General features: G+C 60.7%; 48 protein-coding genes (2 of these 48 only partly in view). 14 read left to right on the forward strand and 34 right to left on the reverse strand.

All coding sequences use genetic code 11. The features are described 5' to 3' along the window. Positions 1 to 194 carry the 5' portion of a DUF2093 domain-containing protein gene (locus BLO49_RS09570; protein ID WP_090647637.1) on the reverse strand. 22 nt of this gene lie to the left of the window's left edge, so only the first 194 of its 216 coding nucleotides appear in the window; it begins with the start codon at positions 192 to 194; the stop codon falls past the left edge of the window. A 45-nt stretch (positions 195 to 239) separates the two neighbouring features. Then, entirely contained in the window at positions 240 to 1,832 is a 1,593-nt protein-coding gene (gene xseA / locus BLO49_RS09575; RefSeq protein WP_090647640.1) for an exodeoxyribonuclease VII large subunit, read from the reverse strand. Positions 1,833 to 1,964: 132 nt separating this feature from the next. Here xseA and BLO49_RS09580 point away from each other — a divergent pair, with 132 nt between their 5' ends. Both BLO49_RS09580 and purD read left to right on the forward strand, forming a co-directional pair. After that, positions 1,965 to 4,037: an ATP-binding protein gene (locus tag BLO49_RS09580; protein WP_090647642.1), complete on the forward strand. Its 2,073-nt coding sequence runs from the start codon at positions 1,965 to 1,967 to the stop codon at positions 4,035 to 4,037. A gap of 45 nt (positions 4,038 to 4,082) precedes the next feature. Further along, the gene (gene purD / locus BLO49_RS09585) at positions 4,083 to 5,348 is read left to right on the forward strand and encodes a phosphoribosylamine--glycine ligase (protein WP_090647645.1); all 1,266 of its coding nucleotides are present in this window, start codon (positions 4,083 to 4,085) and stop codon (positions 5,346 to 5,348) included. A 122-nt stretch (positions 5,349 to 5,470) separates the two neighbouring features. Here the strand turns inward: purD and BLO49_RS09590 are convergent, their stop codons facing one another. The 7 genes from BLO49_RS09590 to BLO49_RS09620 form a co-directional block, all read right to left on the reverse strand. Further along, a complete protein-coding gene (locus tag BLO49_RS09590) occupies positions 5,471 to 5,758 on the reverse strand; it encodes a hypothetical protein (protein ID WP_090647647.1) in 288 nt (95 codons plus the stop codon). A 30-nt stretch (positions 5,759 to 5,788) separates the two neighbouring features. Continuing rightward, positions 5,789 to 6,814 carry a glycoside hydrolase family 5 protein gene (locus tag BLO49_RS09595; protein WP_090647649.1) on the reverse strand — a complete coding sequence of 342 codons (1,026 nt, stop codon included), beginning with the start codon at positions 6,812 to 6,814 and terminating at the stop codon, positions 5,789 to 5,791. A 3-nt stretch (positions 6,815 to 6,817) separates the two neighbouring features. Beyond that, the gene (locus tag BLO49_RS09600) at positions 6,818 to 7,846 is read right to left on the reverse strand and encodes a glycoside hydrolase family 5 protein (protein WP_220083720.1); all 1,029 of its coding nucleotides are present in this window, start codon (positions 7,844 to 7,846) and stop codon (positions 6,818 to 6,820) included. An 83-nt stretch (positions 7,847 to 7,929) separates the two neighbouring features. Beyond that, entirely contained in the window at positions 7,930 to 8,940 is a 1,011-nt protein-coding gene (lpxK, locus tag BLO49_RS09605; protein WP_090647652.1) for a tetraacyldisaccharide 4'-kinase, read from the reverse strand. Then, positions 8,930 to 10,219 carry a 3-deoxy-D-manno-octulosonic acid transferase gene (locus BLO49_RS09610; protein WP_090647654.1) on the reverse strand — a complete coding sequence of 430 codons (1,290 nt, stop codon included), beginning with the start codon at positions 10,217 to 10,219 and terminating at the stop codon, positions 8,930 to 8,932. The genes lpxK and BLO49_RS09610 overlap by 11 nt, the downstream gene beginning before the upstream one ends. Further along, positions 10,216 to 10,944 (reverse strand): lysophospholipid acyltransferase family protein, encoded by a 729-nt coding sequence (locus BLO49_RS09615; protein ID WP_090647656.1) that lies wholly within the window; start codon positions 10,942 to 10,944, stop codon positions 10,216 to 10,218. Before BLO49_RS09615 ends, BLO49_RS09610 begins: the two co-directional genes overlap by 4 nt. Beyond that, a complete protein-coding gene (locus BLO49_RS09620; RefSeq protein ID WP_090647658.1) occupies positions 10,941 to 12,767 on the reverse strand; it encodes an ABC transporter ATP-binding protein in 1,827 nt (608 codons plus the stop codon). The genes BLO49_RS09615 and BLO49_RS09620 overlap by 4 nt, the downstream gene beginning before the upstream one ends. 193 nt (positions 12,768 to 12,960) lie before the next feature. On the opposite strand from BLO49_RS09620, the gene BLO49_RS09625 reads away from it, so the two are divergent. Then, entirely contained in the window at positions 12,961 to 13,650 is a 690-nt protein-coding gene (locus BLO49_RS09625) for a fused DSP-PTPase phosphatase/NAD kinase-like protein (RefSeq protein WP_090647660.1), read from the forward strand. Between the two features lie 37 nt (positions 13,651 to 13,687). On the opposite strand, the gene BLO49_RS09630 is transcribed toward BLO49_RS09625, so the two are convergent. From BLO49_RS09630 to BLO49_RS09640, 3 genes are read right to left on the reverse strand one after another with little or no spacing between them, the layout of a single operon-like run. Next, positions 13,688 to 13,924 (reverse strand): DUF4170 domain-containing protein, encoded by a 237-nt coding sequence (locus BLO49_RS09630; RefSeq protein WP_090647663.1) that lies wholly within the window; start codon positions 13,922 to 13,924, stop codon positions 13,688 to 13,690. Positions 13,925 to 13,943: 19 nt separating this feature from the next. Beyond that, complete coding sequence (locus tag BLO49_RS09635; RefSeq protein ID WP_170828281.1) at positions 13,944 to 14,738, reverse strand: inositol monophosphatase family protein; 795 nt, start codon at positions 14,736 to 14,738, stop codon at positions 13,944 to 13,946. Then, entirely contained in the window at positions 14,738 to 16,117 is a 1,380-nt protein-coding gene (locus tag BLO49_RS09640) for a TldD/PmbA family protein (RefSeq protein WP_090647669.1), read from the reverse strand. Before BLO49_RS09640 ends, BLO49_RS09635 begins: the two co-directional genes overlap by 1 nt. A 234-nt stretch (positions 16,118 to 16,351) precedes the next feature. Here BLO49_RS09640 and BLO49_RS09645 point away from each other — a divergent pair, with 234 nt between their 5' ends. After that, complete coding sequence (locus tag BLO49_RS09645; protein ID WP_090647672.1) at positions 16,352 to 18,292, forward strand: putative bifunctional diguanylate cyclase/phosphodiesterase; 1,941 nt, start codon at positions 16,352 to 16,354, stop codon at positions 18,290 to 18,292. Here BLO49_RS09645 and BLO49_RS09650 read toward each other — a convergent pair whose 3' ends face one another. After that, complete coding sequence (locus tag BLO49_RS09650; RefSeq protein ID WP_090647674.1) at positions 18,293 to 19,825, reverse strand: UbiD family decarboxylase; 1,533 nt, start codon at positions 19,823 to 19,825, stop codon at positions 18,293 to 18,295. Positions 19,826 to 19,974: 149 nt separating this feature from the next. Between BLO49_RS09650 and BLO49_RS09655 the strand changes: the two genes are divergently transcribed. Further along, the gene (locus BLO49_RS09655; protein ID WP_245678967.1) at positions 19,975 to 20,844 is read left to right on the forward strand and encodes an SDR family oxidoreductase; all 870 of its coding nucleotides are present in this window, start codon (positions 19,975 to 19,977) and stop codon (positions 20,842 to 20,844) included. Here the strand turns inward: BLO49_RS09655 and BLO49_RS09660 are convergent, their stop codons facing one another. The 8 genes from BLO49_RS09660 to BLO49_RS09695 all read right to left on the reverse strand — a co-directional run bounded on the left by BLO49_RS09660 (position 20,845) and on the right by BLO49_RS09695 (position 27,347). After that, a complete protein-coding gene (locus tag BLO49_RS09660) occupies positions 20,845 to 22,047 on the reverse strand; it encodes a tetratricopeptide repeat protein (protein WP_170828282.1) in 1,203 nt (400 codons plus the stop codon). It abuts the gene before it with no gap. Positions 22,048 to 22,066: 19 nt separating this feature from the next. Continuing rightward, positions 22,067 to 22,423 (reverse strand): VOC family protein, encoded by a 357-nt coding sequence (locus BLO49_RS09665; RefSeq protein ID WP_090647682.1) that lies wholly within the window; start codon positions 22,421 to 22,423, stop codon positions 22,067 to 22,069. Between the two features lie 2 nt (positions 22,424 to 22,425). Next, entirely contained in the window at positions 22,426 to 23,073 is a 648-nt protein-coding gene (locus BLO49_RS09670; protein WP_090647685.1) for a class I SAM-dependent methyltransferase, read from the reverse strand. A gap of 10 nt (positions 23,074 to 23,083) precedes the next feature. Further along, entirely contained in the window at positions 23,084 to 23,902 is an 819-nt protein-coding gene (locus tag BLO49_RS09675; protein ID WP_090647687.1) for a DUF3298 and DUF4163 domain-containing protein, read from the reverse strand. 7 nt (positions 23,903 to 23,909) lie between these two features. Then, positions 23,910 to 24,920, reverse strand: coding sequence for a 4-hydroxybenzoate octaprenyltransferase (gene ubiA / locus BLO49_RS09680; protein ID WP_090648259.1), 1,011 nt, complete (start codon positions 24,918 to 24,920; stop codon positions 23,910 to 23,912). Positions 24,921 to 25,144: 224 nt separating this feature from the next. Continuing rightward, complete coding sequence (locus tag BLO49_RS09685; RefSeq protein ID WP_245678968.1) at positions 25,145 to 25,753, reverse strand: hypothetical protein; 609 nt, start codon at positions 25,751 to 25,753, stop codon at positions 25,145 to 25,147. Between the two features lie 164 nt (positions 25,754 to 25,917). Beyond that, positions 25,918 to 26,688 carry a polyphosphate kinase 2 family protein gene (locus tag BLO49_RS09690; RefSeq protein WP_090648264.1) on the reverse strand — a complete coding sequence of 257 codons (771 nt, stop codon included), beginning with the start codon at positions 26,686 to 26,688 and terminating at the stop codon, positions 25,918 to 25,920. 65 nt (positions 26,689 to 26,753) lie between these two features. Further along, positions 26,754 to 27,347 carry a PAS domain-containing protein gene (locus BLO49_RS09695; protein WP_090647690.1) on the reverse strand — a complete coding sequence of 198 codons (594 nt, stop codon included), beginning with the start codon at positions 27,345 to 27,347 and terminating at the stop codon, positions 26,754 to 26,756. Between the two features lie 168 nt (positions 27,348 to 27,515). On the opposite strand from BLO49_RS09695, the gene BLO49_RS09700 reads away from it, so the two are divergent. Further along, positions 27,516 to 28,325, forward strand: coding sequence for a hypothetical protein (locus BLO49_RS09700; protein ID WP_090648267.1), 810 nt, complete (start codon positions 27,516 to 27,518; stop codon positions 28,323 to 28,325). 63 nt (positions 28,326 to 28,388) lie between these two features. Here BLO49_RS09700 and BLO49_RS09705 read toward each other — a convergent pair whose 3' ends face one another. From BLO49_RS09705 to BLO49_RS09720, 4 genes are all read right to left on the reverse strand, one after another. After that, complete coding sequence (locus tag BLO49_RS09705) at positions 28,389 to 31,271, reverse strand: M16 family metallopeptidase (RefSeq protein WP_090647693.1); 2,883 nt, start codon at positions 31,269 to 31,271, stop codon at positions 28,389 to 28,391. 125 nt (positions 31,272 to 31,396) lie between these two features. Continuing rightward, entirely contained in the window at positions 31,397 to 33,013 is a 1,617-nt protein-coding gene (locus tag BLO49_RS09710; RefSeq protein WP_090647696.1) for a phospholipid carrier-dependent glycosyltransferase, read from the reverse strand. A 332-nt stretch (positions 33,014 to 33,345) separates the two neighbouring features. Further along, entirely contained in the window at positions 33,346 to 34,107 is a 762-nt protein-coding gene (locus tag BLO49_RS09715; RefSeq protein ID WP_090648269.1) for an ABC transporter permease, read from the reverse strand. A 2-nt stretch (positions 34,108 to 34,109) separates the two neighbouring features. Beyond that, entirely contained in the window at positions 34,110 to 35,036 is a 927-nt protein-coding gene (locus BLO49_RS09720) for an ABC transporter ATP-binding protein (RefSeq protein ID WP_090647699.1), read from the reverse strand. Between the two features lie 75 nt (positions 35,037 to 35,111). On the opposite strand from BLO49_RS09720, the gene BLO49_RS09725 reads away from it, so the two are divergent. Then, positions 35,112 to 36,863, forward strand: coding sequence for an amidohydrolase (locus BLO49_RS09725; protein WP_090647701.1), 1,752 nt, complete (start codon positions 35,112 to 35,114; stop codon positions 36,861 to 36,863). Between the two features lie 221 nt (positions 36,864 to 37,084). On the opposite strand, the gene BLO49_RS09730 is transcribed toward BLO49_RS09725, so the two are convergent. Next, on the reverse strand, positions 37,085 to 39,877 hold the full coding sequence (locus BLO49_RS09730; RefSeq protein WP_090648272.1) for a TonB-dependent receptor plug domain-containing protein: 2,793 nt from the start codon (positions 39,875 to 39,877) through the stop codon (positions 37,085 to 37,087). A 211-nt stretch (positions 39,878 to 40,088) separates the two neighbouring features. Here BLO49_RS09730 and BLO49_RS09735 point away from each other — a divergent pair, with 211 nt between their 5' ends. Together BLO49_RS09735 and BLO49_RS09740 are read left to right on the forward strand one after the other, a co-directional pair. Next, positions 40,089 to 42,032 (forward strand): isoaspartyl peptidase/L-asparaginase, encoded by a 1,944-nt coding sequence (locus BLO49_RS09735; protein WP_090647704.1) that lies wholly within the window; start codon positions 40,089 to 40,091, stop codon positions 42,030 to 42,032. Continuing rightward, positions 42,032 to 42,484 (forward strand): Lrp/AsnC family transcriptional regulator, encoded by a 453-nt coding sequence (locus BLO49_RS09740; RefSeq protein ID WP_090647706.1) that lies wholly within the window; start codon positions 42,032 to 42,034, stop codon positions 42,482 to 42,484. The genes BLO49_RS09735 and BLO49_RS09740 overlap by 1 nt, the downstream gene beginning before the upstream one ends. Here the strand turns inward: BLO49_RS09740 and BLO49_RS09745 are convergent. Next, on the reverse strand, positions 42,481 to 43,608 hold the full coding sequence (locus BLO49_RS09745) for a pyridoxal phosphate-dependent aminotransferase (RefSeq protein ID WP_090647707.1): 1,128 nt from the start codon (positions 43,606 to 43,608) through the stop codon (positions 42,481 to 42,483). The genes BLO49_RS09740 and BLO49_RS09745 overlap by 4 nt on opposite strands. Positions 43,609 to 43,730: 122 nt before the next feature. Here BLO49_RS09745 and BLO49_RS09750 point away from each other — a divergent pair, with 122 nt between their 5' ends. From BLO49_RS09750 to BLO49_RS09770, 5 genes are read left to right on the forward strand one after another with little or no spacing between them, the layout of a single operon-like run. Continuing rightward, on the forward strand, positions 43,731 to 44,351 hold the full coding sequence (locus BLO49_RS09750) for a PepSY-associated TM helix domain-containing protein (RefSeq protein WP_090647709.1): 621 nt from the start codon (positions 43,731 to 43,733) through the stop codon (positions 44,349 to 44,351). An 8-nt stretch (positions 44,352 to 44,359) separates the two neighbouring features. Further along, positions 44,360 to 44,881 carry a DUF2271 domain-containing protein gene (locus BLO49_RS09755; protein WP_090647711.1) on the forward strand — a complete coding sequence of 174 codons (522 nt, stop codon included), beginning with the start codon at positions 44,360 to 44,362 and terminating at the stop codon, positions 44,879 to 44,881. Further along, entirely contained in the window at positions 44,882 to 45,871 is a 990-nt protein-coding gene (locus BLO49_RS09760) for an FAD:protein FMN transferase (protein WP_090647714.1), read from the forward strand. It abuts the gene before it with no gap. After that, the gene (locus tag BLO49_RS09765) at positions 45,868 to 47,178 is read left to right on the forward strand and encodes an NADPH cytochrome P450 oxidoreductase family protein (RefSeq protein WP_245678969.1); all 1,311 of its coding nucleotides are present in this window, start codon (positions 45,868 to 45,870) and stop codon (positions 47,176 to 47,178) included. Before BLO49_RS09760 ends, BLO49_RS09765 begins: the two co-directional genes overlap by 4 nt. A 22-nt stretch (positions 47,179 to 47,200) precedes the next feature. Beyond that, entirely contained in the window at positions 47,201 to 48,016 is an 816-nt protein-coding gene (locus BLO49_RS09770) for a DUF4198 domain-containing protein (protein ID WP_170828283.1), read from the forward strand. On the opposite strand, the gene cobA is transcribed toward BLO49_RS09770, so the two are convergent. The 7 genes from cobA to BLO49_RS09805 all read right to left on the reverse strand — a co-directional run. Then, on the reverse strand, positions 47,994 to 48,911 hold the full coding sequence (gene cobA / locus BLO49_RS09775; RefSeq protein ID WP_245678970.1) for a uroporphyrinogen-III C-methyltransferase: 918 nt from the start codon (positions 48,909 to 48,911) through the stop codon (positions 47,994 to 47,996). The two genes, BLO49_RS09770 and cobA, sit on opposite strands and share 23 nt — an antisense overlap. Then, positions 48,901 to 51,564 (reverse strand): nitrate reductase, encoded by a 2,664-nt coding sequence (locus tag BLO49_RS09780; RefSeq protein ID WP_090647721.1) that lies wholly within the window; start codon positions 51,562 to 51,564, stop codon positions 48,901 to 48,903. The genes cobA and BLO49_RS09780 overlap by 11 nt, the downstream gene beginning before the upstream one ends. A 154-nt stretch (positions 51,565 to 51,718) precedes the next feature. Then, positions 51,719 to 52,054 carry a nitrite reductase small subunit NirD gene (gene nirD, locus BLO49_RS09785; RefSeq protein ID WP_090647724.1) on the reverse strand — a complete coding sequence of 112 codons (336 nt, stop codon included), beginning with the start codon at positions 52,052 to 52,054 and terminating at the stop codon, positions 51,719 to 51,721. Next, a complete protein-coding gene (nirB, locus tag BLO49_RS09790) occupies positions 52,051 to 54,528 on the reverse strand; it encodes a nitrite reductase large subunit NirB (protein ID WP_090647726.1) in 2,478 nt (825 codons plus the stop codon). The genes nirD and nirB overlap by 4 nt, the downstream gene beginning before the upstream one ends. Positions 54,529 to 54,791: 263 nt before the next feature. Then, on the reverse strand, positions 54,792 to 56,006 hold the full coding sequence (locus BLO49_RS09795) for a nitrate/nitrite transporter (RefSeq protein ID WP_090647729.1): 1,215 nt from the start codon (positions 56,004 to 56,006) through the stop codon (positions 54,792 to 54,794). A gap of 77 nt (positions 56,007 to 56,083) precedes the next feature. After that, on the reverse strand, positions 56,084 to 57,304 hold the full coding sequence (locus BLO49_RS09800; protein ID WP_245678971.1) for an alginate export family protein: 1,221 nt from the start codon (positions 57,302 to 57,304) through the stop codon (positions 56,084 to 56,086). Positions 57,305 to 57,645: 341 nt separating this feature from the next. After that, positions 57,646 to 57,671 carry the 3' end of an ABC transporter substrate-binding protein gene (locus BLO49_RS09805; RefSeq protein WP_090647732.1) on the reverse strand. 1,114 nt of this gene lie beyond the right edge of the window, so the window shows 26 of its 1,140 coding nt (coding positions 1,115–1,140); its start codon lies off the right edge, out of view; the stop codon is at positions 57,646 to 57,648.

Raw genomic sequence — 57,671 nt, forward strand, 5'->3', positions numbered from 1 at the left:
GCCTGGGTAGCCTCCTCCGGGCCGGCATAGGCTTCCTGGGTGCGGGGGTTCCAGTATTTCAGCGCCTCAAGCGGAACCTGCCGGCCGGAAACAGCGCACAGCACGAACTTGCCGGGACGCATGATAGTATAGTCGCCATCGCCGTAATGAAGAACGGCCTGGCCAGGCAAGGGGGAGGGCGTGTGCATATTCATGCCGCCAACATAGGCCGGGCGAACGCCATGATCAAGATGCGGGCGTTAAAACAAACTGCCTTGATCAGGGGCGGGCGGTTTGGGCCTTGAGGGCGCGGGCTTGGGCGTCGCCCTGGCGGGCGGCGGTGTTCCGCCACTGCCGGCGATGACATCGAGGGTCTGGTCGCCCTTGAAGGTCAGGATCAGGGCCTCGCCGTTTGCCACGCCGGCCGGTGACTTTATGAGCACACCGTCAGGCCGGTTGACACGGGCGAAACCGAGATCGAGCGGTCGATCGGGGTTGAGGCTGACACGCAATTGTTCAAGCCTTTGAAGGCGTTCCTGTCTTTGCCTGAGATCGCGTGCGAACGCTTCTGACAGGCGTTTGCTGAGTTCAGGAAGCCGTTCGCCGCTGCGCCTGACGGTCCGGTTCAGCGCCTCGCTCATGCGGTTTGTCAGTTCCGGCAGGCGGGCATGGCTAGTAGCGAGGGTCACGCGGCGCCCGACCGCCAGATCGAGGCGTGCGGCGAGTTGGCCCAGGTGCGTGCGCTTTAGCTGCACCTCGCGTTCCAGCAAGGCGGGCGCGAAACGACCGGAGAGGCGGGCATAGGCCGTCTGATGCAGGTTGAGGTTTTGCCGCAGGCCGCCATCGAGCCGGTGCGCCACGAAATCGAGCCGTTGCTGGGCGGTATGGATCAGGTCGAGGGGCTTGGGCAGGGTGCGTGCCAGCAGGGCCACGCGCTCGCGGCGGGTTTCCAGCAGCCGCGCCATCGTGCCCTGACGTCGGCGTTCGAGATCGGCGGTGAAGGCGCGCAATTCGCCGAGCACCGGCGTCGCCATTTCGGCGGCACCCGTGGGGGTGGGGGCGCGCCGGTCGCTGACATAGTCGATCAGGGTGGTGTCGGTCTCGTGGCCCACGGCCGATATGACCGGGATGGTGCTGGCGGCCACGGCGCGCGCCAGGTCTTCACTGTTGAAGGCCCACAGGTCCTCGACCGAACCGCCGCCGCGCGCCACAATGATCACATCTGGCCGCGGCAAGGCGGGGTCCGTGTGGAAACCGCGCAAGGCGCCGATCACCTGCGGCGCGGCGGCATCGCCCTGGACGATGACCGGCCACACGATGACACGGCAGGGCCAGCGGTCGCGGATGCGGTGCAGTATATCACGGATGACGGCGCCGGTCGGCGAGGTGATGACGCCGATGGTACGCGGCGCATAGGGCAGGGGCTTCTTTCGCGCCGGATCGAAAAGGCCCTCGGCATGGAGTTTCTTTTTCAGGCGGTCGAGCTGGGCCAGCAGGGCGCCGATGCCGGCCACCTCCATGGCCTCGATGACGATCTGGTATTTCGACGAGGCCGGAAAGGTGGTGATCTTGCCGGTGACAATGACTTCGAGACCGTGTTCCGGCTGGGCCTGCAGGCGGCTGACATTGCCTTTCCAGATGACGCCGTCGATTGCCGCCTTGTCGTCCTTGATCGTCAAATAGACGTGGCCGGAGGCGTGGCGCGTGACCTTGGAGATTTCGCCTCGCAGACGGACATGGTCATAAGTCGTTTCCAGCGTGCGCTTCAGTGCGCCGGCGAGTTCGGACACCGAATAGGCGGCGGCGTTCGTGGCGCCTGGGGTCGATTCGGAGGAGAGCAGATCATTGGCCATGGCTTCAGTTTAGCTTAAATTTTGCGCTGGCCCCAGTTTTGCGGCTCTAATCGTTTTTTATCCACAAATGTTTAGGTTTTCTTCAGGGGGCTCAACTTAGGGTGAGTCTTACAAGAAGCAGGACAGAGCGCCATGCGCCGCAAAGTGCCCATGGCTGAGGAAGCCGGCCGCCACGCCGTTTTTCATCAGCCGGATATATTCGAAGCGGAGCCGGATTCGGGCTTCGATCATCTGACCGCACTGGCGGCGGATATCTTCGGCGCGCCTATCGTCCTGATTTCGCTGGTGGATGGTGAGCGCCATAGTTTCGTGACCGCCCACGGTATCGACCTGCGCTCCATACCGGCGGAAATATCGTTCTGCGAACATACCCTGCGATCCGGCGGCCTGATGATCGTGCCGGATGCATTGGTCGATACGCGCTTTTCCGGCAACCCCTTCGTGACACATGCGCCGGCCGTCCGCTTCTATGCCGGCCAGCCCCTGCATTACGAGGGCGCCCAGATCGGTACATTCTGCATTCTCGATACGGTCGCAAGAAGTGACTTTGACGCGGTCCAGGCCGGTCGGTTGAAAAAGCTGGCGGCCAGCGTCTCCGATATGCTGGCCCTGCGGCGCAGTGGCGCGGCGAAGAAGGCGGCGATCCGCCGGCTCCAGGAAACCCAGCGCAAACTGGAATTGATGGAAGAGGTGGCCGGCGTCGGCTACTGGCATATCCATGCGCCCACCGGCGATTGTTTCTGGTCGCGCGGGGTCTATGCCATTCACGGCCTGAGCCGTGACAGCTACCAGCCTCAGATCGATACGGCCATCCAGCTTTTCCACCCGGATGACCGGGCGGCGGTCGAAGCCTGTGTGGGCCAGGCCCTGTCGTGTGGTGAGGATTTTACCTTCGAACATCGCCTGATGCGCGCCGATGGTGAGGAACGCATCGTCTATTCCAAAGGCGGCGCCGAATATACCGAGGACGGCCGGCCGGAATATATTTTCGGCATATTGCAGGACATAACCGAGCAGGCGCATCTGGAAGAGACCCTGCGCACGGCCAAGGAAACGGCGGAAGCCTTTGTTATGGCCAAGTCGGATTTCCTTTCCAATATGAGCCACGAAATCCGCACGCCGCTGACGACCATACTGGGCTACGCCACGCTCTTGAACAGCGTGCCCGACATGCCGAAGGATGCGCGCCACTATATCGGCCGCATCAACAAGGCCGGTGAGGCCCTGCTCAGCCTGATCACGGATATCCTGGACTTCTCCAAGCTGGAAGCCGGGCAGGTGCGGCTCGATCCGCAACCGGCAAATTTGCGTAATCTGGCGTCTGATATTGTCGATCAGTTCGCAGTGCTGGGTGAAACACGCGATATAGACGTTGTTTGCGAATATGATCCAAACATGCCGGACTGGCTGCTGCTGGATGATGTGCGCCTGCGCCAGGTTTTTTATAATCTGGTCGGCAATGCCTGCAAGTTCACGCAGAATGGCAGGGTCGTGGTTGCGGCAAAGATGTCGGGAGAGGATAGGCTGCGCGTCGAGGTGCGCGACAACGGACCGGGTATCCCCTATGACCAACAGCCGCATCTCTTTACGCGGTTCAATCAGATCGACAACAGCATCAGCCGCAAATATGGCGGCTCCGGCCTCGGACTTTCCATCTGTCATGAAATCATCAAGCTGATGCAGGGCCGGATCGGCGTCGAGTCCGTGCCGGGCGAGGGCGCCTGTTTCTGGTTCGAGATACCGGTCGGTGAAGCAGCCGCACCGGCGCCGGTAGTAAGCGCCAATGACCTGAAGCCGGTTTTCCTGGAGGACCGTAAGGTTCTGATCGTCGACGACCACCCGATCAACCGCGAACTGATCCGCCTTCTGATGACGGATTCCGGGCTGGAAATCCACGAGGTCTGCGACGGAGCGGCAGCGCTGGAAATCTGCGACCGCATCAGATTCGACCTGATCTTCATGGATCTGCAGATGCCTGTGCTGGATGGCATAGCCGCCACGCGCACCTTGCGCGAAGGGCGTGGGCTCAATGCGGAAACGGCGATCGTGGCGCTCAGCGCCGCCGCCCAGACCAAGCTTTCCGACGATACGCGCGGCCATGGTTTCAATCATGTCCTGACCAAGCCGATCGATATGCCGCAGTTTTTCAATATTCTGCACGCCTGCCTCGAAGGCACCGTCACGCCCTATCGATTGGCGGGCTGAGACTTTTCGCTTGACCCGGAAGGCCGGGTGAGGGAAGCGAAGGCCATGAACATTCTGCTGATCGGTTCGGGCGGCCGCGAACACGCCCTCGCTTGGAAAATCGCCCAGTCTTCGCTGTGTGACGCACTGGTCATCGCGCCGGGCAATCCCGGCATGGCGGCTTTAGGTGAGTGCCGAAATATCAAGGCCACCGATGTGCCGGGGCTGGTGGGGCTCGCCCGTGAAATCAAGGCGGACCTGGTGGTAGTCGGACCTGAAAACGCCCTCGCGGAAGGCCTGGCTGATGCCCTCGCCAGCGCCAATATTCCCTGCTTCGGGCCGCTGAAGAAGGCCGCGCAACTGGAGGCCTCCAAGGGCTTTACCAAGGACTTCTGCAAGCGCCACAATATCCCGACGGCCGCCTATGAGACCTTCGACAATGTCGAGGAAGCACGCGAGTTTCTCAAGACCTACAGCCCGCCCTATGTGATCAAGGCCGATGGCCTGGCCGCCGGCAAGGGTGTCGCCATTTCGCCGGATTACCAGGACGCCGTCGCCGAGGTCGAGGCCATGCTGGGCGGCCGCTATGGTCCGGCCAGCTCGAATATCGTCATCGAGGAGTTCATGACCGGCGAGGAGGCGTCGGTCTTCGCCCTGTGCGACGGCGAGACGGCGATTCTTTTTGGATGGGCGCAGGATCATAAACGCGCTTTTGATGGTGATACCGGCCCGAATACCGGTGGAATGGGCACTTACAGCCCGGCGCCGATCGTGACGCCGGAGTTGCTCCGCATCACCGAGGCCGAAATCCTGGCCCCGACCATGGCGGGCATGAAGGCCGAGGGCAATCCGTATAAGGGTGTGCTCTATGCCGGCCTGATGGTCGAAAACGGCCGTCCGCGTCTGGTGGAATATAATGCCCGCTTCGGCGATCCGGAATGCCAGGTACTGATGCTGCGCCTGAAAAGCGACATCGTGCCGTACCTGCTGGCCGCCGCGACCGGCGGCCTGAAAAACCTGCCGGCGCCGCAATGGCATGAAGACCCGGCGGTCTGTGTGGTCTATGCCGCCAAGGGCTATCCCGATAGCCCGCTGACCGGTTCGGTCATTCGTGGCGCGGAGCAGGACTTCGGCCCGGATGTGACGGTTTTCCATGCCGGCACCAGCCGCGGCGAGGATGGATCTTTGCGCGCCGCTGGCGGCCGGGTGCTGAATATCTGCGCCCGTGGCAAAACCCTGCAGGACGCCCGCGATAAGGCTTATGACGCGATCAGCCAGATCGACTGGCCGGGCGGGTTCTACCGCACCGACATCGCCTGGCGCGCGCTCTAAGCTCCATATTTTGGCGATAGGCGTCGCAGTCGTCGCTCGCGGGTATCAAGTATACCCGCGTCGCTAGCCGGCTAGCCTCTCATCCAAAATCTGGGCTTATAGCCTACAGTGAGCTAATAAGATCAGCCTTCGATCATGTAGGTGAACGGCTTGCCGCGCGATTCCGGCTCCCAGCCATCGGCGATGGCCTTGCCGATCTGGATGGCGACATCGCGCTTGTCGACCTTTGGGCGCTGGGCGTGACGGCTCGGTTTCGGGAACGGATATTCCAGCAGCAGCACCTTTTGCGGATTTTCGGCGTGCTGCACCGAAAGGCACAGCCCCTTGGCGCCATCCACCGAAGCCCATTGCGGCTCGCGGTGGATGTGCCAGCGGTAAGAGACACCGTCCACCAGGGCGGTGTCTTCCATTTGTCGTTTCGCTTTTGCGACCATTGATAACTACTTTGGGATCAGGGCATCCAGAATCGGCTTCACCCATACCTTCTTTTCGGCGTCATAGACACCAAAACCACCATCCCAGTACCAATAGGCTGTGGCAAATCCATGTGTGTGGGCCGAATCCGATACGGCCCGCGTCCACAGGGCACGGTCATCCAGTTTGCCGAACTTGTCGTAGGCGCCGAATTCGCCGAGGAAAATGGGCCGGTTAGAAGCTTTTGACCATTCCGCTACCTTGTCGAAATCGGCATTGATGGCCGCCACCTCCTCCGGTTTTCCTTGCCAGCGAATGCCGCTGAGCTTCTGGGTTTCGGGATCGGCCCATGAGGCGCCCTGATGGGTGAAGTGGAACGGATCGTAATAGTGGAAGGTTACGATGATATGCCGGTCATTTTCCGGTAACTTCAACAGGGGCAGGTCGTTGCGACTGTTCCAGTGCGTCGGGCCGATGATGACATTGCGCTCCGGATTGGTCTCGCGCACAATCGCCAGCAGATCGACCAGCCAGGAATTCCATATCTGGTCATTGACCTGACCGTTCGGCTCATTAAGGAGTTCAAAGATGACGCTGTTGGGGGCAGACTTGAAATGCTCGGATAGCTCGTACCAGACATTGCTCAGATTGATGGCGCAGGCATCCGCATCCTTGGCGCAGGTTTCGAAATCATGCTCATCGAGAATGACAATCAGGCCATTGGACAGGGCCGCATCGACCACCTGATCAATGCGCTTGAAATAATCCGCATCCAGGTGGTCGTCCTTATCCAGATGCTTGAAAGCGAACAAGGGAATGCGCACGGTGGAAAAGCCGGCCGTGCGGATCTTGCCGAAGTCACTCAGGCTGAACTGGGTCTGGCCACCATCCCACCAGGCATCGTAGCCGCCGATGACATTGACGCCGGCGCCCATCTTCGCCACCTGGGATTCAGGCGAGATCGCTTCAAAAGGGGCGGATGACTGAGCGGAAGCCACCGCAGGTGACAGGGCCACAGCAGCCGCGAAGCTTAAGAGAGAGAAAAAACGCATCGGTTACTCCTTCGGCGGGATCAATGCATTCAGGATCGGCTTGACCCACTGCTGTGTCTTGAAGTCATAGAGGATGAAATCGCTGGAGAATTGCCAGTAGGCAAAGGCGAAGCCATGGCTCTCGGCACTGCGGGCCACGCTTGAGGTCCATAGTACGCGGCTGTCCATCGGCGCCTTGTCATAGGCGCCGAATTCACCAAGGAAGATCGGGCGGTTATGTGCCGCCGACCAGGCCTTGACCGCATCGAAATCGGCATTGATCTGCGCGATTTCGGCCGGCGTGCCGAAGGGGATATCATGGCCCTTCTCGATTTCCGGGGGCGCCCATGAGGCACCCTGATGGGTGAAATTGAACGGATCGTAATAGTGGAAAGTGACGATCAGGTGGCGGTCGTCTTCCGGCAGTTTCAACTGGTCCAGGTCGTTACGGCTGTTCCAGTGCGTGGGGCCGACAATGACATTTCGAGTCGGGTTCGACTGACGGACCACGGCCAGCACCTGCGGGAAGAGGTCGTTCCAGACTTCGCCATTCAGCGCATCGTGCGGCTCGTTGAGGAGTTCAAACAGGACGGTATTCGGCGCGTCCTTGTAACGCGTGGCCAGTTGCGACCAGACAGTCTTCAGTTGGACGGCGCAGGTCGCGGCATCTTTCGCGCAGTCGTTAAAGTCATGCTCGTCGAGAATGGTATTAAGGCCGTATTTCTGGCCCATCTCGACCACCCAGTCGAGCTTCTTCAGCCACTCCGGATCAAGCTGACCGTCCTTGTCCAGGTGTTTGAAGGTAAACAGCACGACGCGGATATTGCGGAAGCCGGCATCGTGGATGGCCTTAAAGTGGGCTTCCGTATAGTTGCCCTTGCCGCCTTTTTGCCAAAAGGGATCATAACCGATGATATTGACGCCCCGGCCCATCTGCGCCACCTGCGCTTCGGGCGTGAGGGACTGAAAAGGCGTCTCCGCTTTTGCGTGCGAAACCATCAGCCCCGCGCACAAGGCCAGGGTCAGGCCCGTACCTGCCAGTTTACTGAACACTCTATCTCCTCCAACCAAATTGTTTATTTGGCATTATTTTATTATTTGCGTCATTCTAAGCGCAATTAACAACGCAAGGCAAGTCAGCCCTGTCGCGCCCGGATCAGGGCCAGCAGGCCGGCTTCGTCATCGAATTTCGCGGTAATCGGCAGGCAGGCGATGCGGGCGCGCCAGACGGGATCGAGCTTGATCCAATCCTTCTGCGTGGTGATCAGGCGGGCATTGGCGGCCGCGGCCTTAGCCGCCAGGGTTTGCAGTTCGGCGGTAGTGAGAGTGGCATGATCCGGGAAGCCTTGGAAGCCGGCGATATCATAACCTTCGCTGCGCAGGGTCGCTTCGAACTTCCATGGCTTGGCAATGCCGGCAAAGCCATAGACCGCCGCAGGAATGGCCGGAGCCTGAGCCTTGAGACGGGCAATGAGGATGGGCTTATCGCCCAGCAGCGCCAGCAGGTCCGGATCGGGTTGGGCATCCTCATCCGGCATCCATAGTACGCAAATATCGGCCCGCGCTAGGCCGGGTTTGAGTGGCTCACGCATCGGCCCATAAGGGCATACGCCGCCATCGCCAAAAGGCCAGGCGCCATTGCGGGTATCGCCGTCGATGACGAGGATATGCAGATCCTTGGCGATTTTCAGGTTCTGGTGGGCGTCATCGACGATGACGATCCTGGGCTTTGGGGGCTTGCGCCGCTTCTCGATCAGACGCAGGCCGGCAGCGCGGTCACCGGCGATTACAAAGGGATGTGTCTGCGCCAGCATCAGGGGTTCGTCGCCGACCTCGGCAGCCGTATGTGTATGAGGATCAACAGTGATCGGGCCGGTAAGCGTGCCGCCATGACCGCGCGACAGGCCCACGGCTTCCGGTGCCAGAAGATCCAGCAACGCACCGGTAATCGGCGTCTTGCCGGAGCCGCCCAGAGTTACATTGCCGACGCTGATAACGAAAAGCGGCGAGCGGTAGGGCCGAGCATTGGCCGCCTTGATGGCGTTGACCGCCCGCCAGACCAGCGACAGGGGCCACAGAAGCGGCCGCCACCACGGTGCGCCGGCGGCATTTTTTCTGTACCACCAGTCGGGGGTCTTAATCGCCATGGGCGCTTTTCGCGGTTTTCGGCGGCAGCAAAGGTTCGAGTGCCATCCACACGACATCCAGCGTGTCGGCTTGCCTGCGGCTGACTTCCAGGGCGCGTTTGTCGGTGGCCTTCACGACTTCGGGGTGCTGGCGAAGCTGGCTCAGCAGGAAGCCCAGTTCGGCGGTGCCCTTGACGCGGAAACCGCCCTCGGCATCGAGCAGGTCGGCATAGATGCCTGCCCAGTTGCTGATATCCGGTCCGGTAATGACGCATTTGCCGAGGCGCGCGGCTTCAAGCGGATTGTGCCCGCCGATGCTTTCGAGGAAGCTGCCGCCCATGAGGGTAATGCCGGCCACCGAAAAGAACAGGCCGAGTTCGCCGAGGGTATCGGCGAGATAGACGTGGGTCTGGCTGGTGATTGGCTCGCTCTTCGAGCGCTGTGCCACCTTCAGCCCCATGGCTTCGAGATCAAGCCGGATTTCGCCGGCGCGGATCGGGTGGCGCGGTGCCAGGATGAGCAGGTCGCCGCCCCAGAGCGCCGGTTCCAGCGTCTTGGCGATCAGGCTGTCCTCGCCATAATGGGTGCTGGCGGCAAAATAGACGAATTGTTTGCCGATCTGCTTTTTCAGTTCGGTCAGCGCCTTGGAATCGACGGGCGGCGCAGTGCCCAGTGTTTTCAGGTTGGCGCGCGGTCCCGGCGTAACCCCCATGGCTTTCAGACGGTCCTCGCTGGCCTTGTCCTGTGCCATGATCAGGCTGTAGCCCGCCAGAAGCGAGCGCATGGCCCCCTTGAAGCGCTGCCAGCCTTTGTAGGTCTTTTCGGTGATGCGGGCGCTAAGAAGGACATGGGGCGTACCGCGTCGGGTCAGTTCGCGCAACTGGGTGGGCCAGATATCGCTTTCGATAAAGACGGCGAGGTCGGGCCGCCAGTGGTCAAGGAAACCTGTGACCGCCTGTGGCGTATCGAGCGGCGCGTACTGGTGGATCACGCCCTCGGGCAAACGCTTGGCCAGGATATCCGCGGAGGTGGTTGTGGCCGAGGTGATCAGGATGTTGAGGTCCGGCCGCTCGACCGACAGGGCCACGATCACCGGCAGGACCGACAGGCTTTCGCCGACACTGACGCCGTGGAACCAGACGAGTTGGCCTTCCGGGCGGGGATGATCGGTCTGGCCCAGCTTTTCGCGCCAGCGTGCGGCGTCTTCCTTGCCGCGCTGGACGCGCCTTTTCAGCAGGCCGGGAGCGATGCCGTGCGCCGCGCCCATCAATCGTTGATAAATAGATAGCGAGAGGCTCATGATGCCCCCTGCGGCACAAGGCCCAGTATTTCATCGGCGCGATCGGTCACGCCGGTCAGGGCCTGTTCGGCCTGAAGGCGCAGCGCCTCCATCGCCGTTTCATCGGTATCGGCCGGAATGGCCGGAAGAACGCCCCAGACCATGGCGCCACGTGAGAAGGGCAGGGGAATGCGCATCCGGTCCCAGGTCTTGAATTCCATGTAGTTTTTTGTCGATTGCCCCAGCACAACAAGCGGGGCGCCGGACATCTGCGACAGTTTGAGCGACCCTTCGGTCATGACCCGCGACGGGCCACGCGGGCCATCCGGCGTCATGGCGACGCAGCGACCGCCGGTGTCCCGGTCGCCACGAATCCAGCGGATCAGTTCGCGGAAGGCCTGGGCGCCGCCCTTCTGCTTGGTCGGGTCGGACTTCTTGGCCGAGGAACCGCGGATGGAATGATAGCCGAAGCGGGTGTTGATTTTCATGCTGACCTCGCCGCTTTTCGACATCGAGGCGAGCACGCAGACCGGCTGACCGCGATCGCGTGGCCAGGAGGCGTGTCCCAGATGCAGGCGGCCATGCCAGAACATCAGCACGACCGGCCCTTTGCCATCCCATATGGCCTCAACCGGTGCCTGACCTTCTATGGTCCAGCGCGTTGTTTTGTAACAGAATTTCAGGTAGCCGACGAGTGTGCCGGCGATCAGATCCTGCATGAAGGGTGACTGGAGGATGTCCTTCATTGCGCGGCCTCCGTCACCGGCGCGCCGAACTGGGTGGCGGCCAGGCTGGCATAGAGGCCATTCGCCCTGATCAACTGGTCATGCGTGCCACGCTCGACGATTTTCCCCTGATCCAGCACCAGTATCTGGTCGGCATGGCGAATGGTGGAAAGCCGGTGCGCGATCATGAAGGTGGTGCGCCCTTTCATCAGGCGTTCCAGCGCTTCCTGAACCTTGATCTCAGACTGGGTATCAAGCGCCGAGGTCGCCTCATCGAGCAGCAGCAACGGCGCGTTCTTCAGGAAGGCGCGGGCGATGGCAATGCGTTGTTTTTGCCCGCCGGAAAGCCGCGAACCGGCTTCGCCGACGCGGGTGTCGTAGCCCTGCGGCAAGGCGGTGATGAAGTCATCGGCGGCGGCGTCCCTGGCCGCCTGCTCGATCTGCTCAGGCGTGGCGTTCGGGTTGCCATAGGCGATATTGGCGCGGATGGTGTCGTCGAACAGGAAGGGGTCTTGTGTCACGAGGGCGATGCGGCTGCGCAAAGACGTGATCGACAGGTCGCGGTGGCTGACCTCATCGAAGCGGATATCACCATTCGTTAAATCATAGAAGCGCGGCAGCAGATTAAGCAATGTTGATTTTCCCGAACCGGACGGTCCGACCAGGGCGATGCTTTCCCCCGCTTTTGCCGTGAAACTGACGTCGCGCAGAACGGCCGCCTCGGCATAGGCAAAGCCGGCGTGATCGAAGGTGATGGCCTTGAAGTCACGGGACAGCGGTTTCGCATTGGCGGCATCGACAATTTCCGGTTCGATATCGAGCGCCGCGAAAAGCCTGCGGGCGGCGGTCAGACCTTGCGTGAAGGTGCCTTGCAGGCCGGCCAGTTGGCGCAGGGCCTGACTGGCCGTGCCGAGCGCGGCGACATAGGCGAAGAGGCCCGCCACGGTCAGATGCCCGGCCTGGGCGCGCCAGCCGGCAAAGGCCAGCAGCCCGGCCAGCAGGAAGGCGGTCAGGACTTCGGTGGCCGGGGCCGCCATGGAGCGGGCATTGGCCCCCTTGATCAGGAAGCGTTGGCGACGGTTAATGACTTCGCCGACACGCGCCTCTTCGGCAGCTTCCTGGTTGGCGATCTTGACGATCTTGACACCATCGAGGCTTTCCATGACAGCGGTGGAAAGCGACGAAGTCTCGGCCATGGCGCCCTGGGCGGCCTTGCGCGTGGCTTTAAGGTATTTGCCCATGACCGCCCCAATCACCGGTCCAGCGAGCAAGACCACCAGGGTCATCGACCAGTCGGTCCAGAACATGAAGGCGAGGTTGCCGATGACCAGCAGCAGGGCCTGAATATACTGCACCAGCCCGGTCGAGGCGGCATCTCGCACCTGATCCGCATCGTAAAGAACCGACGATAAGTACTGGCCGGAATGAGCTTTTTGCAGATGGCCCAGATCGGCGCGAACCAGCCGCGAGAACAGTTGTTCCTGAATGCGCCCGACCAGTTGATTGCCAACGCGGTTCAGCGTCGTGGTCAGGCCGCGCTGGCCGGCGAAGCGGAGCAGGCCGAAGACGATGATCACGGCGGGCACCGAGATCAGCGGATGCGTCGTGATCCATGCCGGCAGGTGCGGCGTTATGCGATCGTCGGCGCTGTTGACGTGAAACAGAAGGTTGATGGCCGGATCAAGCCAGCCGACCACCACGGTCGTGGTCACCGCTACAAGCACAGCACAGGCGATAGCGAATGACAGCAGGCCCTTTTGCGGCGCCAGGTATTGCGACCACACTCGGGCGACCAGCACGGAGGTGCGCATTTCAGTCGCGGCGGTGGTCGGCGTGGTGGTCATGCTAGGTCTGGAAAAAGCTTCTTGAGCGATTATATAGGCTTATGCGTGATTTCTTCAAACCTGTCGCCTGTTTATGTGTTAATGAACAGCCGAATCCATCCCTCCAAAAGCGTTCTGCGCTTTTGGCAAGGGCAAGCGCCCGCCGCGCACGTTTGCGCGTAGCCGTGCGGCGCTTGAGCACCTACGAGAAAAAATGAAGCTGCTCCCTAAAAAATCACACGTTAAGCCGTTTCCGACGGATACCAAATGGGGGCTGTTCACCACCTATCTGCACTATCTGTGGGCTGATCATGCCTATTTGCGAATCGGCTTCACCAATGCCCACTGGATCGGGCCGGACATGGTGCGCACCAATCAGCCATGGCCGTTTCAACTGGCCTGGTGGAAGAAACAGGGCGTAAAGACGGTCATCAACCTGCGCGGCGGCAAGGGATCGTTCTACTATCTCGAAAAACACGCCTGTGAAAAACTGGGGCTCACACTGGAGGATTTCGGCCTGACCTCGCGCAGCCTGCCCACCGCCGCCGAGTTCCGCGAAGCAAAGACATTGTTCGACCGCATTGAATATCCAGCCCTGCTGCATTGCAAGTCGGGCGCCGACCGCGCCGGCATGATGAGCGTGCTCTACCGGCATTTCCATCTGGGCCATTCGATCCGCGATTCGGCGCGCGAACTGGGCCTGCGCACCCTGCATATGAAGGCCGGCCATACCGGCGTGCTCGATTATGTGTTCGAGGTTTACCTTCGCGATATAGAGCCTAAAGGAATCAGTTTCTGGGACTGGACGCAGGGGCCGGATTACGATCCAGACAAGCTGAAAGCGACTTTCAAGGCCAGTTGGTGGGGCACCCTGCTGACCGATAAGCTATTGAAACGGGAATAGAAAAAGCCGCCGAATGATCCGGCGGCCTTTGGTATATTTAATGGCTGTGATCGTCGGTCGACGGATCGATCAGCTTGTGGGCATGGATGACGAAATAGCGCATCAGGGCGTTGTCAACGGTTGATTGTGCCTTGGAACGCCAGGCGAGGACCGCTTCGGCATTGTTCGGATAGGCGCCGACGAACTCGATCTTCTTCAGATCCTTGAAGGTGGTGCCGTCAAGGCTCGAAAGTTCGCCGCCGATGACGAGATGGAGGAGTTGCTTATCGCTCATTGTCTCTTACTCTTTGATATTAAAGGTGCTCCAGGTGGGCGCAGCGCCGGATGATTTCATCGAAAAGCGGCGCGCCCGCGCAGATCAGGCTGGGTTTGAGGCTGTCTATAGCATTGAATCCATAAGGATTTCCTAAATGGTCCGAAACCACCGCGCCGGCTTCCTGGGCGATCAGGGTGGCGGCGGCCACGTCCCAGTCGCGCTTCGGCGTCAGGGCCAGGGTGAAATCGGCCTTTCCGGCCGCGACGCTGACCATGCGATAGGCCACGGACGGGCGTGAATGGACACTGAGACGCGGCCAGGGCAGGGGCCAGATGTCCCTGCCAAACAGGCGGGCATCGCCCAGAACCTCGGCGTCTTCCAGGGTGTCGCGCTGGCTGGCCCGAATAAGTTCGCCGTTCAGCCAGGCGCCTTCACCAAAGGCAGCCGCGTACATTTCATTTGAGTCGGGCGCATAGACGGCGGCAGCGACCGGTTGGTTGGCCTCGATGACGGCAAGCGCGATCGTCCAGTAGGGGCTGCCCTTGGAGAGGCCCATCGTGCCGTCGATCGGATCGAGCACGAAGGTGCGCAAACTGGTCAGGCGTTCAGCATTGTCAGCTTCTTCCTCGCTCTGCCAGCCGTAGTCGGGGCGGGCGGCGAGCAGGGCCTCCTTCAGCCACAGATTGACCTCGGTATCGGCATTGGTGACGATGGAGCCGTCGGACTTGTAGCTGGTCTTCAGGCCGTTTGTCTTGAGATGCTGGGCGAGCGCGCCGGCGCGACGAACCTTGTCGATGATCAGTTCAAGGTCTGTCGCGTGGTCATCGCGCATTATTTGCCCCCGACGCTCAAAGACTCGACGAGCAAGCTCGGTGTATCGAGCGTGCCCTTGATTTCCAGGTCACTGGCGGGGACGAGGCGGCTGTAGATATCGATCAGATTGCCGGCCACGGTGATTTCATTGACCGGATAGGCGATGACGCCGTTCTCGAACCAGAAGCCGGAGGCGCCTGCCGACCAGTCGCCGGTGTCGTTATTGACGCTGGGGCCGAACATCGAGGTGACGATCACGCCTTTTCCGGCCGAGGCCATCAAGCTTTCAATCGTTTCCGTGCCGGCGCTGAGCGTGACATTATGCGTCGAAACGCCTGGCGCATTGGCCAGGCTGCGCGAGGCATGGCCTGTGGTGGTCATGCCGAGTTGTTTCGCCGCCGAACTGTTCAGCAACCAGCCGTTTAAAACACCATCCTTGATGATGGCGCGTTCGCTGACGGCCACGCCTTCGTCATCGCACAGGCAGGAGCCCAGGCCGCGTACGCGCAAGGGATTGTCGATGATCTGCACGGACGAATCGAACAGTTGCTGGCCCAGCCTGTCCTTCAGGAAGCTGGACCCGCGCGCAATCATGGTGCCGGAAATGGCGCCGATGAATTGACTGATCAAAGACTTGGCGATGCGCTTGTCGAAAATAACCGAGGCTTTTTGCGTCTCGATCTTGCGCGCGCCAAGCGCCGCAAGTGCGCGTTCGGCGGCGATACGGCCGGTCTCGGTCACATCGGGCAGGTCGGAAGCGAAGCGTACGCTGCGGCCTTCGCCGTCGCGCTCCATATTGCCGTCGGCGTCGGTGGCGATATAGCGGCCCGACTGGAAGAACAGACTGGTCTGGTGGTGGCCACGGAAGCCACCGGACGTCAGCATTGACCACTGGTTCTGGACATAGCCGGTGCTGGCGGCATCGCTTTGAAGGGCGTCATTACCGAGCGACAAGCCGGCGGTTTCAATATCGAGCGCACGCTGTTGCAGGCTTTCGGCGCTGAGATGTGTGTCGTCGAAAAGCTGGAGATCGACGGGCGCGTCCTTATACAGTCGGCTGGGGTCGGCCAGGCCGGCATAGGCGTCATCCGGCGCCAGACGGGCCATGGCGACGGCGCGCTCGACCAGTCGATCCAGCGTGCTTTGCGAAAACTCGGAAACCGAAACCACGGCCTGTTTCTGGCCGACGAAAACGCGCAGGCCGAGATCGCTGTTTTCGTCGCGCTCGACGGTTTCGACCGCGCCCTTGCGGACGCCGACCGACAGGGAGCGGCTTTCAGCGAAGACGGCCTCGCAGGCATCGGCACCGGCCTTGCGGGCGGCCGTCAACAGGTTTTCGAGGCGCTCGAACCGGGTGTCTGCCGAAGCGTTCAGAGTGTCGTTTCGCGTTTGCAACATGAAAATTCTATAGGCCCGGCGAGGATGTGAAAGCAAGTCTCGTTTGTGACAATTTAAAATGCATGTTTGAAAAATCTGACGCCCGTATGCGCCGACTAAAAATCCACTTTCCGCGACAAAAGACGCATTGAGCAGCATTAAATTACCGCAGATTAGCGTTTTTTTTAGGTGTGACTTTTATGAATGTTGCGGTCAGGCCGCGCCTGATGCGTTTAAAACAGGGTTGGGCCGGTAATGTTGCGTTGGATAAAGTCGATCTTTGCCACCTTGCTGAATAACCGGTCAACACAGGCCAGCGCGGAAGACAGCGTGAGCGAAGCTGAGGAAGTATCGGCCATGAAGCCGATCGTATCCAGCTTCTGCCTCGTTAATGGCGGCTATTATATTATGGTCACGCTCAATCGCTTCTGGACCGAAAGCGGCCCGGGACTGGTTGTGATGGCCAGCCTGTCGGCCCTCACCATGCTGGCTGGATTCTATTTCTATTTCTTCTGGCTGAAAAGCGCCCGGCGCGTCTACCAGTTGAACATCGCCAGCCTGACGATCAATTTTCTGCTCTATCTCAATCCGGTCGTTTTCCAGAGTTTGCATTTCGACAGCGACCGCCTGGTCTATTTCGTCTTTCTGGCGCTGGTTTTCGCCACCACAGGGGTGAGCCTGCGGGTGGTTATCCCTAGTGTTTCGCTGTGCATTTTCACGGTCGCCTGGTTGAAGCACCAGCACCACACCCCGATGAATGCCGATAATGTCGGGCTGGTGGCGCTTATACTGCCCCTGACAGCCTTCCTGACCTATATCGTCCGCCAAACCCTGTTGCGCGCCGTTAAGGCACGCGTGATTGCCGAAAGCCTGCGCATGGAAGCGCAATCCATGGCCGACAGCGACGTGCTGACCGGCCTGCCTAATCGGCGCAGTTTTTTCCAGGTTATGGACGCGGTCCTGGCAGGCGTCAGCGTCGGACAGAAGCCGTTTCATCTGGCCCTGATCGACCTCGACGGCTTCAAGCCGATCAATGATATCTACGGCCACAGCGTTGGCGATGCCCTGCTGATCGAGGTTGGCAACCGGCTGCGCCAGGTCTGCGGCGAGCGGGCCTTTGCGGCGCGGATGGGTGGCGATGAATTTGCCATTGTCCTCTACGGCGATACGGCGCCTGCCGAACTGGACGCTTTCGGAACGCAGCTTTGCGATGCCCTGCGCGATACCTATTTCCTCGGCAGCGTGACCGCCCATATTTCCGGCAGTGTCGGCTTTGTGCGCTGTGCCTCGGGTCAGTTTACGCCGTCGCAACTGCTGGAGCGTGCCGATTACGCCCTCTATTTTGCCAAGCAGAACGTGCGGGGCGCGCCGGTGGTCTTCACCGAGAAGCACGAAACCGAGATGCGCGATTTCAGCCAGGTAGACCAGGCCCTGCGCACCAGCGATCTCGACGCCGAACTGTCGATCATGTTCCAGCCTCAGGTCGATGTCATCGAAAACCGCACCATCAGTTTCGAGGCTCTGGCGCGCTGGAACAGCCGCAAACTCGGCAGTGTGCGTCCGGATATCTTCATCAAGGCGGCGGAGCGCTCCGGCCTGATCACCCAGATTACCCTGATTTTGCTGGAAAAGGCCCTGAAGCAGGTACGCGAGTGGCCGGCGCAGACCAGGGTGTCTTTCAACCTGTCGGCCCGCGACCTGCGCTCAGGCATTTCGATCACCAATATCTGCAATGCTGTGCGTGACTCAAGGATAGATCCGCGCCGGATCGAGTTCGAAATCACGGAAACCGCCATGCTGACCGATTTCGAGCAGGCCTGCGAGGCGCTGGTCCGTCTGAAGGCCATGGGCTGCCGCATTGCTATCGATGATTTCGGCTCAGGCTATTCCAGTTTCAGCTATATCCACCGCCTGCCGGTCGATAAAATCAAGATTGACCGCAGCTTCGTTGTGCAGCTTCTCCAGCACAGTTCGGCGCTGAAAATCATCAAGACAATCATCGACCTGTGCCGCAACCTGAACCTGGACTGCGTCATCGAGGGTGTCGAAACCCAGACCGAAATGAACAAGCTGGCCCAGATTCGCGCCCGCTATATCCAGGGGTATCTGTTCTCAAAGCCTATGCTGGCCGAAGAGGTGTTACCCTGGCTGCATGACGAGGCGGCGCGCGGCCAAACCGCCCTCAGGGCCGTCTGATTATTTCCAGATGGATTTTCCTTGGCCTGGCAGGCCCATCTCGGCCCACTTTTCCGACACGCGATCAATGATGGATTGCTCCATATAGAGCTTCTCGCCCCATTCACGATGGGTTTCCGGCGCCCACTTGTTGGTGGCGTCCAGGCCGATCTTGGAACCTAAGCCTGATTCCGGTGAGGCGAAGTCAAGATAATCGATCGGGGTGTTTTCCACGAGCATGATATCGCGCGCCGGGTCCATGCGGGTGGAGAGCGCCCACATGACGTCCTTCCAGTCGCGGGCATTGATGTCGTCATCCACCACAATGATCCATTTGGTGTACATGAACTGGCGCAGATAAGACCACGCCCCCATCATCACGCGCTTGGCGTGACCGGGATAGGCTTTCTTCATGCTAATGACGGCGATACGGTAGGAACAGCCTTCCGGCGGCAACCAGAAATCGACGATTTCCGGAAACTGCTGCTGGATCAACGGGATAAAGACTTCATTTAACGCCTCGCCGAGCACGGAAGGTTCATCGGGCGGGCGGCCGGTGAAGGTCGAGAGGTAGATCGGTGTCTTGCGCATGGTGATGGCGCTGATCTTGAAGATCGGGAACTTCTCGACTGAATTATAATAGCCGGTGTGATCGCCGTAAGGGCCTTCATCGGCATAGTCATCAAGCAGGACATGGCCCTCCAGCACGATTTCGGCATGGGCCGGCACCATGAGGGGGACCGTTTTAGCCGGTACCAGTTCGGCCTTTTGTCCACGCAAAAGACCCGCGAACTGATATTCCGACAGGGTATCCGGCACCGGCGTCACGGCGGCCAGGATCAGGCCCGGATCGGCGCCAAGCACGGCCGCGGCGGGCAGGGGCTCGCGCTTGCCTTCTGCTTTCCAGCGGCGATGGTGCTGGGCGCCGCCGCGATGAGCCAGCCAGCGCATGATGGTTCGGTCTTTGCCCAGGACCTGCATCCGGTAGATGCCGAGATTGTAGTCATCTTCGCGCGTATCCGAAGGGCCCTTGGTGACGATCAGCGGCCAGGTGATCAGCGGCGCTGGCTCGCCCGGCCAGCAGCCCTGAATCGGCAGCTTCGTTAAATCGATATCTTCGCCGGTGAGGACAATCTCCTGAACCGGCGCGGTTTTTATCGTCTTTGGTCGCATCGAAAGCACGGTCTGCATCAGCGGCAGCATACCCACGGCATCCTTCAAGCCGCGCGGCGGTTCCGGTTGGCGCAGGAAGGCCAGCAGTTCGCCGACTTCGCGCAGTTCCGGCGCGGTGGTGCGTTCCTTTCCTTCCAGGGTAACGCCCATGGCGACGCGCTTCACATTGCCGAACAGATTGACCAGGACCGGCATGGGGGAGGGCGTGCCGTCTTCCAGGGTGACGTTTTCGAATAGCACCGCCGGGCCCTTTTCGGCCAGCAGGCGGGTCTGGATCTCGGTCATTTCGAGGTGCGTGGAGACGGGCGTCTTTACCCGCACCAGTTCGCCGGCGGCTTCCAGTTTGTCGATAAACTCACGCAGGGATTTATAGGCGGCCATTTTGTTCCTCTGGTACTCAGGCTCGGAGACGGCTCCTCCGCATAAGCCGGAACGCGAGCGCTGGCAATGGGCGCCGGTGTCGCATTTGCCGCAAGCTTGAAAACCGGCATCAACTCGGCCAAGGTGTCAGGATTCGCTGGAGATACTGTGTGATAACGGACAAAAAAGGCTTGTTGGTGATCGGCGCGCGTTCCCTGATCGGGCGGCGTATGCCGGAGGCGATCAGGGCCGCCGGCTGGCCGGAAGAGTCCGTCCGCTACAGTTCACGCCAGCCGGTGGCGAAACAGGGTGTCATCCTCGATACCGCGCGGCCTTACGATTTCCAGCCGGACCGCACCTTCGCGGCCGTCATTGTCTGCGCGCCGATCTGGCTGATCACCGATGTTCTGCTGGAACGCCTGGTCGGTCTCGGCATGAAGCGCATCATCGCCTTTTCCTCGACCAGCCGGCTGACGAAGGGGGCATCGGGGGAGGCGGCGGAGCGCGAGGTGGTGGCCAAACTGGCGGCGGGTGAGGAGACACTGACCGCTTTCTGCGAGGCGCGCGGCGTGGCCTTCACCATTCTGCGCCCGACTCTGATCTATGATGAAGGGCTGGACGAGAATGTCACGCGCATCGCCGATCTGATCCGCAAGCTGGGGTTCTTCCCGGTCTGCGGCCTGGCTAAGGGCCTGCGCCAGCCGGTTCATGCCCGTGATCTGGCAAAGGCGGCCATGCAGGCCCTGACGGCAAAGCCCAGTTTCAACAAGGTATATAATCTCAGCGGTGGCGAAGACCTGACCTATGCCGCCATGGTGCGGCGCATTTTTGAGGCGCTCGGCCGTGCGCCGGTGATCATCGCCCTGCCGGAACTTCTGTGGCGTATCGGTTTTTTCGTGGCTAACCTGGTGCGGCCGAAACGGCTGAAGCGCAATGTCCAGATGGTGCTGCGTATGAATACCGACCTGTGGTTCGATCACAGCGGCGCCACGATCGATTTCGGTTACCGGCCCGGACCTTTCAAGCCGGAATTTGAATAGTCAGTCCGGCTTCCAGCGCATGGAGAGGCGCAGGGACTTGCCGTCATAGCTCTTCGCCCAGTCGGTCTTGTTACCGGATGTGCCGAGGCGATCCATGATCCGCATCAGCGAGGCGCCGAAGCCATAGCCCTTCGGGTCTTCTTCCGTCAGCACGCAGTCATCGAGATCGCCCGAGGTCGTAAAGCGGCATTCCGCCGAGGCCCGGCCGCCGACCTTGTCATTCTGGGCATCGACCGGATAAGCCGAGACGCTCAACTGATCGTAATAGCCGTGGATATCCATGGTCTGGAAGCGCGGATCATTGGTTTCGGTGGCAAAGAACATGATGTCGCGCGGGATCTTGTTGAGCTCCAGCACCGTGTCGTCCGGCGCATCCGGGTGGGCTTTCAGCCAGTCCTTCGCAGCGCTGTCCGTGTCGTCGCGGGCCAGAATGCGGTACAGCCGGGCGGCGCGACCGATATCGACCGGCGTGCCCGCACCGGTCTCATACTGATGGGCCAGCAGGCGCACCGCCTGACGGTCGCCGCGTTTGGCCGCCTTCTTGAACAGGTTGACGGCTTCGGTCTGGTCCTGCGGCGCCAGATCGCCGATCATGTAGATCTGGCCGAGTTCGGTCAGCGCGCCAGCATGGCCCTGATCGGCGGCCTTTTTCAGACTGGCCAGGGCCAGGGCATTGTCAGGCGTGACGCCGCGGCCTTCAAGATAGGCCATGCCCACGGCGTATTGCGCGTTGGCGTCGCCCTTTTCGGCCGCCGTCTGGCAATAGGGCAGGGATTTTGGCCAGTCCGGCGTGACGGTGTCGCTTTGGGTATAGGCTTCGCAGACAAAGGCGCGGGCCTCGTCACGGCCCTGATCGGCGGCCTGTACATACCATGTGAGCGACTGGGCGGCATCCGGCTTGACGCCGTGACCCAGGCGATAGGCGACCGCCAGGTCATATTGCGCACTGGCATTGCCGGCCTCAGCCGATCTGGTGATCCATGAAAGCGCGGTTTTTTCATCGGCCTTTTGATCGAGCAGGGCATCGAAATAGACCTGGGCCAGGTCGTATTGCGCCTGGGCATCACCGCCTTCGGCCTTGTCGGTCAGAGCCTTGAGCTGTTCCTGCGGCGTCGGTGGTTTCGGTGGGACAAGCGCCGCCGTGGCAGGCTGAGCTATCGCCGCTGCGAGCACTATCAGGGAAAGCCAGTCAAGCTTACGCACGTTACCTCTACTTGGACCTCTACTTGGACCTCTGCTTATCCGACCAGACCGCCAGTTCGTTACCCGACGGGTCGGTAAAATGGAACCGCCGTCCGCCGGGGAAGTCAAAGATCGATTTCACGATCACCGCCCCTTGGGCTTTTACGGCCGCGAGCGACGCCTCAAGATCCTCACTATATAGGATCACCAGGGGCTTTGCGGAAGTCTCGGCCGGATCGGCCTGAAAGCCGCCGTCAAGCCCGGCATTAGCCAAGGCCGCATAGGTCGGGCCGTAATCGATGAAATTCCAGCCGAATGCCTTGCTGTAGAAGTCTTTCACCGCGCCTAAGTCGCTACCGGGAAATTCGATATAGTCGATCTTGTGGTGTTCAGGCATGTTCAGTTTTCCAGTTTCCAGACGCTGGCCGGCTTGACCGCCGCTTCCTCGATATCGGCATTGGTCAGGATATCGTAATCCGCCAGCCGGGTCAGGCCCGTTTTCGGGAAATAGGTCCGGTGGGGATCGCCGATATAGACCTCTATCTTGTGGGGGGCGGCGCGGCGAAAATATGTCAGCATGGCGTCGGTCATCGGTTTTTCGTAGCAGATATCCCCGGCCAGGATGATATCAACATCAGGCACAGGGGCCGCCAGCAGATTTTCGCCCGTAAATGCCAGTTCCATGCCGTTCAATTCGGCATTCAGTGCCACGGCGGCTTCGGCGTAAGGGTCAATATCATTGCACAGCACGCTTTGTGCGCCGGCCAGCCTGGCCGCGATGCCGACCAGACCCGAACCGCAGGCGATATCGAGCACGCGCTGACCTTTGACAATTTCCGGATGCTCAACTATGTACCGCGCCAGGGCCTGACCGCCCGACCAGGCGAAGGCCCAGAAAGGCGGGGCCAGGCGCTGGGCCGCCATATCCTGTTCGGTCATCAGCCACAACGGCGTGACCTCATCGGCCTGATAAAGCCGGATCGACGGCAAGGAAGGCACAGGCAGGGGGCGAGTATTGGCCCGGATAAACGACGCCTTGTCGGTCACTCGGTATCGCTCATTGGGCGTCCGGATCGCTCAGGGCCTGGTCTTTGACCGGGTCGCCGCCGAACTGATCGGAAAATTCCGGCGCCAGTACATCGCCCAGCATGGTCTGAGGCACGCGGATTTCGTATGGCCCCTCGGCGTAGGGGCCGACATCATAGGGGGCGTATAGCGCATCGATCGCGCCGGCCGTGCCGCCGCCCGCCGCCGGGATGAGCACCAGGCGGCTTTCGGCAAATTTCGGACACGCGAAGCCGGAGCCGGACTGCGATATGGGTTCGCCGGCGCGCTTCGAGCGCTCGGCCTCGACCTGATGGCAGAGATAGGCGTCGATGGCCTTGAAATCGGCGCCGGGCCTGAACAGGCGTTTGGTGTCGATCGCCGTCTTCGCGGTCTTGTCCCATAACAAGGTCTGGATGGTGTGATTGGGGTGGGCGCCACCCTGGTAATCATCTTCCTCGGAAAAGACCGAGACAAGACGCGGCGTCTGGGCGGCGATCTTCCAGACGATGCTGTGATAATAGGGCGGTTCCTCGATGCCGTCAGCGCTGTTCTGGGCGCGGTCCTTGTGCGCCTGGTCCATAAAGGCGGTGAGCGTCGTCTGAGCTTCGGTGAACAGGCGGGCGTGCAGTTCGGGATAGAGTTTGATCGCTTCGGGCAGGGTGAGACTGACCTCTGCATCGGCATTGGAATTGGCAAAGGTCAGGGGGACGGGCGCCGATGGTGCGGCGGGGGTTGCCGTCTGGTCATTTTTCGGTGCCCTGTGACAGGCGGTGACAGCCATCAGGGCGCCCAGAGCCAGGCCGGTGAGGAGTCTGCGGGACTGTGTCATGCTGCCTCTACGTGTTAAGGAATCCGGTAAAATGCACCGCCAGCAAACTGAAAAACCATATGAGCCCGGTCGTACGGTTGGACTTGAACAGCCTGAGCGCCAAGGCGGGCTCCCAGCGTTCGCCGGACGAATCCGGCCGCAAACGGACAAGCTGCATGAAAAGATGCGTGGTTACGAGCAAAAGTCCAACGAAAAAGAGTTGCGGCAGACCGGCCAGGTAGGCGGCGACGCCGGTCAATACCGAGGCGGCGCCATAAAACAGGCTGACGCCGGTAATGGTATGCTTGCCTAAAGCGCGGGCGCTCGACTTGACGCCGATCATGGCGTCGTCCTCGATATCCTGCAGGGCGTAGATAGTATCGTAACCGAGCGTCCAGAAGATCAGGCCGGCATAGAAGAGCAGCGCCGGCAGGGTCAGCGTGCCGGTCACGGTGGCAAAACCCATCAGGAAGCCCCAGTTGAATGTCAGGCCCAGCCACGCCTGCGGCCACCAGGTGATGCGTTTCATGAAGGGATAGGCCGCGACCAGCAGCAGGGAGCCGGCGCCAAGCGCAATGGTCAGCCAGCCCAACTGAATCAGGATCAGGAAGCTGATCAGCGAACAGCCGGCGGCGAAGGCCAGGGCCTGCTTTGGGCTTATCTGGCCGGATGGAATGGGGCGGCCGCGCGTGCGCTCCACCTTGGCATCGAAATCCCGATCGACGAAGTCATTGAAGGCGCAACCGGCGGCGCGCATCAGCACCGAGCCGATGGCGAACAGCAGCAGTTTGACCCACGGAAAATGGTAACGCAGGACTTCATGCGGCGGCAAAAGGCGGGCCGTACCATCCAGGTTATTGGCAAAGAACGGGTGCGCGATGGCGAAAGCCAGTCCCATGGCACCGGGCAGGAACAGCAGCCAGATACCGATCGGCCGGTCGAGCCGGCCCAGTTTCAGCCAAGGTTGCAGCGCACGCGGCGCGTAGCGGTCAACCCAGTTGAGCCTGGCGGCATCGGGAAGCGGGGCATGTGTGGTCATGGCCTTTTGATGAACCGCGCCGCCGGAATTGTCGAGGGGGAAATGTGGAGGCCACAGGTATAAGAAAGTAAGATGCCCCACCACCATCTTCGCTTCGCTTGATGGTCCCCCTCCCCACCAGAGGTGGGGAGGTACAGAAAATTATACCTCCCGGGCTTGCCGGGGAGGGGGACCACGCCCATGCTTTATGGGCGTGGTGGTGGGGTATCTTACTTGCCTTCTTCTTAAGCCCGGCGTTTCAGCAGTTGCGAGCGGTCCTTACGCACCTGGGCGGCCGGAATGACGCGGGCGAAGGGGCGCAGGCCGAAGAGGCTCTCTTCCATGCCGGTTTCCAGGATATCGCCGCGCTTGGGCGCCTTCAGGAACAGGTCTTCCATCGGGGTGATGACGTAAAGGCCCTCCGGCGCATAGACCAGCACCAGTCCTTCATTTTTCGGCATGACCTCGGACCAGATTTTCAACTGGTCGTAATAGTGCGGGCGGCGCCAGTCGTGCGGGCGATCCGGATCGACATCGACGGCCAGCGTCGTGCCGTTGGGTTCGAGGCGCAGGACGAAGCCAGCCTGATCGGGTCGCCACACGCCGTTCATATCATCGTGTTTCAGCCACAGGCACTTGAATTCCTGGCAGATTTGCGGATGCAGGCCCCACACGCCGCAGCCGCCTTCGGGGCGGACATTGACGCAGGTGTGGCCGGATTTCTTTTCCAGGTCAGGGATATCGTAAACCTTGCAGCACAGGTTGCAGGTGCCGCATTCCTTCAGGCTGGCCCGTTTGACGGGAGCCGGCGGGGGCGCCTTCTGGCGGTTTACATCATGTGCGCTTCGCGTCACGGGGGGTATCATAGGCCCTGAACCTTTTGTCCAGACTGGCAGCCCTTTTGCGGCCAGCAACGCCGCAAGCATCCCAAAACAGAGTCAATAAACGGTTACTTTAACCTTTTATTTTTCAGGAATGTGCCCGGAGATTGTCAGGCGATTCGGCGTTCATGAACTGTTCACGGCTCCAGCGTCTTGCGGCCTTCAATGACCTCGTCATAGGAGAAGACGATATCCGGATCGGGGGCGGCGACCTCGCGGCCGGCATGGGGGCAATCGAGCACCTTCAGCACATGGCGCAGGATGTTTTCGCGCGCCTTGACCTTGCTGTCGGTGGCGACGCATATCCACGGGCCGTGTTCATGATGCGATCGGCGCAGCATGTCATCACGCGCCGCCGAATAATCGGTCCAGCGGTCCTGTGCCACCTGGTCGAGATCGCTGACTTTCAGCTTCTTGCGCGGATCGGCACGGCGGTCGTCTAGCCGTTCCTTCTGTTCCTTCATCGAGATATCGAGCCACAGCTTGATCAGGGTGATGCCGCTGCGCACGATCATGCTTTCGAAGTCGGGCACGTCGCGGATAAAGGTTTCCTGCTGTTCGGGCGTGGAAAAGCCCATCACCTTCTCGACGCCGGCGCGGTTGTACCACGAACGGTTATAAACCACCCATTCGCCGGTGGAGGGCAGGCGATTGACATAGCGCTGAAACCACCAGGCGCCGCGGTCGAAATCGGTTGGCTTGGGCAGGGCGATGACGTGGGTATTGCGGACGGAGAGGCATTCGGTCAGACGCTTGATGGCGCCATCCTTGCCGGCGGCGTCGCGGCCTTCCAGCAGGATGCACACCTTTTGACCATTGGCCATGGTCCAGATCTGGGTGTCGACCAATGCCACCTGCAGGGCTTCGAGGCGCTTCTGGGCCTCCTTTTTATCATTTTTCTTCGACACCTGAGCCTCCTTATGGCGTTTCCAGCTTGCCGGAATTTTATAAGGAAACAAGTGTGTTCCGGTATTTAAGCGATCAGGCGTCCGTCTCTGGCGATCAGGCGCAGGTGGGCGGGCTGCGGGCCTTGTTCCGGCGGGCACAGGCGCACGGCGTCCAGCGTGTAGCGGCCCAGCACGCCGTTCGGATTCTGCGGCATGGCGCTGAGGGTCTGGTAAATGCCGACCAGGCGATCCACCTTGCCATAGGCATTCAGCATGGGGCACAGGCAGATTTCAAAACGCACCGTTTCATTTTGAAACAGGGCGGCTTCTTCCGGCGATATTTCGGGATGCGAGGTCTGCCAGGGGGCGGACAGGGTGAGGATCACCGGCTGCGCCTGGCGGCGGCTGAGCATCAGGGCCGTGGTCACCCGGCCGATAAAAGATGCCTGGAAAAGGGCGATAAAGGAGGTGTCCTTCAAATCGAAGCCATGCAGGGCGCGCAGAAAGCCGCCCGCCAGGCGAAAGCGGTGGCTGTGATCGGTGGTTGAAACCATCATCATCTGCGGGATCAGGGTCTTGAGACGCGCCGGGTTGAACTGTTCCCGCAGAGGGGCCTTTCCCGGATCGGTCTGAAGGCTGCGCCAATAGCTCAGGAATGAAACTGTACTGGAATGGGGCACGTCGATCTCCTTTGTACAGGGGAAAGGCAAGATCGCTGCCGGAAATGTGGTGTTTGTGTACTTTTTTGACGCCGGGCTTAATCAAAAGGCAAGTTTGGCGCGGTATGGTTCTTGCTGATGAATGGCCAGAATAGCCATGAGGGCGAAAAAGCCATGAGGAAAGTTTTGATGCGCAAAGCCTTGAAGAACCTGTTCACCCTTCTGGTGGGCGCCGGAATGCTGGCCTTCGCCGGCGCCGCAGCGGCCTGCACGACCGGTTGCGCGCCGCCGGCGCCGCCCACCGTGCCGCATAATCCGCGTCCGCCGCATACCCCCTGCACGAGCTGCGGCGGTGGCGGCAATGTCAATGTGAACGTCAATGTCAAGGTCGGCGCCGGTGCCAGTGCGGGCGCGAGTGCCGGGGCCACCACCTATTACGGCGGTGGCTACAGCAACTGGTCGCAGACGCCGGGCTATCCGCAGGCCGCCGGCACCCTGAATGTCGTCAGCGGAAACTGCTGCGGCGCCATGGAAAGCTACAGCGAGCAGCAGACTTTCACCAAGCAGACCATCATCCAGGCGAGCTGCATCGACGACACCGGCGTGCCGCACCCGGCCTCCCAGGTCTTCTCAGGCCGTGATATCGCCGGTTCCTATCGCGGCGAGGTCTATCGATGCATTGCCGGCACCCATATGCAGTGGACTTACTCGGACTATGACGGTTCGCATATCAATTTCGATGGCGGCAAGAACGCCACCTGCGCCAAAAACGAGGCCCTGTGGTTCGAAAACGGCACCCTGACCTGCAAGGCGCAGATCCCGCAGCGCCAGTGTAACGAACGCTCGCTGCTGCGCCGCTTTGGCGTCGGCATCAAGATTCTGACCCTTACCCGCACAGAAACTATCACCAAACAGCGCCAGATGGCCTGCAATAGCTGCAATGCCACCAATACGGCGGTGATGAGCTTCGATGGAGGCGTTGGCGGTTTCGTCCAGTAAACCATAAGAAAGTACAGAAAACTGAAAACCCCGCCGGTCCATCTGGCGGGGTTTTTGTTTAGACTACTTTGCGGGCGCTACCGCCGGCTTGATCTGGATGCGCATGGCCTTGTTCATATCGAGATATTCATTGGCCAGCTTCTGGATATCGGCCACGGTCACGGCCTTGTACTGGTCGCGGCGGGTCCGGATATAGTCGAGTTTGCGCGGATCGGTGGTCGAGCCGGGCAGGGCGCCGGCCCAGAAGGTGTTGGTCTTCAGGTCGGTATCCATGCGGTCGAGCAGGGGCTTTTGCGCGCGCAACAGTTCGTCATCGCTGATCGGGTGGGCTTTGAGATCGGCCACAATGCCCGCCACCGCATCATAATAGGCCTGGTCGTCTTCTGGCTTTACCTGGGCGACGGCACTGAGATAGCCATAGCCGGGGAAGGTCTGGGAATAGTAGTTGCTGGCATAGGGGCTGTAGCTCAGGCCCTTCTGCTCACGCACGATATCGGTCAGGCGCAGGGAGAGCACTTCGGCCAGCACGGTCAGGCCGCGGGCGCGCTGGGTGTCGGACATGAAGTCCGTGCCCGGCCAGGCGATATAGCTCAGGTCCTGGTCGGCGCGGCCCTGATGCTCGAATACGCGGTTGAGGTTCTGCGTCGGGAAATGCAGCGACAGGCCGTCGGCGGGAATGGCTGGCTGGTCGGCACGTTTCCCGAGCGTAGCGAAGGTCTTGCTGATCTGGGCTTCCGCTTCCGCTTCGGAAATATCGCCGACAATGGTGATTTCAACCGGTTCGGTCTTGAGTTGGCGGTCGATTAGTGCCTTGACATGATCATTGGTGGTGCCGAGGAAATCGGCCTGGCTTGGCATGGTGAAGCGCGGGTCGTTGTCCCGCAGGGCGGCAGCTCCGCTCATCTGGAAGACGCCGCCGGGGGTGGAATTGAGCTGGTTGTAGTAGTCGGGAATGAAGGATTTCAGGCGGGCAAAGGCATCGGGGCTGTAGGCCGCGTCGGTGGTGAAGGCCATCAGCACCTGCATCTGAGTGGCGAAATCGGTCGGATTGGTGCCGCCCGAAAGCGTGGTGGCGTCCTCGCCGATGCTCAAACCAACGCTGTAGATCTTGCCGGTCAGGCTGTCCTTGATTTCGGACGCCGTAAGCTTGCCGAGGCCGCCTTCCTGAAGATCGGACACCGAGGCGGCGAAGACGGGGGGCTTTGCGGCCGGCGACAAGGCGCTTAAGCCCCCTGCAAAGCGGACGGTGATGCCGATCTCGTCGTCCTTGAAATTGGTGTTCTTGATGGTGGCGCGCACGCCGTTGGCGTAGGTCAGTTGGGTCAGGCCGAGGTCCTTGACTTCCTCGCGTTTGATCACCTTGGCCGGCGTGCCGAAATCGGTATAGGGCCAGGGCTTGTTGACGCGAGCTTCGGCGGCCGCGACCTTGGCCAACTGGACGGTATTATAGGTATCGAGGAAGGCTTTCTGGTCGAAATCACCCAGCGTTGCCCCTTCATGCCACAGCAGCGGGCCGTCGCCGGCGAACAGGGGCATGATGCCGGCATTGAGGGCATTGAGCGTGATCGATGGCTTCAGCTTCTGGAAATAGTCCCAGTCCTGTTGCGGGGAAGTGAAAACCTCGCCATCGGCCATGGAATCGACCAGGGATTCGGCCAGTTGCCGGCTGTTGCGCGTATTGGCGCCCTGAAGGGCCTGCTTGAAATAGGTTTCGGTATCGCTGAGCGTGCGGTCAAGTTCGGCCTGGTCGGCGCCATATTCGATGAACTGACGCACGGTGGTATAGGCGGCGACGAAGGCATCCTTTTCGCGGCCAGGCTTGGGCGTGATCGACAGTTGCGTGACGGTGGCCGTATGATCGACATCGTCATGAGCTATTGAGGCGGCGGCAAAGGGGGTATCCGGCAGCTTGGCCAGACGCTCCAGGCGCTCGTTCAGAATTTGGGTGCGGAGGCCATCGAGGAAGTCGGCAGTTTCCTTGGCCTCGTTTTGATAGGTCTCGGTAATCGGTTGCGACCAGGTCATGGTCAGTTCGGTGCGCAGGCCCTTTTCGGCATAGGCTTCCGAGGTCACGCCCTTGGGCTTATAGGCGCCGAAATCGGTGACGCGGATGGGGGCCGCGGGCTTCTGCCAGTCGGAGAATTTCGCCTTGATGCGCGCCTCCATGGCGTCCGGATCGAAATCGCCGACCACGACAAGCGTCGCCTGTTCCGGGCGGTAGAAGCTGTTGTAATAATCGACGAAGCGGTCGCGCTTGGCGGTCTTGATGATATCCGTCAGGCCAATGGGCAGGCGCACGGCATATTTCTGGCCGCCGAAGGCCGCGGTGGACCATTTCATGTAGGCGTGGCGGCCGGGGCTGTCGCTGGCGCGCTCCTCGCCCAGAATGACACCGCGCTCGCGGTCGATGGCGCCGTCATCCAGCGACAGATTGCCGGCGGTTTCGCGCATCAGGAACAGGCCGGTATCGAGATCATCGTCGGCCACCTTGGGCAGGTCCAGTTCGTAGACCGTTTCACTGAAACCGGTATGGGCATTGGTGTCGGCGCCGAAGGACAGGCCGTGGCGCTCCAGGATCTTGACCATATCGCCCTCGGCCACATTCTTCGAGCCGTTGAAGGCCATGTGTTCGAGGAAGTGGGCCAGCCCCTGCTGGCTGTCGTCCTCCATCAGCGAGCCACCATTGAAGCGCAGGCGGATCGAGGCGGTGCCGGGCGGAGTGGCGTTTTTGAGGATGATATAGGTCATGCCGTTCGGCAGCTTGCCGAAGCGCACGGCCGGATCAGCCTTGATGTCCGAATGGTTCTGGGCGAAATCCAGCCCTCTGCTGATATCGACCGACTGCGCGGCGACCGGTGCTTCGGCATAGCTGCTAATCGGAGTCAGGGCCGTGGTCGTCAGGGCCGCGATGGCAAAGGCGGTCAGCAGGGATTTTTTCATCAGCATTCGGGTATCTCCGGGCAAGCGCATCCCGAAAAGTGTCCGCACTTTTCGGATTAAGATGCGCGCCAACTAAAATATCGAAGGACACTGCCGCAGGATTGTGTCCGAAGAAAGCGAAATCCGGTGGATTAACTTTTGTTAAGCTCGGCGGATGGTTTTACCGGCAGGGGCACAGGCTTCTTCTTTGCCGGCTGGCAGACCACCAAGGTGACCGGGATATTGCGCAGATTGCATTCCGCCTTCGTCATGGACTGGTGATAGGTGAGCGGCGCATAGAACAGGTAGCTGACGGCGATCAGTATGCTCAGCCCGCACAGGATGCCGAAGCGGTGCTTCGCCACCAGCGGCACCTGCCGGGCCACAATCCGGAAACACAGCGTCACCAACAGGTAGCTCAGGGCCAGGCCGATAAAGTAATGATAGATGTACATCACCCGGTGGATGCCGAGATAGATGTGGAACACCCAGAAGAACATGAACATGGCAAACAGGGCTTCCAGGCGGTCGAAATCCATGGCGCGCGCTTCGGCGTCCGCGGTTTCCTTGCGGTCAAAGCGGCGGCGCGAGATCAGAACGGCCGCGCCAACGATGCCGACGATGCCTAAGCCCCAGTTGACCGGATTGCCGACCATATGGGTATAGGCGGTCTTCTTGCCGTCGAAATCCCATCGGTAGGTAATGGCCTTGGCCATGAAGGGCCACAGCACCGGCTGCGAGCCATTGGGCTCGGTTTTCACTTCGCCGGTGAAGTCGTACTTCATATACTTGTAATAGCCGACGGTGGCGTCCCAGACCACGGCGGGCGACAGACCACGTTTGTGGGCGAGATAGTCCCTGTAGACCTGGCCCATGGCGTTGTTGTCGCGGGCGCCGGCCTTGGTTGAGGTATCGGGCGCATTGGGATTGAAGACCACATGCAGGGTGAAAAGCAGGGCCACGACGGCCAGGAAAGCGCCGGCGACCGAGGTGCCGCGCCAGAATTGCCGCAGCCAGTTGGGGCGTGAATGATCTATCCACAGGGCGCGGCCGAGACTGAGCGTGCCGAGCAGGAGCATGACCAGCGAATTGACCTTGACCATGAAGCTGAGGCCGCACAGCAGACCGAAGGCGGCATAGGTTAGCAGCGGCCGTTTCGGCTCGCGCCCGAAAGTGTAAAGCCAGACCAGGATCGAGCCGAGGGTAAAGGTGAACTGGTAGGAATCGAGATGGGCGGCGCGGAAATGGACGATATAGGCGTTCTCGAAGACAAACAGCAGCGAGAAGACAAACGCCTCGAACGCTTCGCCATTGAGGCGCAGGATGATGAGATAAAAGAGCAGGGCGCTGATGACCGCGAACAGCGCCGAAGGCATACGGATCGGCGTGAAGTCATAGCCTTTCGGCACGACGCGCGAATCGATCTTCTTCACATCACCGAGGAAATGGGTGTCGATATTTTTGTTGATGCCCAACAGCTTGCCGGCCTTGACGCCGGCATCCATAAACATGAAGCCGAGCGGCGGATGCGAGGCATATTGCGCCTTGCCTTCCTCATATCTCTGGGTCGTCGTCAGGTAATAGGATTCGTCCCAGAAGGCATGGTTGGGGTTATTCAGGTCACGCACGAAATTGAAGCAGGCCAGCACGATAACCAGGACGCCGAGCATCCAGCGCAGGGTCTGGTCATCGGCATTCCACAAACGGTCGGCGAAATCTTTCGCTCTTTGAATGAAGGAAGGGGCGGGCATGTTCGGGTCGGAGGTCATTAAGGCTCGCACATGTCGGGTCTGGCATTGAAGGATGAGTCTTATGCCCTATTCGATCCGGTCTGCCTACAGGTTTGACAATGGGAAATGGCTTTGATGTGCAAAGCCTTTGCAGTGCTTTTGCGCAAAGGCGTAGAAAAATATGCACCAAAAAGTTGTAAATTAACGCAATTTAAACCCCCTAAATGTAACTTGAGGTTGCGCTGCGGTTTTCCCCTGAGATCGTCCGGCGCCCCACGTGGGCACTGTTTCTCCCTCTTCCGGGCGCGCACATAAACTCCGCGCCGGATCTGCTGGTCCCAGATCCGGCCGGACCTTTTTAGCTTCCCAAATCAGTTTCTGAGACGGTAGCCCGTCTTGAAAATCCAGGCGATGAGGGCAACGCAGGCTGTCATGAACACCAGCGTCATGCCGAAACTGACCATCACATTGACATCGGCCTTGCCATAGAAGGTCCAGCGGAAGCCATTGATCAGATAGACGATCGGGTTGAACAGGGTGACGTGTTGCCAGAATTCCGGCAGCATCTTGATGGAATAGAAGGTGCCGCCGAGGAAGGTCAGGGGGGTGATGATCAGCAAGGGCACTACCTGCAATTTCTCGAAGCCATCGGCCCAGACGCCCAGGATAAAGCCGAACAGCGAAAAAGTGAGGGCGATCATGACCAGGAATATAGCCGCCCAGATCGGATGAACCACCTCATAGGGCACGAACAGCCGCGCGGTGATCAGGATGATGGTGCCGAGGATCACCGACTTGGTGGCCGCCGCCCCGACATAGCCCAAAAGCGCTTCTACGACCGAAACCGGCGCGGACAGCAACTCATAGATCGTGCCGGTAAAGCGCGGCAGATAGATGCCGAAGGAGGCGTTGGACGTGCTTTCGGTCAGGATCGACAAGAGGGTCAGGCCGGGCACGATAAAGGCACCGTAAGAGACCCCATCGACCAGAGTCATTTTGCTGCCGATCGCCGAGCCGAAGACGATGAAATAGAGCGAGGTCGAAATGACCGGCGCGGCAATACTCTGGAACAGGGTGCGCCAGGTGCGGTGCAGTTCGAAAAAGTAGATGGCGCGGACGGCGTGGAGGTTGATCGTCATGACTTTTTCTCCACGAGGTCGACGAAGATATCTTCGAGCGAGGACCGCTTGGTGCTGACCGATTTGAAGTCGATCTGTTTCTCCATCAGGGCCTTGAGCACGTCGGCGACGCCGGCATCTTCGGCATCGCCTTCGCCGGTGAGCGTAAAGGTGAGGGTCTCACCATCTTCGGAGAGGTCGAGCGCTTGCGGAATATCCGGCGGCGCATCGAGTTTCGATTTCAGGCCTATGGTGACGCGGGTCTGGCCCAGTTTCTTCATCAGGGCGTGCTTTTCTTCGACCAGCATGATTTCGCCCTTGTTGATGACGCCGATGCGGTCGGCCATCTCCTCGGCTTCTTCGATGTAATGGGTCGTCAGGATGATGGTGACGCCCTGTTCACGCAGGCGGCCGATCATCTTCCACATGTCGCGGCGCAGTTCGACATCGACCCCGGCGGTCGGCTCATCGAGGAACAGGATCTTCGGCTCGTGCGACAGGGCCTTGGCGATCAGCACGCGGCGCTTCATGCCGCCGGAAAGCGTGGCGATCTTGTTGTCCTTCTTGTCCCACAGCGAGAGGTCTTTCAGCACCTTCTCGATATGGGCCGGGTTGGGCGCCATGCCGAAGAGGCCGCGCGAAAAGCTGACTGTGGCCCAGACGGTCTCGAACATATCGGTGGCCAGTTCCTGCGGCACCAGGCCGATCTTGGCGCGGGCGGCGCGATAGTCTTTCGTGATGTCGTGGCCATCGGCGATGACCGTGCCGCTGGTCAGTTTGACCAGCCCGCACACCACGCCGATCAGGGTGGTCTTGCCGGCGCCATTAGGGCCCAGCAGAGCGAAGATTTCGCCGCGCCGGATATCAAGATCAATGGATTTGAGCGCTTTGTGGCCGCTCTTGTAGGTCTTGTCGAGTTGCCGGATCGAAATGACCGAATCCATCTGTTTTCCTTTGCGAGGTAATGCGTGACCTATATAGTCCGTTATGCGCCAAAAAACGACAGGGGATATTCGCCGATGAAGAGAGTTTTGCTGTGCGGACTGGCGTTTGTGGCTTTCAGTGCCCAGGCGAAAACCCCGGCGGCGGATATGGTTTTCCGCAACGCTTACGTCTACACGGTTGATGCAAAGAACAGTGTGGCCCAGGCACTGGCGGTAAAGGATGGCCGGGTTGTCTATGTCGGCGATGAGGCTGGCGCGAAAGTCTTTACTGGCCGCAAGACGCAAGTGATCGATCTCAAGGGGCGTATGGTCATGCCGGGCCTGATCGACGGCCATATGCACCCGCAATCGGGCGGCCTGCGGATGTTGAGCTGTAATCTCAACTATGAAAGCCTGACGATTGCGGAATTTCAGGCGCGCATTCAGAAATGCGTCGATGAGGATAAAACGTCCGGCCCGAATGACTGGCTGGAGGTGATCAACTGGTTCGAGCAGGGCGCGAAGCCAGCGGGCACGGTCCTGACCCGTGCGGCGCTCGATGGTGTGAAAACCACCCGGCCGATCAAGGTCCATTCGTCCTTCGGCCATTCCAATCTGACCAATACACGCGGGCTGCAACTGGCCGGCATCACTCGCGAAACACCAGACCCAAAGGACGGGGTGATTGTGCGCGATACGGCCGGTGAGCCGACCGGCCTTTTGCAGGACGCGGCGCAGGATTTGGTGGACAGGCTGGTGCCGCCGCCTTCGGTTGAAAAGAATTACCAGGCGACGCAACTGGCGCTGAAAGCCATGCGCGAGCAGGGGATTACCACCTTTCTCGACGCCTATACCGATATCGAGACCATGACGGCCTATCGCACGGTTTCCAAAGAGGGCCGGCTGACGGCGCGGGCGCATTTCGCCGTGCTGATCGATTCCCCGGCGGATTATGATGCTGACAAGGCCATTGCCGAGGTGCTGAAGGAAAAGGCCGAATTTGAGCAGACACCGGTGGGCGCCAGGCCGATCATGAAGGTGGATACCGCCAAGCTGTTCCTCGATGGCGTCTATTCGGCGCCGGCCTTTTCGGCGGTGATGGTCGAGCCCTATTTCGAGAATGGCCGGCCGGGGCATAATTACGGACCGAAGCCCTATTTCTCGCAAGCGCAGCTTGATGACACCCTGATCAAACTGGCGGCGGCGGGGCTCAATCCGCACATGCACGCCGATGGCGATGGCTCGGTGCGTATGGGGCTGAATGCCGTCGAGGCCATGCGCAAGGTGCATCCGGCCGACGATATCCGTCCGGCCATCGCCCATGACGAGATTGTCGACCCGGCCGATTACAAACGCTATGCCGAGGTTGGCGCCTTGCCGGTTCTGTCCTTCCAGTGGGAGCGGCCGTCCATCGATATCATGCAGTCGATGCCGGCACTGGGGCCGGTACGGTCGGCCCTGATGGAGCCGGCGGGCCTGCTGGAGATATATGGCGCACGCATTGTCTATGGTTCGGACTGGCCTGTGGACGCGCTCGATGAATGGCTGGCCCTTCAGATTGCCGTGACGCGCCAGGCGATCGGCGAGGACGCTGTGAAATATCCGGACCGGCTGGGCATCGATCCGGGACTGACGGTAGCACAGGCGGTGCGGGCAATTACGCTCAATGCGGCCTACAGCCTGAGGCAGGACAAGGAGACCGGTTCGCTGGAAGCCGGCAAGTTTGCCGACCTGATCGTGCTTGATCGCAATCTGTTCCAGATCAAACCGGAAGAGATCGGCGGCACCCAGGTGCTGCTGACCATGGTGGGCGGGAAGATTGTGTATGAGGCGGAGGACTTGAAGTAAGAAACCCCACCACCATCTCATTTCATTCGATGGTCCCCCTCCCCGGCATAGCCGGGGAGGTACAAGAAAATGGAAATTATACCTCCCCACCTTTGGTGGGGAGGGGGACCGCACGACGCGCGAAGCGCTAGATGTGGTGGTGGGGTATCTTACTTTCTCCACAAAAGAAAAGGCCGGCGAGGGGGATATTCGCCGGCCCATAGGTTTTCACTCAGACTTTATCAGTACTTGTAGGTGATTTGCAGGAAGCCTGAGCGGCCGAGACCTTCGTACCAGTTGGCATTATAGTAAGGGTAGCTGGTCCAGGTGGAATCATAGGGCGGGTTGGTATCGAACAGGTTGTCGATGGCCAGAGACACCGTAACCTTGTCGTTGAGGTCGTACTGCGCTGAGGCGTTATACAGCATGTAGGCTTTCACCCAGGCATCCTCGTCATAGTTCGGCAGGCGGCTGGTATAGTTGCCGTCGATGTTGAACTTCCATTTGCCGGTCTTCAGGTTGACGCTGGCCGACGCCTTGTCGCGCGGTATGTAATAGTCGGAATCGACCGCCAGCTTGTTGATGGCCGGGTCGCCGACATAGCGGGTATAGTCATGGTCGATGACATGGGTATAGCTGCCGGACAGTCCGAGCACACCGATCGGCGTATCGAAGCGCAGGTGGCCGGCGAAGTCGTAACCCGAGGTTTCTTCCTTCGCCACGTTGATCGGGCTGACGAACACCTGGGTGATGTCACCGCCGGAATCACGCGTGACGCGGGCAATGGCGTCCTGGCAGGTCGGGGTATTTATGTCCTGCAGGCCATTGCGGCATTCGCCTTCAGTGCGGGTCAGGTTGTTGATGACCAGATCCTCAACCACGCCTTCCATCTTGATCTTGAAATAGTCAACGCTGACATCGAACATGCGCGATGGCGCCCAGACGAAGCCGGTATTGAAGCTTTCGCTGGTTTCCGGTTCCAGGTCGCGGTTGCCGCCGGTCTTTACCGAGATGCGCGAGCCGCGGCCGCAATCACCGGGATAGTCTTCCGGCGTGTCGTTGTAACAGGTGTAGTAGTCGGTGGCGCGGCCTTCTTCGTAACCGATGCCCTGATAGACATAGTTCAGGTCCGGTGCACGGAAGCCAGTGCCCCAGGCGGCGCGCAAGAGCAGGGTCTTGAGTGGGCGGTATTCCAGGCCGAGATTATAGGTGCTCTGGCCGACGCTGTGACCGGCATAATCATAGTGATCGTAACGGGCGGCGGCGCTGGAGGACAGGGTGGAGAGCAGCGGAATGCTGAACTCGACGCCGGTGGCGTAGTGGTTGCGGTGGCCCTTCGAGATGAAGTCCGTCCAACTAAAGAAGTGCGGCGAGGCGGCTTTCGGATCGGTGCCCTGGTCGTAGTCCTGGCGGCCGCCCTCGATGAGGAAGTTGAAGCCGACGGGGCCGGCCGGCATCTGGAACAGGTCACGCGTGCCGATCTGGGCCGTCAGTTCGGTGACCGAGCTCTTCGGGTGATAGACGGCGTTTTCGGCGATCGAGGCGTATTCTTCCGGCGTCAGCGGGGTGTAGAAGCGCGTTGGGTCGGCATTGAAGACCGGCAGGCCGTAGCCGTCATCCTCGCCCAGGAACTGCGGATCGGTATCCATGCCGAGCTTCGGCCCCAGGAACAGGGCATTGGCCTTTTCGACATTAATCAGCGGGAAGATGACCTCGGCAGTATAGGCGCTGTAATTGAGGGCGACTTCGTAATTCCACTTATCGTCGGCGCCAAAGGTGCCGCGCACGCCCGGCGTGAAGGTATAGGTGGTCGAATTGACCTGGCGCTTGGCCTTGTCCAGCCCGCCCATTTCTTCCGGTGTGAAGATACGATACCAGTTGTCGGTGCCGCCGGTGAAGCTGTTGTAGAAGTCGCCGACATCGTTGCCGGTTTCATCCTGATAGCCCCATGAGGTCGGGCGCTTCAGAAGTTCGAGGCGGCTGAGGCCGAACTGCACGTCGGCGAAGAGGTGCAGAGTATCGGACACATCATAGGTGAAGGAGCCGACCAGGTTGCCGGCGTGACGTTGCGACTGGACCGTCTTGTAGCCGATGGCGGATTTACTGCCGCAGTAATTGCCGAGAATGGTGTCGCCATCGCCATAATAGGGATCGGTGGCCAGGTGTGTGGTGCCGCCGTTGGTGGAGGCGGTGGGGGCGCAGTCGGCCTCGGTGGCGTCGATGGCATAGACGTCGTAATCGACGCGCTGCCAGTTGGTGACCGGGGTCTGGTAGGCCGGATCGGGCGCGTCGAGCGTCGAATCCTGACGTTTGCGCTGATAGCCGTAGATCGGATCGGTCCACAGAATTTCACCGCCAAAGACGCCGTGGAACTTGCCGGCGTCGAAGCCCGATGAATAATTCAGGCGGTGCGATTGCCCGCCACCCTGTTCGGTCCAGCCATAGCGGTAATCGAGCGTGGAGCCGTCATAGCGTTCCTTGAGCTTGAAATTGACCACACCGGCCAGGGCGTCAGAGCCATAGATGGCCGAGGCGGAGCCGGACAGAATTTCGATCTGGTCGACCATGCCCAGCGGAATATTGGAAATGTCGGTGAAATTGCCATTGCCGTCATACGGCATCGGGAAATCGGAAATGCGGCGGCCATTGACCATGACGAGCGTATGGTTGGGGCCGAGGCCGCGCAGATCGACCTGTTGCGCGCCGGGCGAATAGTCGGCGGCATTGCCCGACTGCATCGATTCGGTTTCGCCGCTGTTGGCGGTGACGGTCTTGAGCACGTCCGGCACGCTGGCATAGCCGCCGGCGCGAATCTGGTCGGATGTGATCACGGTGACAGGGGCCGGGCCCTCCTTCTGCGTGCGCGGGATGCGCGAACCGAGGACGACGACGGTCTGGGGTTCTTCATCCGCGGGCGCGGCGGTTGTGGTGTCCTGCGCGCTTGCCACGCCATGAAGGCCATAAAGGCTGCATCCGGCAAGCAGGGTCAGCTTGCAGAGACGCCCAAGGGTTAAATAAGGCCTGGTTTTCTTCATGGAACGCTCCTTGTTGATGTAACGGTGTTCGCGGATGCAAATGGGATAAATGTGCAAATATAGTTTCAAAGTGCACTATTTTTGCGGAAACATGATGAAAAGTGACATCATTGTGTCAAACTTGGCAATCAAATTGTTGCCATAAGGTCAATTTGCGATCACAGTTGTGGTGATATGTTGCATTTGCGCACTAAACCACACGGAGCCCGATATGCGTCACCTGATTCTTGCCTTAAGTCTCTCATTCGTCACCTTAAATATGGGTAATATTGCCGAGGCTAAGGCGTGGAAGAGCGGACCAGGTTACAAAACCTTCGTGATCGGTGACGAGGCGAAGGCGACCACCGATCCGGTAACGGCTGGTTTCCTGCTGAGCGGCGGCGGCGACTGGGCCTATGATGCCTTCCGCTGGTTTACCGCCCATGCCGGACATGGCCACATTGTGGTGCTGCGGGCTTCGGGCACCACGGAATCGCAGGATGAGTTCTATAATCAGGTAAAGGGCGTCAGTTCGGTGCGCACCTTCCTGTTCACCGACCGCAAGGCGTCCTACGATCAGAAGTTGCTGGAAGCGGTGAAGAGGGCTGATGGCATCTTCCTGGCCGGCGGAGACCAGTCCAACTATGTGCGCATGTGGAAGGGCACGCCGCTCAATGAAGCGCTCGATGCCCACGTGGCGGCCGGCAAACCGATCGGCGGCACATCCGCGGGGCTGGCGGTGCAGGGAAGCTGGCTTTACGGGGCCATGGATGGCGGCAGCATTACCTCACCGGAAGCCATGAAAGACCCGCTGGGTTCGGCGGTGACGATGGAAAGCGATTTTCTCCATTCCGAGTTATTGACCAATATCGTCACAGATAGCCATTTCGGTGTTCGTGACCGCTTAGGGCGTCTGATCGCCTTTGTGGTCAAATCGGAATCGCTGCGCGACGCCGATGGCAAGCGGTATGCCCATCCTCTGGTCGGCCTTGGTATTGATGAAGAAGCGGCCATGACAGTCGAGGCCGATGGCACGGCGAAGGTATATTCCAATCTCGATGGCCACGGCTGGCTGGTCCAGGGCGGTGAGGTTCACGATCTGGGGCCGGGCAAGCCGCTCAATATAAAGAATGTCAGGGTCACCGGTATTGGGAAGACCAGCACCTTCAACATCCGGACGCTGGAGGTGGGCCTGCCATCCTTCACCCGCATCTATGATGTCACCGATGGCGTGCTGACCCAGCAAAAACACTGGTCGCTGGCTATTCATGGCGGCGCGGGTGTGATCGATCGCGGCGATCTGACGCCGGCGAAGGATGCGGCCTATCGCGCCGGTCTGGCCGAGGCGCTGGCGGCGGGCCAGGCCGTGCTAGACACCGGCGGCACGGCGCTTGATGCCGTCGAAGCCACATTGAAACCGCTGGAAGACAATCCCCTGTTCAATGCCGGTAAGGGTGCGGCCATCGCGGCCGACGGCAATGTCTATCTCGACGCGGCTATCATGGACGGTGGCACGATGAAGGCTGGCGCCGTGGCGGCTTTGACGCGCACGAAAAATCCGATCCTGGCGGCGCGTGCTGTGATGGACAAGACGCACCATGTGTTCCTCGCCGGGGAAGGCGCGGATGCGTTCGCCAAGTCGCAGGGGCTGGCGCAGGTCGATCCGTCCTATTTCCATACACCGGAGCGCGAGCAGATGCTGGTCGATTGGAAAAAGGATCACCAGGCGATGATCAATCCGACCCATATGTATGGCACGGTCGGCGCAGTGGCGCTGGATAGCGACGGCCATCTGGCGGCGGCTACCTCGACCGGCGGTCTGACAGGCAAGCAGTGGGGCCGCATCGGCGATAGCCCTCTGATCGGTGCCGGCACCTATGCGCGTGACGGTGACTGCGCCGTTTCGGCCACCGGCACAGGTGAATATTTCATCCGCGATTCCGCCGGCCGCCAGGTTTGCGACCGCGTGCGCTGGAACCATCAGGATATCGAGGCGGCGGCTCATGACACCATCATGTCGATCGGTTCCATTGGCGGCGATGGCGGCCTGATCGCCATGGATGCCAATGGCAAGCCGGCCTTTGCCATTAATGACGTCGGCATGTATCGTGGGGCGGTATCATCCGATTCCCCCGTTATCCGAACGGCGATCTATGGCGACGAGACACTGAAATAATGACCACGCGCAAGCCTGCCCCGGAACTGGACGCCATCGACCGCAAGCTGATGGCGTCATTACGTGAAAATTCGCGCCTGCCGGTGTCGCAACTGGCCACCATGCTCGATATTCCGCGCACTCAGGTCTATGCCCGGCTGGAACGGCTTGAAAACGAAGGCATTATCGACGGCTATACGGTGCGGCTGGGCCAGGCCTATTCCAAGTCCCGCCTGCGCGCCCACGTCATGATCAAGACCCTGCCGCGCCTGTGCCAGGAGGTCGAACTCAAGCTGCCGGAAATTCCGGAAGTCTCGGCCGTCTATGCCATCAGTGGGGAATACGACATCATTGTCATGGTCGAGGCGGCCGACAGCATCGAAATGAACGAACTGATCAATCGCATCGGCCTGCTCGATGGGGTGGAGCGCACTACCACATCCATCATTCTGGCGGCGAAGCTGGAACGTTAGGGTCTTGCCGCGAACCAGTTGGTCAGCCGACGGATCGCTTCCTTGATCTCAGGCGTGGAGACCGCGAAGCTGAAGCGGATGAAATGACAGCCTTCGACCGGATCGAAATCAAGACCCGGCGCCGTCGCCACGCCGGTGTCGCGCAACAACATCTGGCAAAAATCGAGGCTGTTGTCGGTCAGGTGGCCGATATCGGCATAGATATAGAAGGCGCCATCGGGCGGCGCAATCGAGGTCAGGCCCATAGCGGGCAGGGCTTCAAGCAATAGCTGACGGTTTTTCGCATAGACCGCGACATGACCTTGTAGTTCCTTATGGCAATCGAGCGCCACCAGGCCGGCGTGCTGACTGAGAGAAGGCGCGGTCAGGAACAGATTGCCGACATAGGCACGTGCCTTTTCCAGATGTGCCTGTGGCACCAGCAACCAGCCCAGCCGCCAGCCAACCATGCTGAAATATTTGGAGAAACTGCTGACCACCAGGGCGTCCTCTGCATATTCCAGCATGGAATGCGCGGGTTCGACATAGCTCAGGCCGTGATAGATCTCGTCGGAAATGATGCGGATGCCACGTTCGCGGCAGACGACGGCAATGGCCTCAAGCTCGGCAGCTTCGATGATCGTACCAGTCGGGTTGGCCGGACTGGCGATGATGACACCATCCGGCGCCGGTTCGACGGCGGCCAGAGCCGCGGCGGTTAATTGGAAGCGGACCGACGCATCACAAGGAATTTCCACCGGTATCTGGCGCAGCGCCTTGACCGTATTACGGTAGGCGACATATCCGGGGCGCGCCATGGCGATGCGGGCGCCGGGTTCGAAGCTGGAAATCAATGCCAGCAGCAGGGCGGGTGAGGCGCCGCAGGTCAGGATGAATTGCTCAGGTGCGACGGTGACGTCATAGGTTTCCTGGTAGTGACGGGCCAGGCGCGCGCGCAGGTCCGGGCTTTCCCAATAGCCAAGGCCGTCCGTGTCGAGCACATGATGGGCAGTCTCGATCGCCTTTGCCGGCGCGCCGGTGGAGGGCTGGCCGAACTCCATGTGGATGATGGAGCGGCCCTCGGCCTTCAGTTGATGAGCAAGGCGGCTAATGGCGATGGCGTGAAATGGTTCGATATCCTGCATGTCCTGCTTCTAGGCCAGATGGCTGTCGATCCCAATTCAAAAATTTGAACTGCGTCCTTGTCAGGGCGGATAATTGTTGCTAATGCGAATGATTATCAAAGTTATGCGGTATTTTTCTCCTCATGCCCAGTTCACCAACGGTAAAGTCCGGCTTCTGGCGTAACCAGTTGCGCCAGTGGCACTGGATCAGTTCGGCGGTTTCGCTGATGGGGCTGCTGTTGTTTTCCGTGACCGGCTTTACGCTCAATCACGCGGCGCAGATAGAAGCCCAGCCCAAGGTGACGAAGATCGAACGCCAGGTGCCGCAGACCGCCCTGGCCGGATTGGCCTCGGTGACGGCCAATGTGCCGCTGACGCCGGTGCAGGCGACAGCCATTCGTGGCGCCACCGGCGTCGATGTGCGCGGCGCCACTGTCGATGCCGATGAGGACGGAATCTATCTCACCCTGTCGGCGCCAGGCGTCGATTCGACCCTCGAAATCAGCCGTATCGACGGCCACGCCACTTATGAACGCACGGATCGTGGTCTAATCGCCGTGCTCAATGACCTGCACAAGGGGCGCCATTCGGGGCCGGTCTGGGCGATGTTTATTGACCTGATCGCCATCGCCTGCGTCGTGTTCTCCGTGACCGGTTTCGGCCTTCTGTGGCTTTACGCCCGTGGTCGCCGTGTCACCTGGCCGCTGGTCGCCCTGGGTCTGGTGCTGCCTTTCATCCTTTTCCTGCTGTTTGTTCACGCCTGAGGTTTACCATGACTGCCCGATTTATTGCCTTCGCCGCCGTCGCGGCCACCGGCCTGACCGCTTCCATGGCCGATGCCGGCCAGGTTGTGCTCGATATCGAAATCCCGACCCAGAAGGTTGCGGAATACCACAAGCCCTATGTCGCGGGCTGGATAGAGGATGCCGCCGGCAATCATGTCGCCAATGCCTTCCTGTGGTATGATGTCAAGAAGCCGGAAAACCGCGGCGCCCGCTGGCTGAAGGGTCTGCGCTCGTGGTGGCGCAAGAGCGGCCGTGACCTGACCTCGACCGATGGTTTCAGCGGCGCCACGCGCGCGCCCGGACGCAATACGCTGGCTCTCGATACCAATGCCTCGGCCTTCAAGGGGCTGAAGCCCGGCGCGTACAGCTTCGTCGTTGAGGCATCGCGCGAGCAGGGGGGGCACGACCAGGTCAAGCTGCCGCTGACCTGGAACCCTGCCAGGGCGGTGACCGCCAATGCCAAGGGTACAACGGAACTCGGCCAGGTCAAGCTCAGCTATAAGCCGTAAATGACCCTGTCGCTGCCCGCCCTTGACCGACGCGTTGTGATCCCCGACCTGGTCGCGGAACCGCAGGCGCCTGCCGGAACGGTCCGTCATGATCTCGGCGGCGCGGCCTTCGCCACGACCTGGCGGGTCAGTATCTATGCCGAAGCCGATGCGGTCCTTATGGGGCTTAAGGCGCGGCTTCAGGCGGTGCTGGACGGAATCGACCGGGAAATGAGCCCGTACCGCATCGATTCCGACCTGACGCGCTTCAATCTGGCGCCTGCGGGCACATTCGTTTCTCTACCGGCGCGGATGATGACGGTTATGTGCCATGCACTGGCTATGGCCGAACTGACCCATGGCGCCTTCGACCCGGCTATCCTGCCGGCCGTGGAACTGTGGGGCTTCGGCGCGAAGGCGGTGCCGGAAGGCGTGCCGGATATTTCGGTCCTGCCGGCCAGCCGCTGGCGCGATCTGGTCTGGCAGGCGGAGGGCATTGTCAAGCCTGAGGGCGTGCGCATCGATCTGTGTGCTATCGCCAAGGGCTATGCCGTCGATGCCTTGATGGATCTTCTGAAAGCCGAACCGGGCGTCTGTTCGGCCCTGGTCGAGATTGGCGGCGAACTGAAGGGCTGGGGAGTACAGCCGGACGGTCTGCCGTTCTGGGTTGAAATCGAGACGCCGGTCAATGCAGTATCTGTGGCTGCCCTGTGCGACTGGGCGGTGGCCACCTCGGGCGAACAGGTACGGTCATTCGTGCATGACGGCCAGGTCCATTCGCATATCATCGACAGCCGCACCCAGGCGCCGACGCGCTCCGGCATTGTCAGCGTGACCGTATTTAATACCGACTGCTGGCGGGCCGATGCGCTTGCCACGGCCCTGGTGGTGATGGGCGAGACGCGCGCCATGGATTTCGCCGTGACGTACGATATCCCGTGCCTGTTCTGGCTGCGTGACGGGGACGGTTTTCGGGAACGGTTGAGCCCGCGCCTGGAGGACTGGCTGTGACGTCTTACCTGGATAACCTGACCGATGATCCGGTACGCTGGGCGTGGGCTGGCGTCTGGGCCGCCGGGTTTATAGCAGTTTGCCTGTGGGCAGCGTTCAAAGGGCGGCGCAAATCCGAGGTGACCAGCGAATATCTGGTGCTCTATGCCTCCCAAACCGGCCAGGCTGAGGAGATTGCCAGAGACAACGCGGCTTCACTTGCAACGGGCGGGCGTGATGCGCAGGCCATTTCCACGGATAAGGTGACGGTGGCGCAATTGCGGGCGGCGAAGCATATTCTTTGCGTGATATCGACAACGGGCGAGGGCGATGCACCGGACGAGGCCCTGCGCTTCGAAAAGACACTGATGCGGGAAGCGTACAATCTGGCGGGCCGGTCCGTGGCGGTCCTGGCCCTGGGCGACAGCAAATATGATCAGTTCTGCGCCTTCGGTCACCGGGTTTTCAACTGGCTGGTCTCATGCGGCGCCGAGGCTGTGGCGCCGGCGATCGAGGTCGATGATCTGGATGCGGGGGCGCTGAAAATATGGCACGACCTGCTGACCAATCTTGGCGGGCAAGAGAAGGCTCACTCGGATGACGGCTTGCCGTGGCGGCTGGAGGCGCGGACACGGCTTAATCCGCAGGGTACGCATCCACTCTATCGTCTCAGCTTTACCGGCCAGACCGCCGACTGGCAGGCGGGTGATCTGGTGGAAATCACCACGCCGCTTGGCCATCGCCGTGACTATTCGATCGCCAGCCTGCCGGAAGAGGGACGGCTGGACCTCTATGTCCGTGAAGTCCGCAAGGAAAACGGCGAACCTGGTGACGGTTCTGGCCTGCTGATCGAAGGCATTCAGGTGGGTGATAACCTGCCGCTGCGGATTAAATCGCACAAGGGGTTCCATATGCCGGAAGGCGACGGGCCATTGCTGCTGATCGGCGCCGGTTCGGGACTGGCGGGCTTACGGGCGCATATCCTTCAGGCGCAGGCGCGCAAGGTCTGGCTGATCTATGGTGAGCGCCATCCGGAGCATGACGGTGCCTTGGCCGACGAAATGAAAATCTGGCGCGACGAGGGCCGTCTGGCGCGTCTCGATCTGGCTTTTTCACGGCCCGATGATGGCGAGGGGCAGTATGTCCAAGCAATCGTGGCGGCGAACTGTACCGATATTCCCGCCTGGTTGGGCACGGACGGTGCGATCCTGTGCTGTGGTGGTCGTGAGATGGGCCTTGAGGTCGAGCAGGCGCTGGCAGGCGCGCTCGGCCAGGCGTGGGTCGATGACGCCAAGATATCCGGGCGATATCGCCGCGACCTTTATTAAGAATGATTTTTGGGAGCCTATTATGTTGAAACCAGTCCTGTCCGGCCTTGCGGTGGCCGCCCTGTTTGTAGCGGGGGCTGCCGAAGCGCGCACCAGCTATATCCTGCCCTATAATTTCGCCCCGACCGAAGCCTATATCACGGCCGAAGCCGCGACCTCGGAGAACGTCTTTGTGCCGGAAGGCGCTCTGAAGGTCGACAGCTTTCAGATCATCGATGACAAGGGAGCGGCCACGCCTGCCAAGGGAACACAGTTCAAGGAAGTGACCCTGTTCGAATCCGCCCTGCCGCACGAAGGCACCTTTCGCCTGACCACGGGCAATGTGGAAATGCGCTCGATGCAGATGGTCGAGGTCGATGGCAAATGGCGCCCGGTACGCGGACCCGGTGGACCGGGCACTCCGGGGGGGCAAATGCTGCAACAACCCGCCATTTCCGCCGACGCCAAAACGGTGACCGTCAAGGGCATGAGCCGCGCCGACAGCTATATTTCGCTGAAAAAGCCGTCTGATACCTTGCCGCCGCTGGAAGGCAAGGGGCTGGAAATCGCGCCGGTGTCGCATCCAAGTCGTCTCTTCGCTGGAGGCACGTTCGACTTCACCGTGGTCTTCGACGGCAAGCCCTTGCCGGCGGCGGATTTCAAGATCGAGCGCGGCGGCGACCAGTATCGTGATGCCAGCTATGTCTATACCGGCACCACGGATGCTGGCGGCAAGGCGCAGGTGGCATTCGATACGCCGGGCGTCTATGTGATTGAGATGAGCCGCAACTGGCAGGATGGAGATCAATCCGATCCGCGCAACTGGTCCTACAGTCTTACGCTTGAAGTCGCGCCTTAACAGGCCCAGAATTGAGCAAGGCCAGGCGGGCGTAGCCAAAGGCGACGCCGATACCCATCAGCACCGGACCGTCAAAGGCCGCCTGGGCAACCAGCGCGGCCATTTCCGTCAGTGTGCCGGAAAGGGCGCGAGCGGTCGGGCGTCCGGCATTTTCGATAATAACCACAGGCGTTTGTGGCGAACGGCCGGCGTGCAGTAGGCTGGCCTCGATATGGTCGGCATTGTGCGACGACATATAGAAGACGAGCGAGACCATCGGATCGCTGATGCTCTCATGGCGCAGGTCGATCGAGCCATCCTTTGTGCGGCCGGTCAGGAAAGTGACCGAGCGCGCTTCGCCGCGATGGGTGAGCGGAAAGGCAAATTGTGCCGCGGCGGCGGAAGCCGCGGTGACGCCCGGCAGGGTCTTGTGGCCGATGTCGTGGGCTTCCAGATAAAGGCGCTCTTCCTCGACGCGGCCAAAGACCGACGGATCGCCGCCCTTCAGCCGCACGACATGCAGGCCCTTCTTCGCCAGCCGCACCATCAGGGCGTTGGTCTTGTCCTGGGAAACGCTGAGGCGGTCGCCGCGCTTGCCGACGCAGATCTTGACGCATTTCTGCGGTGCCAGGGCGAGGATATCTTCCGAGACCAGGGCGTCGTAGAGCAGGGCCTGCGCCGATTGCAGGGCCTTCAGCGCACCGAGCGTCAGGTGATCGGCATCGCCGGGACCGGCGCCGACGAGAGAGACGAAGCCCTTCCGATCCTCCCCTGCGAAGCGGGGGAGGGGGACCACGAAGTGGTGGAGGGGGCTGACAGACGGTGGCTTTGCCCCCTCCGTCATCGACACCAGCCCTTCGGGCTTCGCGCTGACACCTCCCCCGCAAGCAGGGGAGGATAAAGAGTTACGCGGCATGGGCGGTCTCCTTTGCATGTTTCAGCAGGCATTGCTTCAGTTCGCCCTTGCACGAACCACAGGCCGTGCCGGCGGTGGTCGCTTCGCCAATGGCCTCGACGGTGAGGGCGCCATCGGCAATGGCGGCAGTGATGGTTTTTTCACCGACGCTGCGGCAGGCGCAGATAATCCGGCCCTTGTCCTGCACGCCGGGCAGGCGGCCGATCAGCAGGGCGGCGCGGTCCTTGGCATCCAGCACCAGGTCGCCGAAGCGTTCCAGCAGCCAGTCGCGGGGCGGCAGGCGCTTATGGATCGGTGCGATGAAAAGAACGCGGGTCAGGCGGCCATCCTCGATGCGGACGCGGCGGGTCAGGCCGGTAGTCACGTCGTCGAGGCTCTGGGTGATCTCGATGCCGGAAATATCCATCGGCGCGATGCCGGCCAGTTCGAAACAATCGGCGAAGGCGTGGCTGGACCGCCGCCACACGGCATCACCAAAGTCGGGCAACTCACCGTCGAAATCGCGTGGTGTCATGATGAATCCGTGCCAGGCCTCGTTATAGGCAGAGACCCGCGCCGGGGTGTGCTTGAATTCCGGCTGTCCGGACATCGGATCGACCGCCGGATTGACCATTTGGTTGGCGCGGCCAAAGGGGGCGAACTGACGCGTCCAGTGCATAGGCACGCTCAGATTGCCTTCGCGCACATCGTCGGTGACGCGGGCTTTCAGGATTGCTTCGCCAAATGCCGTGGTGACGATAGACAGGCGGCTATCCCTGATGCCAAGGCGTTTGGCGTCCGTCGGATGGATATCCAGCAGAGGCTCGTTGATATGGCGGTTCAGTTCGGGCGCCAAGGCGGTGCGTGTCATCGTGTGCCAGTGGTCGCGGACGCGGGCGCTGTTCAGGCTGAATGGAAATTCTGGCGTAGGCTTGTTGGCCGGACCAGTGGGCTTTGGTGCGATCAGGCGGGCGCGGCCATTCGGCGTGGCGAAACGGCCATCGGCAAAGAGACGGTGCGTGGAGCCAGCCGCAGTCACAGGCCAGCGCGTCGGCGTGAGCGTGTCATAGGCGTCGCGGTTTAGTCCGGTCAGGCCGCCGAGGTTCAGAAACCGTTGGCCGGTATTCTCGAAAGCGGTCAGCCCGGCGTGTTCGGCGAAGACCTCGTGCGGACCTTTCCAGCTAAAAGCTTTGTCCCAGGCGCTGTTCATGCGGCGGGCCACTTCGGCGATGATCGCCCAGTCGGGACGGACTTGGCCGGGCAGGGTGGTCATGCGACGCTGGCGCGAGATGACGCGCTCGGAATTGGTGACCGTGCCGTCTTTCTCGCCCCAGGCGGCGGCCGGAAGCTGGATATGCGCCATATCCATCGTATCCGTGCGGGCGATGACATCGGAGACCACGACCAGTTCGCAGTTGGACAGGGCTTCGTGGATGCGGTTGCCGTCCGGCATAGAGACCATTGGATTGGTGGCCATGATCCAGATGGCCTTGACCTTGCCTGTGCGCACAGCCTCGAACATATCGACCGCCTTCAGGCCGGGTTTCGGCGCGATGGTCGGCGATTGCCAGTAGCGTTGAACAATCGCCTTGGAGGCATCATCGAAATCCATGTGCGCAGCCAGCATATTGGCCAGGCCGCCGACCTCGCGGCCGCCCATGGCATTGGGCTGGCCGGTGATCGAGAAGGGCGCGGCGCCAGGCTTGCCAACCTTACCGGAGAGCAGGTGGGCATTGATCAGGGCCAGCCCCTTGTGGACGCCCTGGGACGACTGGTTGGAGCCCATGGAGAACAGGCTGACCGTCTTTTCGGTATGGAGGAAGGCATCGTAGAAGGCTTTAAGATCGGCCGGCGAAATCCCGCAATCGTGGGCAATGGCGTCCAGGCTCTGATCATCCTCGCAAAGCGCCGCCATCAAGCGCGAATAGCCTTCCGTATGCTGGTCGATGAAGTCATGATCGACGGCATTACGGGCGATCAGGTGAGCGCACAGACCATTCCACAGGCGCACATCGGTCTGTGGCCGGATCATCAGGTGCAGGTCGGCGGCCTTGGCGGTATCGGTGCGTTTGGGGTCGATGCAGACGCGCATCTGGCCTTCTCGCGCCTCGATGCGGCGATAGAGCACCGGATGGGTCCAGGCGGCGTTGTGGCCGGAAAAGACCAGCAGGTCGGCCAGCTCGAGATCCTCATAGGTGCCGGGCACCAGGTCGGCGCCGAAGGCCTGCTTGTGCGCCGCCACCGCCGATGACATGCACAGGCGTGAATTGGTATCGACATTGGCCGTGCCGATATAGCCCTTGGCCAGTTTGTTGACAGCGTAATAGTCCTCGGTCAGCAACTGGCCGGAGACATAGAAGGCGACGGCATCGGGGCCGTGTTCGCTGATGATGGCGTTGAACTTGTGCGCCACGGCGTCCAGGGCTTCGTCCCAGCTTGTTGGTTCGAAACCATTGGCGGTACGCATTTTCGGTTCAAGCAGCCGGCCTTCGAGGCCAAAGGTATTGCCGAGCGCCGTGCCCTTGGAGCACAGGCGGCCTTGGTTAGCCGGGTGGGTTTCGTCGCCCTTGACCGACATGCGGCGGCCGCCGGTCAGTTCCGCCTTCACGCCGCATCCGACCCCGCAATAGGGGCAGGTCGTTTTCATCGTGACGGGCGGCGTGGACTCGAACATGATTGGAGGTATCCGAACGGTGGCTGTTTAGATCTCCCCCTCTTGGAGGGGGAGGTGGCGCGCAGCGCCGGAGGGGGTAACAACCGACGGAAATTTACCCCCTCTTGAAAATGGCTTGCGCCATTTCCAAGCTCCCCCTCCAAGAGGGGGAGAGCTAAAAGTTCAGTCCCAGCAGAATGCGGCCGTCCGCAATCTTCAGCGGCACGGTGGGGGTGCAGCCTTTGCCGGCGTCGGCGCCCAGGGCCTCGCCGCTCTCCAACGAAATCGACCAGTTGTGCAGCGGACAGGCTATGGCGCGACCATGGACAATGCCTTCGGACAGCGGACCGCCCTTGTGCGGGCACTTGTCGAAGACGGCGTAGTATTCGTCGGCCACCGTGCGGAAGACGGCGATGGCGCCCATGACGGTTTCGACGCGGCGGGCGCTTTGCGGAGCCACCTCGATGGCCGCGCCGACATCCGTCCAGTTGATCATGACATTCGCATTCATTCAGCAGGCTCCGGTTGGGTAAAGCCTTCTCGCAGATCGGCAAGAGGCGAAAAGACCTTGGCGGGTTCGGATTTCGGCGCATGTTCGGCCCACGGATCGACCTGATAGACCGCCTGGCTTTCCAGGAAGCGAGCCACCAGTGCGGCACGCATTTCCGGTTCGGCCAGACGATCCTTGACGAATTGCAGACCGACCCGCTCGATCCAGGGCGCGGTGCGCTCCAGATACCAGGCGTCCTCGCGGTAAAGCTGAACGAAGGCTTTTCCCCATTCCAGTGCTTCCTGTTCGGTCGCCACCTTGGCAAGCAAGTCGGTGCCGCGCAGGTGGATGCCGGCGTTGCCGCCGACATGCAGCTCGTAGCCTGAGTCAACGCACACCACGCCGAAGTCCTTGATCGTCGCTTCTGCGCAGTTACGCGGGCAGCCGGAGACGGCCATCTTGAACTTATGCGGCATGTAGCTGCCCCAGGTCGCCTGCTCCAGCTTGACGCCGAGACCGGTCGAATCCTGCGTGCCGAAGCGGCACCATTCCGAACCGACGCAGGTCTTCACCGTGCGCAACGCCTTGGCATAGGCGTGGCCCGAAACCATGCCCGCAGCGTTGAGATCGGCCCAGACGGCGGGCAGGTCTTCCTTTTTGACTCCGAAGAGATCGAGGCGCTGGCCGCCGGTGACCTTGACCATCGGCACATTGAACTTGTCGACGACATCGGCAATGGCGCGCAGTTCCTTGGCCGAGGTCAGCCCGCCCCACATGCGCGGGACCACGCTGTAGGTGCCATCCTTCTGGATATTGGCGTGGTTGCGCTCATTGACGAAGCGCGAGCGCGGATCGTCCTTGTACTCGCGCGGCCAGGCACAGAGCAGGTAATAGTTCAGCGCCGGGCGGCAGGAGGAACAGCCATCGGGTGTTGTCCATTTCAGCGCCTGCATGACATCAGGCAGGGTCTTCAGTTCCTGCTCGATGATCGCCTTGCGGACATGCGCGTGACCATGCTCGGTGCATTTGCAGACGGGTTTCGGGCCGGTCTGGGCCTTGAAACTATCCCCCAGGGTGCATTTCAGCAGGCTTTCGACAATGCCGGTGCAGGAGCCGCAGGAGGCCGAGGCCTTGCAGTGGCCGCGCACCTTGTCCAGCGTGTCGTTGCCGGAAGCGATCGACGCGACCACCTGACCCTTGGATACGCCATTGCAGCCGCACACTTCCGTGTCGTCGGGCCATGCCGCAATGGCGTCAGAAGGGTCCTGGCCGGCCAGGGCATTGGTGACGGCCTGACCGAAGATCAGGGTGTCGCGGATCGGGGCGATATCCTCGCCCTTTTTCATCAGGTCAAAATACCATCCGCCATCGGCCGCCTCGCCGAAAAGGACTGTGCCCACCAGTTTGTCGTCCTTGATGACGATGCGCTTGTAGACGCCGCGGCCCGGATCGCGGAAGACGATGTCCTCGCAGCCCTCACCGCCGGAGAACCGACCGGCCGAATAGAGATCGACGCCGGAAACCTTCAGGCGCGTGGCCATCTGCGTGCCGGCGTATGATGAGTCGACGTTCTTTTCCGTCAGGACATCGGCAAGCGTCCGGCACATATCCCAGATGGGTGCGACCAGGCCATAGCATTGGCCGCGGTGCTGGGCGCATTCGCCGATGGCGAAGATGTTGGGGTCGGAGGTACGCATCTGGTCATCGACCACGATGCCGCGCTCGACCACCAGGCCGGAGGATTTCGCCGGCTCGACATGCGGATGGATGCCGACGGCCATGACCAACAGAGAGGCGGGGATGACGCGGCCGTCCTTCAGCTTCAGGCCCTCGACATGGGTTTCGCCGAGAATGGCTTCGGACTGGGCGTTGAGCACAGAGATGACGCCGCGATCGAGCAGGGCCTTTTCCAGCAGGCGGCCGGCGGCCTCGTCGAGCTGACGCTCCATCAGCACATCGACCAGGTGGATGACCGTCGATTTCATGCCGCGCTTGGCCAGGCCATAGGCGGCTTCGAGGCCGAGCAGACCGCCGCCGATCACCACCGCCTCACCGCCATTATTGGCTGCCTGTGTCATCAGATCGACATCGAGCAGATCGCGGAAGGCGACGACGCCGTGAAGATCGGAGCCTGGCAGAGGCAGGCGGATCGGGTCTGAGCCCGTGGCCAGGATCAGCTTGTCATAGGCGATGGTCTGGCCATCGTGCAGCACCACATGCTTGGCGGCCGTCTCGATCGACTGCACCCAGTAGCCGAAGTGCGTCTTCACGCCATTGGAATCGTACCAGTCCTGGCTGTGAGTGACAATCTGATCGAAGGTCTTTTCCCCTGCCAGCACTGGCGACAACTGGATACGGTCATAGGTGGCGCATGGCTCGGCGCCGATGATCGAAATCTCGAAGCGCGTATCATCGCGTTTCAGAATTTCCTCGACAATACGGCCCCCGGCCATGCCGGCGCCGATAATGACGATACGCTCTTTCTGTGTGGTCATTACTCGAACCCTTTGAGCAAAAAAAAGAGCCCCGAACCACGCCACTCATTGCTGAGTAGCTGGTTCGGGACTCCATTGTCCTGATGGTGCGCCGCAGAAACCGCCGTTGGTTTCAGAAGCGCGAATGTGGTTGATCGACAGTGATCAGATCTATGAGGCTACGGCAAAAGCGGAGATTGTCAACACGGAAAATGCGGTTATCCGATTTTGTGCGATGCGAAGGCAATCTCCTCCCCCGATAAATCAGGGGAGGATCAAGGGGCTCAGATCTTCGCATCCGCCGCGCCGAAGACGTGCCAGGTGGTGCGCCAGCGCTTCTTGACGTAGCTGAGGCCGCCGAGCGCCACCAGGGCGAGGGCGGCGAAGCCCAGCAAGCCGATCTGGTAAGAGCCGGTGGCCTGCTTGGCCAGGCCGAGCGAAGCCGCCAGATAGAAGCCGCCAATGCCGCCGCACATGCCGACCAGGCCGGTCATGATGCCCATTTCGTTACGGAAACGCTGTGGTACAAGCTGGAACACCGCGCCATTGCCCATGCCGAGCGCGCCCATGCCGACGATCAGCACGCCCACGGCGGTCCAGATGGTCGGCATACCGAAGCTGAGGACAGCCAGGCCCGCAGCCGCCACCATATACATGACGCTGAGCGTCCGGATGCCGCCAATGCGATCGGCCAGCGCCCCGCCGATCGGACGGACGAGGGAGCCGACGAAGACGCAGGCGGCGGTAAAGAAGCCGGCGTGGATCGGATCGATGCCGTATTCGCTGTTGAAATAGATGTTAAGAGAGGAGGACAGGCCGACAAAGCCGCCGAAGGTGACGCCATAAAAGAACATGAACCACCAGGCATCGGGCTGCTTGAAGATGCTGAGATACTGCGCCGTGGTTTTGGCAGGCGGCTGGTCGGGTGCATCCTTGGCCATAACCATGTAGAGGACGAAAGTGATGATCAGCGGGATGGCGACCAGGCCGAATACGCTCGTCCAGCCGAACATCTTGGCAAGCGTCGGGGCAAACAAAGAGGCCAGCACCGTGCCGGAATTGCCGGCGCCGGCGATGCCGAGGGCAACGCCTTGATATTTGGGCGGATACCAGCGTGAGGCCAGCGGCAGGGCCACGGCAAACGAAGCCCCGGCCATGCCGAGCACCACGCCGAGCGCCAGCACGCCGCCATAATTATTGATATGCATCAGCCAGGCCGCCAGAAGTCCGGCAATGACGATAAGCTGCGCCAGGGCGCCGGTTTTCTTGGGGCCGATGCGATCGACCAGCACGCCGTTGACCACGCGCAGGACGGCGCCGGAGAGGATCGGTACGGCGACCATGAAGCCTTTTTCGGCCGGTGTCAGGCCGAGCGTCTTGGCGATCTGGACGCCGAGCGCGCCCAGCAGTACCCAGACCATGAAGCTCATGTCGAAGTACAGGAAGGAAGAGAAGAGGGTGGGGGTGTGCCCCGATTTTAAGAAGTCCCTGGAAATCATAATGGTTACTTTCGGCAGAGCGCATTCCAGAAAATGTATAGCACTTTTTGGATTAAGATGCGCGTTAAAACAATGAGTTAGAGTTTGTACTGCAAGGCGATCCATGTCTTGCGCCGTGAAGCGGGCGCGGAACCGCCGGCGGAATCGAAATCGGCGTATTTTACGAGCGCCGAGAGATGCGGCGTGAGGGCGATAGTGGCGACCGCGTCCCATTCCCGGCCCAGTTTCTGATCGAGGCGTGCGGTCGTCAGGTCATGATAGACGAGGCTTAAAACCGGCTTCAGCTTGGCGGGTAAGGCCAGGCTCAGGCTGTAGCTCAGGTCGTCAATGCCGTTGACGGTCGTCTTGTTGCCGCCGGTGCCGGAAAAAGCGTCCGAAAAGCCCTGGAAGGCATGGTTGGTGCCGAGCGGGGTAATAAAACCGACCGTGCCGTTGCCGCCAAGGGATTCGTAATTGACCTTGAAAGTGGCGAGACCATAGGTGGCGCCGGCCTCGACCATATATTCCTGCAAGTCGAAATTGGCTGGGTTGTTGCCGTAGTCGGTCTGGCGCGCATACTGGCCGGTATAGGTAAGTTTCAGGGTGCCGGCCCTGGCGGCGCCGGCGGCACGCAGGCCCCAGGTATTGGTGGAGGAAACAGCGGCATTGTCGAAATCGAGCGCGTAATCGAAGGCGGTCAGTTTCAGGCGGTCGCTGAAGGCATAGCTGGCATTGAGCACCCAGCTATCCGAATCCCAGTCCTTGCTTTCGGCCAGGACGCGATTGATCTTGCTGAGATAGGCCAGGCTGTATTTCAGCTTGCCGAAGCCGCTGTCCAGACGAATACCGTCCATGGTTTGCTCGTCCTGACGCCAGCCGACATTGCCGATAAAGCGGCCGTCATCGAGAATTATGCGCTGGCGGCCGGCGGTGAGTGTGGTCGTGGTCGTCGGGGTCCAGACGATCTGGGCGCGGTTCAGTTCGGTGACTTCCGGATCGGACACGACCGGGTAGGCCGTCTTGCCGTTGGTGGTCGAGTTGTAATCGCTGGTCAGGGCCGTGACGTTCTCGAATTCGACCAGGAGCTTGAGGTGGTGGACCTCGCCGGTCTGGACGCCGATGCGATTGCGCCAGGTCAGGGCGTCGGCCTTATTGGTGAAGCCCTGTTGCTCGACCTGCTCGGAGCGCAGATTTGACTCGACGATCGGCTTTGAGGCTGCCAGCGCGGTGCTGAAGCTGTCTTCGGCCTGTGCCGTTCCGGCCACGGTTAGGGCCGTGAGAACCGTCAGGGCCGTTGTTTGGTAAAGTGAAAATTTCACGCCATATCCCCGGTTGAAAGCAAAAAAAACGTCCCAGCCGTGACCACCGTTGCCGGTGAACATGCCTGAGACGTCATTGTCTGATATAGGCCCCGCGCGCCGCCATTGGCACACCGGGCCGAAAGTCTGGCGATCTCCATTGATCGCCTGTGCAGAATTGGCAGGCTGTGGGCCGTCGTCAATCCTTATTCGGAATATATTGCGATGCGAAAAAGTCTTGCGTTAAAAATATCACAAATACCGCCGTTCACGAGCTTTTGTGATGGCCCGTAGATATTGCGATTGCGAAGTGCATCTGGTTTCATTTGATATCACAAGTTCGTGATATCTTGTTCCGGAGATCAGGCGCAGCGGAAGACGCCGCCAT

Source organism: Asticcacaulis taihuensis (assembly GCF_900100255.1).
Taxonomy (GTDB): Bacteria; Pseudomonadota; Alphaproteobacteria; order Caulobacterales; family Caulobacteraceae; genus Asticcacaulis; species Asticcacaulis taihuensis.

Coding starts and splice junctions, on each gene's coding strand:
- BLO49_RS09720 (WP_090647699.1), bottom strand. CDS start 35,036: ATGGATTCGGTCATTTCGATCCGGCAACTCGACAAGACCTACAAGAGC.
- BLO49_RS09620 (WP_090647658.1), bottom strand. CDS start 12,767: ATGACCACCACGCCGACCACCGCCGCGACTGAAATGCGCACCTCCGTG.
- BLO49_RS09730 (WP_090648272.1), bottom strand. CDS start 39,877: ATGAAGAAAACCAGGCCTTATTTAACCCTTGGGCGTCTCTGCAAGCTG.
- BLO49_RS09610 (WP_090647654.1), bottom strand. CDS start 10,219: ATGAGCCTCTCGCTATCTATTTATCAACGATTGATGGGCGCGGCGCAC.
- BLO49_RS09675 (WP_090647687.1), bottom strand. CDS start 23,902: ATGACACAGTCCCGCAGACTCCTCACCGGCCTGGCTCTGGGCGCCCTG.
- purD (WP_090647645.1), top strand. CDS start 4,083: ATGAACATTCTGCTGATCGGTTCGGGCGGCCGCGAACACGCCCTCGCT.
- ubiA (WP_090648259.1), bottom strand. CDS start 24,920: ATGACCACACATGCCCCGCTTCCCGATGCCGCCAGGCTCAACTGGGTT.
- BLO49_RS09795 (WP_090647729.1), bottom strand. CDS start 56,006: ATGATTTCCAGGGACTTCTTAAAATCGGGGCACACCCCCACCCTCTTC.
- BLO49_RS09590 (WP_090647647.1), bottom strand. CDS start 5,758: ATGGAAGACACCGCCCTGGTGGACGGTGTCTCTTACCGCTGGCACATC.
- BLO49_RS09780 (WP_090647721.1), bottom strand. CDS start 51,564: ATGTTCGAGTCCACGCCGCCCGTCACGATGAAAACGACCTGCCCCTAT.
- nirB (WP_090647726.1), bottom strand. CDS start 54,528: ATGACCACACAGAAAGAGCGTATCGTCATTATCGGCGCCGGCATGGCC.
- BLO49_RS09625 (WP_090647660.1), top strand. CDS start 12,961: ATGAAGCTGCTCCCTAAAAAATCACACGTTAAGCCGTTTCCGACGGAT.
- BLO49_RS09705 (WP_090647693.1), bottom strand. CDS start 31,271: ATGCTGATGAAAAAATCCCTGCTGACCGCCTTTGCCATCGCGGCCCTG.
- BLO49_RS09700 (WP_090648267.1), top strand. CDS start 27,516: ATGCGCAAAGCCTTGAAGAACCTGTTCACCCTTCTGGTGGGCGCCGGA.
- lpxK (WP_090647652.1), bottom strand. CDS start 8,940: ATGGCGATTAAGACCCCCGACTGGTGGTACAGAAAAAATGCCGCCGGC.
- BLO49_RS09740 (WP_090647706.1), top strand. CDS start 42,032: ATGACCACGCGCAAGCCTGCCCCGGAACTGGACGCCATCGACCGCAAG.
- BLO49_RS09645 (WP_090647672.1), top strand. CDS start 16,352: ATGTTGCGTTGGATAAAGTCGATCTTTGCCACCTTGCTGAATAACCGG.
- BLO49_RS09735 (WP_090647704.1), top strand. CDS start 40,089: ATGCGTCACCTGATTCTTGCCTTAAGTCTCTCATTCGTCACCTTAAAT.
- BLO49_RS09615 (WP_090647656.1), bottom strand. CDS start 10,944: ATGAAGGACATCCTCCAGTCACCCTTCATGCAGGATCTGATCGCCGGC.
- BLO49_RS09640 (WP_090647669.1), bottom strand. CDS start 16,117: ATGTTGCAAACGCGAAACGACACTCTGAACGCTTCGGCAGACACCCGG.
- BLO49_RS09725 (WP_090647701.1), top strand. CDS start 35,112: ATGAAGAGAGTTTTGCTGTGCGGACTGGCGTTTGTGGCTTTCAGTGCC.
- BLO49_RS09650 (WP_090647674.1), bottom strand. CDS start 19,825: ATGGCCGCCTATAAATCCCTGCGTGAGTTTATCGACAAACTGGAAGCC.
- BLO49_RS09595 (WP_090647649.1), bottom strand. CDS start 6,814: ATGCGTTTTTTCTCTCTCTTAAGCTTCGCGGCTGCTGTGGCCCTGTCA.
- BLO49_RS09760 (WP_090647714.1), top strand. CDS start 44,882: ATGACCCTGTCGCTGCCCGCCCTTGACCGACGCGTTGTGATCCCCGAC.
- BLO49_RS09745 (WP_090647707.1), bottom strand. CDS start 43,608: ATGCAGGATATCGAACCATTTCACGCCATCGCCATTAGCCGCCTTGCT.
- BLO49_RS09750 (WP_090647709.1), top strand. CDS start 43,731: ATGCCCAGTTCACCAACGGTAAAGTCCGGCTTCTGGCGTAACCAGTTG.
- BLO49_RS09635 (WP_170828281.1), bottom strand. CDS start 14,738: ATGCGCGATGACCACGCGACAGACCTTGAACTGATCATCGACAAGGTT.
- BLO49_RS09665 (WP_090647682.1), bottom strand. CDS start 22,423: ATGCCTGAACACCACAAGATCGACTATATCGAATTTCCCGGTAGCGAC.
- cobA (WP_245678970.1), bottom strand. CDS start 48,911: ATGCCGCGTAACTCTTTATCCTCCCCTGCTTGCGGGGGAGGTGTCAGC.
- BLO49_RS09710 (WP_090647696.1), bottom strand. CDS start 33,013: ATGACCTCCGACCCGAACATGCCCGCCCCTTCCTTCATTCAAAGAGCG.
- BLO49_RS09580 (WP_090647642.1), top strand. CDS start 1,965: ATGCGCCGCAAAGTGCCCATGGCTGAGGAAGCCGGCCGCCACGCCGTT.
- nirD (WP_090647724.1), bottom strand. CDS start 52,054: ATGAATGCGAATGTCATGATCAACTGGACGGATGTCGGCGCGGCCATC.
- xseA (WP_090647640.1), bottom strand. CDS start 1,832: ATGGCCAATGATCTGCTCTCCTCCGAATCGACCCCAGGCGCCACGAAC.
- BLO49_RS09770 (WP_170828283.1), top strand. CDS start 47,201: ATGTTGAAACCAGTCCTGTCCGGCCTTGCGGTGGCCGCCCTGTTTGTA.
- BLO49_RS09630 (WP_090647663.1), bottom strand. CDS start 13,924: ATGAGCGATAAGCAACTCCTCCATCTCGTCATCGGCGGCGAACTTTCG.
- BLO49_RS09755 (WP_090647711.1), top strand. CDS start 44,360: ATGACTGCCCGATTTATTGCCTTCGCCGCCGTCGCGGCCACCGGCCTG.